This window comes from Dyadobacter sp. UC 10 (assembly GCF_008369915.1).
GTDB lineage: Bacteria > Bacteroidota > Bacteroidia > Cytophagales > Spirosomataceae > Dyadobacter.
The window spans coordinates 6,293,673-6,351,343 of sequence record NZ_VSRN01000001.1 but is presented as its reverse complement, the minus strand read 5'-3'; the positions used below and the strand labels follow the sequence as shown (position 1 = coordinate 6,351,343).

Sequence of the window (57,671 nt, the reverse complement as noted above, 5' to 3'; positions counted from 1 at the left end):
GTTAACTCGCAACCGCTCTTGGTTTAAACTGACCTTTCCATAAAGGAAGTTTCCTGCCAACACGCGGTTTCCTCCGATGAAAACATCGGCAGCCAATCTGAGCTTGATCGTTGCGCCGGTTACCAAAGTCTGATTTTGATCGATGATAGCTTCAATCGCATTGTGAGTTACGGCAACTGTCTGTTTGTCATCAAGAGAATAAAAGCCTATCATTGAGATGGGGCTGTTATGTGAAGAAACCGAATCTGGCTCTGCGCTCGTCAGCAATGTATAATTGACATTTTCGCCAGCAGTAATCACTGGAAAAACTTGCTTTGCTTTTGCCAATGATTGCTCATTTAACTCTTCCTCAGCCAAGGCCGGATTCTGAATTTGCATGATTTTGTCAAGCATCCCGTTGAGCTCTGTCATTTCCGGATCTTCTTCCGTACTTGGCTCTTCCAATTCTAGTCCTGCCATCATCTGTTCCAAACGCACCATGTCAGGACTCAGATTTTTCTTGTCTCTTTCCGATTGCTTGTCTGACTTTGAATCAAATTTCGGGTTACTGGTTTGCGAAAGAACCTTGTCAAGCTCTTTTAGTTTTTTATGCACCTGCTGGTCTGGTTTTTCGGAGCTGTCCGCTTGAGCAGACTGTCCAGAAGCTCTGCGCCCTTTACCTGGCCCGTCCAAATCTTTTAATGGTACTCCTAGCGGTCCAGTCTTGGAAGCAAGTAAAGTATCCTGGTAATACGGATCCTTGTCGATGAGATCGCGAAGACGTGCCGAATCCTCGGCAGCTTTCTTGTAATAGCCTAGCTTGTTTAAATCTTTGTCATCCTTTAAAAATGCTTCCGGCAATTTCAGGATCAACCCCTTTTGATCGTTACCCTGGGCTGCGGTTCCATTGTTTTTGCGAATCAGCATCCAAAAGAAGAGTGTTAAAAAAGGCAAAACGATTAGCGGTAGGAAGGTGTAAAATTTGCGCTGTTGCAAAAACTTACGGGTATATGCTTTTTTGTGCATGATCTTCGATGGTTTGTTGTGACTGAAATAAACTGTCAGCGACCAGTGCCCTCTCTAAACTATCCAGGTACTGCTGGAAGGCCTGTTGCTTTGGGCTTGGCGCCGCCGCATGAATTGTTTGGGGAGATCCCCTTAACTCTGCCAGTGAATGTTCACTTTGTTGTAAGAAAGAGTGAGGCAGGATTAGGTTGATGCAGTATCCTGCCCCAAATCCTAATGCAGTGAAAAAGATAGGGAGCCGCAGATTGACTGGCACTCGGAAGATCTTCCGGATTATCCGGCCAGTTAAACGCCGCTGACATGCTCTTCTGTGCTCACGATATCTTCTTACCAATTCCTCCATTGGAACGGCTTTTGACTCAGCGGCTTGCTGTTTGTGCCTATTGAAATTGTAAAACACAGCTTACCTGTTTTGTACATTGATGTGTTTATTTTCAAGAGTTGTCCAGCGCTCGATCAGAAACCCGTGAGGGTTATTGTCGCTGCGGGATACGGTTCTAAGAAACCCTTCGGTCACTAGCCTTCGGGTGACAATGCTCGTTGAGCGGATGATCCGCTGGGAAGCCACGCAGTGAAAGCGGTATGGGTAGTCGTCCGTTTCAACTTCGACAGTGTCCACACTTATCTGCTGACTGATGTTTCCGGAAATAATGCTCGAATAGAACCCTGATTCTTTCAGGTTTTCATATTGGGCTTTCGCTGAGCCATCGGCCAGGAACAGTGCTTTGACCAGGTTGGACTGGATCACTTTGTCATCAGGATCGAGCGTAAAGAAGAAGCGGTGAAAAGTGGCAACATGATCGCGGGCTTCAACCGGAATGTTCTCCTTTCGCTCTGAGGCATAAGCATCGAGCACTTTGCCGCTTGCCAGGATGTACACTTTATCCTGCGTTTCATCCACCAACTGATAGCTTTTATAGATAGCGAAGCAGCAGAAGCCGATGCAGCCGATGATCACAAGCAATGTGAAGCTGCGGACATGCCGGAATGCGGTTTCCAGATTTTTGGCTTTCGTAAACATGACATTGTTTGGTTATTGGTTTTGAGATTTAGGAATAGCAGTGTTTCTCGGAATTGACCCAAAGCCACCACTCGCAGGAAAGGCCCGGTTGCCAAAGCCGGTGGCGGTTTGGGAGAAAAGGGTCGTGACTTTGTAAAGGAACGGATTGCCTCCTCCTGCCTGAATGATGAAGTTGGCCGTTGCTGGCACTGCGAAGTACCCGACGATGCCAATGACCAAAAAGATCAGGTATGCCATATCCGTTGAACTGAAGAAAGTTTCGCCCGCGCCTTCTACCTGGCTTATATCCAGGGTAAGCATCATCTCCTGGATCTTGCCAATGATTGCGCCGAAAATGTTAGCGACTGGCAACCACAGAAAAATGTTGATGTACCGCGCGATCCAACCGGTAAGCGTATGCTGAAAACCGTCGAAAACAGAGATGCCAAATGCAATCGGGCCAACAATAGCAAGGACGATCAATTGAAAGGTGCGAAGCGTATTGATACAAAGTGCCGCCGCTTCAAATAGTAGCCTGAGTATTTCGCTCATCCATTCTTTAATGGAATTGCGAAAATTGTATGAGGCTTTCGCCATTGAGAACTTGATGTCATTTCCGACGCTGGCCATGATGCCTTCGCCAGACGGATCTTCATTCCCATGCGTGTACTTGTACCATTTGTCCCGATCCCCATTCCCAGTGGCGCCGACATACATTTGCCAGGCATTGGTCTTCATAATCGCCTCTTCCTTTTTCTTCAACAGCAAAGTGATTGCCTCGTTTGAACCTTCGACCATCGCAGATGTTGCACGGACAACCGGGGACATGACACCGTTGATCATTTCCAGAACCGATGGAAAAATCAGGATAGCAAAACCGATCACAAATGGTCTGAACAGCGGATAGAAATCAATCGGCTCCGCATTCGCCAGGTGCCGCCAAATCCGGGAGGAGATATACCAGATTGCCGCAAAGCCTGCAATTCCTCGACCCACGCTGATCAACTTGGAGCACATGGGCATCATTTCATCATAGAGTTTGTCGAGAACACTATGCAGGCCGCTGATCTGCTCGGGAAAGCCCTGCGCGAAGGAAATTTGTGGCAAAGCGGTAGCTAACACCGCTATTATAGCGGCTCTTGTAAATGCATTCATAATTTTGAGATTAGAGCTGGATTCCGTTTAACTGAGCGCCCGTTTCAACTTCGATTGAAATTTTGGCCCGTTGCAAGCCAAGTGTTGCAGCTGTGGAATTGAAGTGACGTAGGAAAACAAGCTTATCCTGCATTTCTTCGTGGATTTTGTCAATGGCTGATAAACGCTCATCGTCCGACATTCTCATTTTCTTAGCAGTTACCACCATGGTCAATGCATCCAGATTTTTCAGACTTTGATTAATCAACCTGGCATAGACCCCCTCCATATAGTTAAGCTCATCCTTATTGAAGTACTTTCCGGATTGAAAATGGCCGAACGCTGTCCTGTATTCGGAAACTAGTTTTAGCTGAAAGTCGATGATCTCGGCGATCCGTTTGTAGCGTTTTACAGCTGGGCTTACTTCCAGCAAACCGTCCAAAAAGGCTTCGTGCAGCTTGAAATTCCCTTTCGAAATATCCTTAATGGTTGTGTAACCTTTGAAGAGAATATCATAACCTGCTTTCAACTCTTTCAGGATTTTCCGAAGTTGGTTAAGCTTCTGGATATTCAGGATAAGCTGAGTGACTTCTGGCGTCTGAGCTAACGCTCGTTTTGGAGGAATCAGCAGCATCCCCAATAGAAAAAGTATCAGTACATTTCTCATTGCTTTCAGTTTATGCCGCGGAGTGCGCGGCCAGTTGTCACATCCTCTTTCTCTTTCATCCTGGCTGCTGCCAGTACCACCGACTCGCTACAAAAAGCCTTGGAAAACGTAAGGTTAAACATTGTTTGCTGGTAAAGGGCCTCTATTCGTTTTATCCGCCCATCGTCGGTCATTGCCAGATTACCATCGCTGGTGACTTCTTTTAGCATGTCCACTATTTTGTCGCACTCCGAATCGAGCCGGTCAAACACAGCCCGGAGGTAAGCAAGCTCGTCTCCGTTGAGATATTCTGATAGGCCAGGCTTGGAAAGACACGTGGAGCAGACGTTTTTGACGTCTCCGTTGTATGCAACGGTCCATTTGATCTTTGGCAGGCTGGCAATTTTCGGATTGACGACTTTGAGCGAATCGAAATAGTTTTTATGCAGCTTGAATTCGCCCCGCTTTAAATCTCCGATTGCAGTCAATCCTTCCTTTGCGATTTTGTAGCCCTTTTCGGTCAGCTCCAAATAGATTTTCAGCTGGGCGATTTGCTCGATCAGGTATTTCTTTTGGGTCTTTTTCTGACGAAACCATTCCTTGAACGTTTGCGCCTGGGAAGTCGTGTTAATGAAAATCATGGTCAGTATGACAAAAATTGCTTTCATAATTCTAATTGATCCCATAAAGCTTTTTCACCACATCCACTTCCTGCTGATTCTTAGCGCGGCTGATACTCAGCATCGCATTTTCTTGGTTGAACCGGGTCAGGTCACTGTACAACTGGTCAGTCTTGTCCGCAGCATTTTCGATCAGTTCCAGCCGCTTCGCATCCGTCATTTGCGTCGTCAGCGATTCGACCACCATTTTGAGCAAGTCCACATTCTTGGCTGAATTTTCGAGGATACCTACATACACCTGAAAGATGTAGTTGCGCTCTTGGGCTGTGAAATGCTTGTCGTCGGAGATCAATCCCCAAAACCTTTTGTATTCGTCAACGAGCCGGGAGTTTTTGTCGGCGATCTGCTTGATCTTGAAATAATAGGCAATTACCGCTTTTACCTTTTTGAGCTCATCGTAATACTTTTTGTAAAGGTCTCGCTGTTTTTTAACCCAGTCGGTGATCTCATCAAGCTGCAATTTGGCCATCGTGTTTTCTATGGCTTTCTGTGCGTTTTGAAGCCTTATCACCTTATTTTGCCGCCGCTGGATCATCAGATCCACGGCCTTCACCACTTTCTTAATCGCTGCCTTGATGACTGCCGCCCAGGGATTTGCGGCCTGCGCTTCCTGGATGGGAGTAGCCACCAGGGCAAATATCAATGTGAAAAATAGGATGTGTTTTCTCATGTTCCTGCCGTTGATTTCATTTCGCTGGCAAGTGTTGCAATCCCCTTTTGCATGCTTCCAAACCGCTTTGCATATTCGATAACCTTGATCTTCTCGGTTTCTTCGGTGGTGTAGCAGAGATATTCTTCTAAACTTACCTCTGTCCGGTAGACCCGAGAAAGCGTGCCGCCAAGACTAATGAAGACCTCCTTGTACTTCCGAAGTGGATCGTTGGCTTTATTAACCGAAAGGATCAAAGTTTTCTCTTTCTCGGTCAATCCAAGCAGTTCCTGTATCTGGTCAAACTTGTTCTGGTATTTGCTTTGGTCGAGCAGGATCTTGCAATCGCTGTTGTTAATAATTGCTTGCTTTACGACCGGTGAGCTGATAATGTCTTCCACCTCCTGCGTGACCACAATTGCTTCTCCCAGATACTTCCGCACGGTTTTGAACAGATACTTAATGTAATCAGCCATACCTTCCTTTGCGATCGCCTTCCATGCTTCTTCAATTAATATCATCTTCCGGATCCCTTTCAGCTTTCTCATTTTGCTGATGAAAACCTCCATGATAATGATCGTCACCACAGGAAAAAGTATTGGATGATCTTTGATATTATCCAGCTCGAAGACAATGAACCGCTCGTTTAGAAGGTCAATGTTTTCGGTTGCATTCAGCAGATAGTCAAACTCTCCGCCTTGATAGTAAGGCCGCAATACGTACAGCAGATTGGCCACATCGAAATCCCGGTCTTTCACTTTGTCCTCATCGAGGATCGCAACGAACTTATCACGCAGAAACTCGTAGAAGGAATTGAAGCACGCGAACTTCCCTGTTTCAGCTGTATGAGCATAGAAAAGCGTCAGCGCATTGGATAGAGCGACGTATTCACTTCGCTTGAAAACCTCATTATCCTTTTTCCAAAGTGCGAGGATCAGTGTCTTAATGCTCTCCTTCTTCTCTGTATCCAAAGCATCACCCTCGCCAATGTGAAACGGGTTGAACTTGATTGGATTTGTTTCCTGGTAGGTGAAATAGTATCCTCCGACCAGATCACATAGGCCTTTATAAGAGTGCCCAACATCGACAAGAACAATGTGCGATCCTTGTTCGTAATAGCTCCTGACCATGTGATTGGTGAAAAACGATTTGCCACTGCCCGAAGGTCCGAGGATGAATTTGTTTCGGTTGGTGCTAATTCCTTTTCTGATTGGCTCATCGCTAATGTCCACATGAACCGGTTTGCCTGTAAGTCTGTCCCCAAGTCGCAAACCGACCGGGCTAATCGAGGAACGGTAACCTGTTTCCAGGTTCAGAAAGCAGGAAGCCTGTTCAGCAAAGCAATCGAAGGTCTCATTCATCGGGAAATCGGCCGCGTTGCCAGGGATTCCCGCCCAGAAAATCTGCGGCGCTCCAGTTGTCTCCTTTTTTGCGACAGCTTCCATTTGAGCGAGTGCAGCTGAGACTTTGTTGTTCAATTCGTTGAGCTCCTCCTTCTTCTCCGTCCAGACCAGCAAGTTAAAATGCGCTCTCACCGGCATCCGTTGACCTGAAATCGCTTCATTCAAAAATGCATTGGTAGCATCCAGTGCAATCGCATTCTTCCGCGAGTATGCCGCCAGGGATTGAAGCCGCAACCTTTTTGTTTCCATTTTTCGGAGCGTTTTCGGCCCGTCGTCAATGAAAATATATTGGTTGTAAATGTGGTTGCAGCTCAATAGCTGTCCCAGCGAAGACGAGTAGCCAATGCTGAACTTGGTTTTGTCCGTCGAGTAGCGATCGAAGTTGATTTGTGAGCCGCATGTGCCTGGCAAGTCCTCTGTATCTGCCAGCGTATAGAGCTGACAGTGCTGACTGCCGATCCGGATGTTTTCCTCAAACTGAATGTCCTTGATTAGCGGCTCGTTACCCGTTGACAGATAACAATATTGTTCGATAATACCGGCCTTCGCGTTGTGGCTCCAAAGCTCATCGTCTCTCAACCTGCGCAGCTTTACAAATCCGCTATCTTCCATAATGTGCCGGAATTGACCCACACAGCTATGCAGATCCTGCAATACTTTCTCATCCATCGTTTCCTCTGGCATCAGCGTAGGTCTGACCAGATTTGACACCAGCGAGCTGGAAACTTTCCGGTTTGCTGGCTTTTTGGTGATGTAGATGTAGCAACTGTGATCCAAAAACGGTCGCTCGTTAAAATGGCGCTCACTTTGCATGGACAAAAAGCTTTTGTCCTCCCTGGAAAAATCAGGCTCATAACGGCTGTCGACAAACCAATCCTGCTTGTGGAAGACCGAATGTGCTGGCAGCACTCGGAGCGCTTTCACCCAGGTTTGGTGAAAAGCTTCGTAGTCGTTGTCGGAAAGGGTGAATATTTCAGGCAAATCTGCCTGAAATACCACCGTGATGTCTCCTTGCTTGGACAGGATACAATCGTGCTCCACATCCATAATCGGGATCAAATCATCCAGTAACTTTTCCATTGCTGGTGCGGGTTTTGAAGATACGTCTTGAATTAGACTTCACGTATTTGGGCACGCTCCGCCGGGCGAGCATTTTAGTGACACCGTGCTCGCCATAGGCTGAGCTCAGGTGATAAATGCCCATGATCATCGGGATGCCCAGGCAAATCACAATGCCCACACAGATGTAGGAGCAGATACCGCATACGTACAGTAGCGTGTAAATCGCAAACAAAACGATCGCCGCCCCGCCCATATACCAGATGTACTGCGCTTTGAGCCCCTTGAACTCAATGGAAGTGTTGATGCCCTTGTTGATTTGGTAAATGCTCGTACTTGCCATAACGCTTACCCTTATAGGCCAAAGAAAGATTGCAGCACGGTTGCGACCACCACCAGGAAAATACAGCTGCCAAACCACGCCGCCGCGACCTTTCCGGTATCATTGTCCCCAGCATTCCATTTCTGGAAAACCTTCACTGCACCCACCAGTCCGAGCACCGCGCCGATGGCATACATCAGCTGCGTGCCTGGCTCGAAGTAGCTTCGGACCTGGCTGTCGGCTTCGGAGATACCCGCCGCGCCATCCTGCGCCTTGGCGATGGTTGCCATTACTGAGAGCAGCGTTGCTGCCCATACTTGTTTTACCCTGCTTGAAAGGGCTGTTTTCCCACATTTCATACGCCTCGTTGGTTATTGTTTTGAACTTGTTTACTCGGTTTGTCTCCTTGCGGCTCCCAAGCCAGAAGGCCCGGGAGCGCAGGAGAGCGGGCTCATCATTAAACCTCCTTCCATAACTCCTCTAGCTCTACAGCACTGAGGTTGATGAAGCCATATTTTGCAGATTCCGAAGTGATCACATTGTTGATCGCCTCACGGAACGGCGTGCCTTTCACGGCAGAAAAATCTTTGATCAATATCTGGATCAGAAAAATCAGATCCCGCTTTTCGTAGCCTTTTTGATATGCCTCCCGGATGCTATTCCTGAGCTGCGAGCTGAGCTCCTCGACCTTGGCAAACAATGACTCACTCTGCCAGGGCTGTTTTTTTATTTCAACAGGTTCAGCTGTTTCTTCCAACTGAGTTGCCTGTGGTGGGCTTACCGGTGGGGGCTTTTCCGGCCGTTCCCAGAACCGGGACTTTGAATTGTGTAGTGCCCGGATGTCCTGCCGGTAATACCGGATGCCGATGATCACATAGTAGATCGCCACTGCGGCACCCACTGACAGAAAGTAGCCTGTCCAGGATAAATGCGTTTCCATAACTCGTGCTGTTTTAAGGTTGCTGCTGCATTGATTACCTGACAAAACAACACTCAAAACCAAGGCGCTTCAAGTACAACTTTTTCTTGTACCCACACCGCTATCATTGTACCCCAATGATTATCAACCATATATAAAATGAAATTGTGAAAAGAGTCACCAAATTTTTTGAAGAATGCCCAAATGCCCAAATGAGTTTCTTGTATCAATAATGCCCCAAAGTTAGGCACATGGCTGCGGGGCGTAGTGGAAATTCCGGCATAAACACCCGGCATAAATGCCTGCCAGCGCTCAGTGCTTTCCTTTATTCCGTTGCTTCCACTACTTGCTTGCCCAGTGCCTGAATGAAGCGCCATAATTCATTCAATCACTTCAAAATCAAGGTAATTATGGAAAGCTTCGCGAATGTCTCAAACTTGTTTCAGGTAGCAGAAATTGAGCTGATCTACAAAACCAATGTTCAAGCAAGCCAGCGTCCTAAAATAGCATCGTCCAAAGATGCATACAATGTGCTGATCCAAAGCTGGAACCCCGACCGGCTTGAATTTATTGAAGAGTTCAAGATACTTTTATTAAACAATGCCAGCCGCGTGTTAGGTATTTTTGAAGTTTCCAAAGGTGGGATTTCAGGAGCAAGTGCTGATGTAAGGATCGTTTTTGCAGCTGCTTTAAAAGCCAATGCAACAGGGATAATCCTGGCACACAATCATCCTTCGGGGCAGCTCGTGCCGAGTGATGCTGATAAGTATATTACTGAGAATATGAGAAAGGCCGGTGAGTTGCTGAATATCCGGGTTCTGGATCATTTGATCGTGACAGCGGAAGGGTATTGCTCTTTTTCGGGTGATGGGTTATTGTGAAGTGTTATTGAATCTTAGAGTAATATACCTATCGTGGTATCGAGGGAACCGCAAAGGCCTAATTTATAGCGGCCGGTGCGCGGTGGATAATCGCAGCCAAATTTACCATGGGCTGCTGGCAGGAAAATCGCTAAAAGGCGTTGATGTTGTTGCTGAATTAAGTGGGATTTGCCTGGTAGGGGGTCCTTTTCCGAAACGCATTCAATGCGATAATGGAAATGAATATATTTCTAAAGAGACGGGCTTGACGGACTACAGGCCTGCAGCCGTCATTTTCTTCTTTGTAATTTTCGTTTGCACTGATCAAGGGCAACATTTATTGTTGGTATGTCTTTCAAATTCTTGTTTTCAAGTATTACAAAATATTCGATAATTTTAAATTCATTAGACTTAACTTCAACCCTCTGAATAATTGACACCTTCTCTCAACCTACACCGTCGTCTTTGCCTAATACGCTGGACAAAAAGGCCGTATACTTACCCTACGAAAAGAGAGCTTTCGGAACGCCTTATGGAAATTGGTATTGAAGCCAAAAGCCAACGAACCATCGAGCGTGACATGGAAAAGCTTCGTGATGAATACAGTATTGACATAAGACACGATCCCAATAAAAATGGTTATTACTTGTACACGCCACCAAACGAAGATGTAGATGACTTTAACCAATTTGTCTCTTTACTCGAACGTAGGGAACGGCTTGATTTTTTGCAAGCTGCCGTTACTAGCATTCGCGATGCCGGAAACTATTTGCAGCTTGAACGTAGTGAGCAGTTTATTGGATCTGACTGCCTGCCGATTTTGTGGGATGCGCTCCGTTGCCAGAAAGTAGTGCAATTTGAATACGCCTCATACAAGGCAAAGCGTTCAACTCCTTCGGTTCGAATGGTTGAGCCCGGGATCATTTTTGAATATCGTAACCGATGGTATCTCGATGCATGGGATATTGAAAAAGGTGGTATTCGTACTTTTGGCCTGGATCGTATGAGCGATCCCGTGGCTGTGGGACAAACCATTTCAACCAACCGAACCGATGCGTATAAAGCACTTCGTAAACAAGTAATTGGTGTCACAATTCCCAAGGGAGCAATTGCAGATAGGGTTGTGCTTCGGTTCACCAAGCTGGAAGCCAATTATATACTATCCCTCCCGTTTCATAGTAGTCAACAAACTGTCCAGGAAACAGATTCTCATGTTGACATATCTTTCCATGTCGTTTTAAATCATGAATTGGAACGAGAGATTCTTGCGTATGGAGAAGCTGTTGAGGTGTTGGAGCCTTACTGTCTTAGGGAGGCCATTCATAATAGAATAACTAGAGCCACAAAATCTTATTTATGATGTTTTTAGATTGGATAAGAAAAAATTAATACTAATTCCCATGTTAAAGGAGTATTTAAAAGATTTTCATTCTTTGTATTCGTAGCCTCCGAATTAACTGCACTTCTTGGTATTGAAAATGTTCAAGGAGGATTTTTTTAAATTTTCAATTGCACCTCTGGTATAGTGATTAATAAAATTTACTGTTTTCAATAGCCACGTCAAGTTCTGGCGAACCCCTAAAATACATTTGTCATTACCAAAACTGAAATTCTCATGCGAATTAGATTACAATTAAGTCCAAATACGGAACCAGTGCCTTTTAGTCACTTGTATAGCCTGACAGGGACGTTGCATAAATGGCTAGGTGAAAACTCAATTCACGATGGCGTCAGTCTTTATAGCTTCGGTTGGCTTCACGGAGGAAGGTCCGAGAAAAAAGCATTGTCATTCTCCCTGGGAGCTGATTGGAATATTTCTTTTTTTGATGACGACCTTGCCCGCCAGTTGATTAAAGGAATTTTGCAAGAGCCATCGGTTGCTTACGGAATGTATGTTGAAGAAATTCAAGAGGTTGAACCGATGGCCTTCCGTAAGCAGCATATTTTCCATACTGACGGGTCGGCGATCCTGGCCAGACAAAAACGCTTAGATGGCTCGCAAGAATACTTAGCCTGGGATAGCCTGGCTGCGAATGAAGCCCTTACGAATAAACTCAGATGGAAATTAAGTCTAGCTGGTTTTACTGGTGACCATCTTAACGCACGAGTAGCGTTTGACAGGACTTATACCAATCCAAGAAGTCGTAAAATAACCATCAAAGGTATCGACCATAAAGGAAGTGAATGTCCTGTGATTGTCGAAGGCACCCAAGAAGCATTGCATTTTGCTTGGCTTGTAGGTTTAGGTGACTTGACAGGAAGTGGATTTGGTGCTTTACAATAAATTAACAAAGTAATGAAGGAGCAACTTCTACATATAGTTACATATACCGGTCCTTTTGGATTTATTAAACCTTGGACTGCGGTTCGCGACGAGCGGACGTTTAGCCAACAGTTTTTAACGCCAAGTATTATTGAGGGTTTGCGAATAAGGCTCGGCGTTTCAGAAATAGTCAGACACAAACTCACTTACGCCAAAATTGATCAGCAACAAGAAAGGACTCAATCACGAGGCTTCCTGGAAACTAAGAAAAAGGCAAGCCGTGAACAATCAATTCTTATGAGGGGTGTTATGTTATATCCAAAATTGCGGCTGGCATTTGCAAATGAGGAAGATGCAAAACTTGCATCGGAACAACATATTTGCTTGTGCAGAAACGAAGATATTCTTCTACCTGAAATTGGTATTCACAGCATGTCAGAAGGTGATTTTGAAGAAGTGACCGGATTTGAGTTGCTTTTCCAGCGTGGTTCGAATACAATCTTGGTAGGATACAACCGATACCAGGAAAACGAGCCCATGTTTGGTATATTAAAAATTACCGGTAATCCGGTTGGATCTGACCCTTTTGAATAAAATGGTACTATTTGCTAAAAGTCCTCAACAGGGGGGATTGACGCTCTTGGCTCACACGCAGCAGGTAGCCGACGTAATTTCAATAATGGCCGGTCGCCATGGTTTTAATCGTCGATTGGCCAGAATTGGTGCCTTACTGCACGATTTAGGCAAAGCTCACATTTTCTTCCAGCGTACCGTAAAAGGGGAAGTGGGTGATGATGAAAGAATTATTTCGGAGCCACATCGTCACGAGATTTCGTCTTTGCTATTCTTACCTCTTTTTGACAAAAAAGATTGGCCGATTTTAATTGAAATGGTAGCAGCCCATCACAAATCAGCCTTAGGCGATGTGCGGAATCGCGGTTTGATAGATTTGGTCAAACGGAATGGGATTGATGCAATGATTCTACGACACGCAGAGCATTGGGAAGTATGGTCGGCGATGGTGAAGCCCGTAGTTGAGCATAAGGATTTCAAAGTAAAATTTCGGCCGATTGAACTCGATGAAGCAAAAACTGCTCTGCTGTTCGCTCACGACTATTGTTATCGTATGAAGTACGGGTGGTCAAAATGGCGGGGTATACTGATGGCGGCCGACCATTTTGCCTCTGAGTATATGGAGAAAGCAGCTCCTCTTGTCAGAACATTTTATCAAGTACCAGACCTAACCTACTATTCGCGTAAGTCCGATTTACACCCGCTGTCGCTCTTGCGTGCTGACCATCGCTCCCGCCATACATTTGTAATAGCACCTACTGGTGCGGGAAAAACCGACTTTTTATTGCGTCGTTGCCGTGGAAGGGTTGTTTATACTTTACCCTTTCAGGCTTCCATCAATGCCATGTTCGTAAGGATTGACGAAAACTTGAACGGTAAAGGAGAAAAACGTCTTCCAAAAGAACAGCAAACGGACGTCCGAAGAGCGCACGCAGCCTCTAAAATTCAGATGCGTGATGAAAAAGGCAAATGGGTAGAAGAGGAAATTTCCCTTCAACGAAATCCGGGAGCAAGTATCAAAATTACCACGCCCCACCAAATTGCCTCAATTGTGTTTGGCATCAGTGGCCACGAAGCTGCCAAGTTGGACATTGCCGGCTGCGATGTAATCTTGGATGAAGTACACGTTTACGACGACATGGCTCGGGCAATGATGCTTGAATTGGTGAGAGAACTGGTGAAACTTAAGTGCCGGGTACACATCGGTACCGCCACTATCCCTACCTCATTGGCGAATGAGCTCATCAAGGTATTGGGTGGCAACCGTCGCGTTTATCGGGTCACGTTTGGAAAAAGAGCATTAGAAAAATTCAACCGGCATGAAGTTGAAAAACTCCAAGACGAAGAAGAGGCTCTTAAAACGGTTGAGAAAGCCATTGACAATCAAGAGAAGGTATTATTTGTAGGCAATCGGGTAGGTACTGCTCAGCAACGATACGAATGGGCAAAAAAGCAATTTCCAAACCTGAATATTTTGCTGGTGCACAGTCGTTTTCGTCGAGGTGATCGAGCCGTATTAGAGGCAAGAATTAGTGAATTTGATAAGCAGAAAGGACCTTGTTTAGTCATTGCCACGCAGGTGGTTGAGGTAAGCTTAGACATTTCCTTTGACCGTTTAGTGACTGATGCCGCTCCATTGGACAGTTTGATACAACGCTTCGGACGTGTAAATCGTCGCCGCACCTACGATACTATTGGTAAATATCAGCCTGTTTGTGTGATTGCTCCTTCCCAAACTGACAAAGATGTTTTGCCTTATAACCCCGACGTTGTACGGCGAAGCTATAAAATGTTGCCCAATGGGTTATTACGCGAAAGTGAGCTGCAAGACTTGATTGATCTGGTTTATGGCGAAGTGGCAATTCCTTCGATTGACTTGCATTTAGCGGCGGGCAACAGTGCGCCCTTAAGGACTCTTTGTCACCGTCCTAAATCGGTATTGATTGATGCTTTGGAAATTGAGGGGGCACTTTGTGTTCGTCAATCAGACAGTAAGACTTATATAGATTCTTTTGGGGAAGATCGCCAAAATTTAGAAATACCGGTTCCATGGCGTTCGATTGCTCCTTATGCACGAGCCTGGCCACGCTTGGAAACAGGAAGTTATCCCACGGTTATCCCAGATGACAACTATGATATGATCCTTGGGCTTGTCTTAAAAACGGCAGGCGGAAATCAAACAGTACCTACCACTAACCGAATCATTTGATATGTATACAGCTTACATTGGAAAAAGGCTTATTGAGTTGGTGAATAATCGCGAAGGTAAAAACCGAAGCGCCCAGGAGTTCTATGATGAAGTGTATATACCCCTGTTTTTTTTAAACGAAAGGTATTTGCAACATGTGAACAACTCAAAGTTTGATCAAGCATACAAACAAAAGGGGAAGATTCCTTTAACCTCTGATGTTTTAGCAAAGGCCCTGACAGGTCAGCACGCTAAAATACAGAAGGACGCACCGGATGGCTCATTTTTCTTAGGTGGAGCTGCCGCTGAAAGCTCAGCGGGTACATCAGGTCAAGTAACAGACATACTTCTTCCCATTACCTCTCACGAAGTATATGCGTCTTGGATTGGAGCGGCAATGGGCGTTGGAGTGAGTGGAGGATTGAATCTTCTAATAGATTCTGACGAAGTGTTATTGGCTTTGTATGATGGTTGGTTTCGGTATCGTGAGTACCTGACACAAACGCCAAACCTAAAACCCCATCAAATCAATACATGGAATGGATATTGGATAACAAATGCTTTCGATGGCCTTTACGATGCCAATTATCCTTTTGCTAATCAGCAGCCTGAGATCAAAACAGACTCTAAAACCGGCACCGCAAGCGTGGAAACGACACCATGGGTAAAAGTTATTTTTGCCTTGGCTGAAAAGATGCCTAAACAAATAATTAACACCTATGTCTACTCCCTGAGTCAAATGAATACAACTATTGGGTTTGTTTCAATGGAATTGCCCGCTGTTCGATCCTTTAAGGAGTTGTATCAAAAAATCAGTAAAGTGGAATCCATTATTGTCAGTACGGATTCTTTGGCAACACTTTATGATACAGCTCTCGGTTTTCAGAAAGCCTGTGAATTAGGGAAAATCGGAATCCCTGCGCTGGAACCCAAACAATTACGTGAGCATATTCCAAGTATTCATGGTGAAGGGAAGCCGTTCAAAACACCTAAAAATCTAAACGACAGTATTCTTTTAACGTACAATTTTTATCAAACCTGGATAATCGCCATGTTAAACAACCAACAACTTATTGATTTGACCAAGAAGATTGCTGTGATACTGAAAGACTTTAGTAGCCAGGGAGATCGCGGAAAAAAGGTCACGAGCAACGCAGTGGATGATCTGCTAAAATCTTCAAATCGCAGGCAGTTTATTGAAAAGTTGGCAGACTTTGTCAAGCAAAATGAAGCCGAAAAAATAGCCTTTGATGAGCTTGGTGAAACAGTAGTATTAATGCCTCTAACAGACTTCCCCCTCTTCATGGCATTGCTTAAATTGAAGTATGCAGTTGCACAGGCGAAATAGTTCAGAATCACTTATTTTAAACTAATATATTCTTATGAAACCTTATTTCTATTTGCGTGGGCTGAAACTCGCTGAACATACCGTTTTCTCTGTTCAGGAAGGACAAAAGAAATACTACGATCCAACCTTTGGCAAATCGGTTGCATATTCTAGTGGTCAGCAAGTAAAACGTTCTCTTCTTGATTTTTTGGCGGAAGAAACAGGTGAGGCACGTGCGCCAATTACGTTTAATTATGAGATCACAAAGGATGACGCCCTAAGTAACAAGGAGCCTTGGTCTCCGTGCGATCCTTCCTATGCGGATCAGCTTATCGGTGGATGGATGCGTGCAAGACCCGGTGTCGTAACCCTTAAACGCCGTAGTCCATTATCAATTTCGGCCATGCGACCATTACATCCTCTCTTGGTAAGTTTAAACTCCGAAAATCTCACATTTGACCGAAGTGACAAACCAGGCCAACACCCAGTTCGAGTATTAAATGCTTCCGGTACAGAGCTGTCAGAGGAACAAATTGACGAATACTTGGAGAGTAAGCAACGTACGCTACCGCGTCGTAATTGGATTCCAGAAAATGTCCGCACTACTGGTTTGTTTGTTTATGATATTGCTATTGACCGATCTCGCCTTTTTAGTATTTCTTTAAATCAACATGAACCCGAAGTTGATAAAGAAACTATTGAGCGATTGAAACAAGAAAATTGGATTCTATCTGACGACGGAGACCGACTGATATGCCCGGCTATCCGTCGGGAAAAGCTTATTCCATCCTTGGCGAAGGCATTAGTCGAATGGCACATTACCAGTAACCAAGCTCGTACATATAGCCCGCAAACTACCTTAGCATTGGCATTAAGTGAAAATGCCGGGCTAATTGCTTCTGCGATTCGGGCTGATCTTAGTGAAGAGGAAGCTCGAAGAGCAGATCCAGTGGTAGACACGTTTGAAGGTGTTGATACCTTTATCTCTTTGTCTTGTAAAGGGTATGTAAGGGGTGTCGTTGGTGCTGCGGATGCAATGAATCAGGCAGAGCAAGCGATTACAAGATTGTTAAGAGACTACGACTACGAAAAATGATTTCGAAAAGTCTCCGCATCGGCGGAATGCTCATCGGCTACTATCGTTTGTGCCCTCGCAAGGCGTGGTGGTCTTTGCGAGGGATTGCAATGGAGCAGGAATCCGACGCAGTTGCTTTGGGGCGACTGCTGGATGAGTCCTCTTACGCCCGGTCTGATAAACATCTCGAAATAGAAGCCGAAGCCCCTGACGGAACACCATTGGTTGGAAAAATCGATCGGGCGAATCTGAAACACGGTGTTTTACATGAAACTAAAAAAGGTCGTTCATGTGAAGACGCGCACCGTTGGCAACTCAGGTTTTACCTTTGGTTGCTGTATAGAAACGGAGTTACCCGTGCAGACGGCGTACCATTCAGTGGACAGCTGGACTATCCTCTTTTACGCAGAACAGAGGCTGTCTTCCTTGAAGCCGAACATTACCTTGAACTTGAAAAAAACGTCGCTGCAATAAGTAGCCTTGCAATTCAGGAAATTCCACCTCCGGTTCTAACCCAACGAAGCTTTTGTGCCAAGTGTTCTTTTGAGGAGTTGTGCTTCGGATAATTCGTTTTATTGAATCAACAAATTTTAACAGCGAATGAAACGACCGTATTATTTATTTTCGAGCGGACGATTAAAGCGTCAGCATAACACCCTGGCTTTGGAAAAAACCTCCGGTGAAAGGCTACCGGACGATTCACCAGAGGACGAAGGAGTGCCGTCTTCTCTTCCAGACGGAGGACGGACTCAATTTCCAATAGAGAGCGTGGATAGCTTGTTTTTGTTTGGTGAAATAGACATCAATTCCAAACTAATTACGTTTTTGGGGCAACAAGGAGTGCCCGCTTTCTTTTTTGACTATTACGGCAATTATTCCGCCACGCTCTATCCAAGGGAGAATCTACTCTCCGGACGATTACGTATTCAGCAAGCACACCATTATTTAAGTCCTAAAAGGAGACTAACACTTGCGAAAGCATTCGTGGAAGCTGCTTTGTTTAACATCGAGCGCGTTATCAAATATTATCAGCCACGCTTGGAGGGCGATGCACAGCAAGAAACGCAGGCTACTTTGCAGGCGCTGGTCCGGGATCGTGGTGCGCTACCCCTTACCACGGATATTTTTACTCTCATGGCCGTTGAGGGGCGTATTCGGGACAGATATTATAAGTTATGGCCACATTTTCTGGGAAAGGAAGTCGCCTCAAAATTCCCGATGAATAAACGCGAACGACGGCCACCTTCGAACGAACTCAATGCATTGATTTCGTTTGGAAATTCTCTCTGTTATAGCACAGTCGTGAGACAAATTTATCGAACAGCCCTTGATCCTACGATAGCGTTTCTTCATGAACCAGGGGATCGTAGATTTTCACTTTCTCTGGATATTGCGGAGATATTCAAACCGCTCTTGGTAGACAGAGCGATTTTTCGACTACTTAAGACAGGAGAAATAAATTCAAAGCATTTTGAGAAACATCTCGGAGGTTGCTACCTATCTGATGCGGGGCGTAAAATTTTTGTACAACACTGGGATGAACGACTTAGTAAAACTGTACATCATCGTGCATTGGATAAAAAAGTTTCCTATGAGCGATTAATACGTCTGGAATGCTATAAATTGATTCGTCACCTCAGCGATCCGGCGGGCAACACTTATCAGGGATTGCACATGTGGTGGTGAAACCAAATCCGTGTTATAAGTTGAAATGTTCTTTGACGTACTGAAACATATTATTGCTTTAAATTTATGCCGTACTATATTGCTGTTTATGATGTCAATCAGAAGCGTGTCGGAAGAATGCTTAAACTTTTTCGGCGATATTTGACGTGGATTCAAAATTCAGTCTTCGAAGGAGAGCTCACCCATTCTCAGTTTAAATCATTAGAAACTGAGGCTGATCAACTAATGAAAGACAGTGATGGTGTGATCTTTTACCAACTAAGAGATGAACGATATGTTGATAGAATTTCCTTGGGAGAAGAAAAAGGGGAACGCTCTCGTTTTCTGTAAGTTAGATCATTGTCTGGTCGTCAACCTCAAAGCCGTCCGCCTTTTTTTGGATCTTAAAAAATTGCCCGCTCTCGACAAAGAGCAATGCTAGCAAAAAACGCTTTGTAAGGGCTAAACGGGCATGTCGTCATCCCCGGACGTTTCTAGCGCTTTTAGGGGATGACGATTTTTTTATTCTTTTTTGTTGTAAAAACCGCATTCTACAAGCCATAATCCATATTTTTGACCCGGCTTTCAATCGCACCTGTCGGTATTGAAATGTAATATCACATGGTGGGCGATGTAAAATATCAACCTTTCAATCGCACCTGTCGGTATTGAAATTAAGCTCCTGGTTTTTCGTTCTGCGCCGCATCGAACTTTCAATCGCACCTGTCGGTATTGAAATTCTGTTTTCATGTTCAATCCTTTATTAAAACGGGACTTTCAATCGCACCTGTCGGTATTGAAATTCTGGTAGCTCTAAGAGACTGCCATTGATCCGGAACTTTCAATCGCACCTGTCGGTATTGAAATTAGGTTTTAGTTGCTAGCTTGATGCGCTCATTTAACTTTCAATCGCACCTGTCGGTATTGAAATTTCTTGGCTAATGATTTGTCCACCTGACCAACCACGCCTTTCAATCGCACCTGTCGGTATTGAAATTCTAAACCTCTGCTAATTTCAACATTACTTACCCATCTTTCAATCGCACCTGTCGGTATTGAAATTAAGCCACTCGTCCAATGCCGATGGCCTGATTAATACTTTCAATCGCACCTGTCGGTATTGAAATTTGGTAGTTACTTACACCTTCTGGCTCAAAACCCTCTCTTTCAATCGCACCTGTCGGTATTGAAATCTTTAAACAGGGTTCAGAAGGGTACAGAGAAGAAACTTTCAATCGCACCTGTCGGTATTGAAATGTAGTTATAGCGTGCGTGTGGGTTGTTCCTGTTACTGCCTTCAATCGCACCTGTCGGTATTGAAATCCTTGTATTGCTTATCCAACATTTGATTTAAGACTCTTTCAATCGCACCTGTCGGTATTGAAATAAGGTTGATAGGCCGCCTAAGAAGCGAAAGACCATCCTTTCAATCGCACCTGTCGGTATTGAAATCAAAGAACTCAAACACCTTTCTACACGCTTCTTCATCTTTCAATCGCACCTGTCGGTATTGAAATACATATCCCTGAAACTGAACCCCTGGGAATATTCTTCTTTCAATCGCACCTGTCGGTATTGAAATGATGTTGACCCTGTTATTTACCGGGTTGAAATCCTGCCTTTCAATCGCACCTGTCGGTATTGAAATGTAACAATGTCAGCCACGTGCGGGCTTCCCTTCCTCTTTCAATCGCACCTGTCGGTATTGAAATTGTAAGTCTGTGGCAATTATTGCACGTTTCGGCAGGCTTTCAATCGCACCTGTCGGTATTGAAATATGGTGATCTGGTCGAGCGCGGCTTTACCTACATCTTTCAATCGCACCTGTCGGTATTGAAATGATTTCAAGTACACACGCAAGAACCTAGCCGAGCAGGCTTTCAATCGCACCTGTCGGTATTGAAATCGAACTATCGGGCACTCTTCGTTGTGTTTGTTGGCGACTTTCAATCGCACCTGTCGGTATTGAAATGGGATAGTATCACCGATGGCGACACGATAAGAAAAGACTTTCAATCGCACCTGTCGGTATTGAAATTGATAAAAACCCAGCAGGATCCGCGATTTTCCATTTCTTTCAATCGCACCTGTCGGTATTGAAATCCCTACAACGATTGCGGGGTATGGTATTACTGACTCCTTTCAATCGCACCTGTCGGTATTGAAATTAGCCTTTATGTATTGCAGTTGTCAGGCTTTTTTCGCTTTCAATCGCACCTGTCGGTATTGAAATCAAAATCATCTGTCGCGGCACTGATCCAGTACTAGCTTTCAATCGCACCTGTCGGTATTGAAATGTAGTGCCAGGACTTCAAACAGTCGTTGTCGAGTTACTTTCAATCGCACCTGTCGGTATTGAAATTCCCATAGAAGCATTGCGCTTGTTGTGGTGACACTGCTTTCAATCGCACCTGTCGGTATTGAAATGCGTTAAACCCAAAGTCAAAAACTTGAAGTTTAAGCTTTCAATCGCACCTGTCGGTATTGAAATGGCAATCCAGCCTTTTAAAAACCTTCTATCTTTCGGCTTTCAATCGCACCTGTCGGTATTGAAATGTTATGAACGCTGATAGATAAGGATTGTCTACCTTCCTTTCAATCGCACCTGTCGGTATTGAAATATATCCTCAATGCATTCGTTAATGCCCTGTTTTCTTCCTTTCAATCGCACCTGTCGGTATTGAAATCGAAGGATTTACCATTGATTCGGTACACCAGCCCTCTTTCAATCGCACCTGTCGGTATTGAAATGTATCTTGCATGACGCTATTACCGATCGTTGTTGCCTTTCAATCGCACCTGTCGGTATTGAAATTAAAATGAATGTGCTGATCCAAATTGAAACAAGAAGCTTTCAATCGCACCTGTCGGTATTGAAATTAAATATCTGTTGAAATGAAAAGGAAGATAAACTACGCTTTCAATCGCACCTGTCGGTATTGAAATTTTGTAGTCGCTGTCCAGCCTCCAACCTCGCTCCACCTTTCAATCGCACCTGTCGGTATTGAAATCGAACTGGTTCATGTAATACAACACCCTGCGCCCTCTTTCAATCGCACCTGTCGGTATTGAAATTACATTTTCCTGATGTGGGTAACGTCCTGGTTTTTGCTTTCAATCGCACCTGTCGGTATTGAAATCATTCAACTCCTTGTAAATGATAGATAGTTTTCAGCTTTCAATCGCACCTGTCGGTATTGAAATATCTTGCTAACAATGCTGTCTACCTGTGACTTTGTATACTTTCAATCGCACCTGTCGGTATTGAAATTAGTTATCGCATGCGTGTGCGTTGTTCCTGTTACCGACTTTCAATCGCACCTGTCGGTATTGAAATCGAACAAAAGGCTACTATCGAATGGATATCGGAAGACTTTCAATCGCACCTGTCGGTATTGAAATTTGCTAATAAGTTCAAGGCGGATCATAAAGAAGAGACTTTCAATCGCACCTGTCGGTATTGAAATTTCCGCTCATGCCCACACTGCCTATCTGGAAAAAGGCTTTCAATCGCACCTGTCGGTATTGAAATCATCGAAGCCGAGCAAAAGCTTTCTGAGCTAGTAGCTTTCAATCGCACCTGTCGGTATTGAAATTCCCCAACGGAGCCTCAAAAGGAAGCTTAAAGCTTGCTTTCAATCGCACCTGTCGGTATTGAAATCTTACCTACCAGCAAGGCTTTGATAAGGGTAACCAACTTTCAATCGCACCTGTCGGTATTGAAATCTGTACGAAATGCTGATCAATGACCATCTGGGCTGGCTTTCAATCGCACCTGTCGGTATTGAAATGGTCTTTCTTACCTGCACGTGCGATGTACTTGACTGCCTTTCAATCGCACCTGTCGGTATTGAAATCGGAGCATCGTTACGGATAAAACCAAACCCACGGTTACCTTTCAATCGCACCTGTCGGTATTGAAATACAGTTAGCCTAGACTGGCTTTTGATGAATAGCGGAGCTTTCAATCGCACCTGTCGGTATTGAAATACGATTATTCAAAAGGGTACAATAAGTCATGGTGGCTTTCAATCGCACCTGTCGGTATTGAAATGATATACGCAGATAGTCGGGGGATTAATAATTGTGGCTTTCAATCGCACCTGTCGGTATTGAAATGTCGTAGCAACAAACACATCTGCATGCGTGGTAGCCTCCTTTCAATCGCACCTGTCGGTATTGAAATTCGTCAAAACGCTTCCTGAGTCGGTAAAAGAATGGCTTTCAATCGCACCTGTCGGTATTGAAATAACCTTCCCATGCACCAGGCTCTCAAGCTTTAATATCTTTCAATCGCACCTGTCGGTATTGAAATTCTAATATAGTTACTGTTACACTCATGGATACTTTGACTTTCAATCGCACCTGTCGGTATTGAAATCGGCTCTTTTGTTGCTCCAACCGTTAATGTTGCTGGCTTTCAATCGCACCTGTCGGTATTGAAATTTCAAATCGAGCTATCGGACGGCACTATCAAAGAACTTTCAATCGCACCTGTCGGTATTGAAATATGAATAAGGATCTGCGTGATTTCTTGAGATTTCCCCTTTCAATCGCACCTGTCGGTATTGAAATCTTTTCGACGTCACTAACCTCTCGATCAGTTCTTTACTTTCAATCGCACCTGTCGGTATTGAAATCAGATAGCGCAGCTTGTGCCTCGGTCAGCTGTTTTGCCTTTCAATCGCACCTGTCGGTATTGAAATAGATTACCCGGCGCGGGAAAGCGGAAACCGCAACGGCTTTCAATCGCACCTGTCGGTATTGAAATTTGGCAATGAACAGCGCGGTAGCATTGTGCGCAATCTGCTTTCAATCGCACCTGTCGGTATTGAAATTAAAAGCTTTCGTTGACGATCGTTGGAAAACAGCAGACTTTCAATCGCACCTGTCGGTATTGAAATCTGCATGGGATGAGGCGTTCACGGCTGGATTCTGGCTTTCAATCGCACCTGTCGGTATTGAAATGAAAAGGTGCAGCTGATGCTTGAACAAGACGAAAAACTTTCAATCGCACCTGTCGGTATTGAAATCGTTTTGAATTTGCGGGTAGTATTCTGGAAGCTTTGCCTTTCAATCGCACCTGTCGGTATTGAAATTCGAGAAGGGCCGCGCGATCGCAACGCAGTCGGTCCTTTCAATCGCACCTGTCGGTATTGAAATTTTGCCTCTCTGAACGACCAAGCCCGCCAACCTTCCTCTTTCAATCGCACCTGTCGGTATTGAAATTCATATTTTGACTGCGTGCTGTATATTTCAATTTCACTTTCAATCGCACCTGTCGGTATTGAAATCTACCTGCGCGCCAATTGTTGGAAGCAAATTGAAGACTTTCAATCGCACCTGTCGGTATTGAAATCTTTCCATCGACGTCGCAGAATTTGCGCGGGATCCGGCTTTCAATCGCACCTGTCGGTATTGAAATTTGTTCCATCCTGTGGGACTGCCCACTCGTCGAGGATCTTTCAATCGCACCTGTCGGTATTGAAATTTGTCAGTAAACTGCCGGATCTCCTGAGCCATCAGCTTTCAATCGCACCTGTCGGTATTGAAATTTTCAAGGATCCGGCAAATGCGTATTGCGTTTGGGGCACTTTCAATCGCACCTGTCGGTATTGAAATAAGCTAAAAATGTCGACAACTGAACTCGCATATCACTTTCAATCGCACCTGTCGGTATTGAAATCGGATCTTGGAATGAAGCTTCTAAAATCAATTCCCGACTTTCAATCGCACCTGTCGGTATTGAAATGTGTACATGACCGGATTGTACTGTTTGAGCTCTTCGCTTTCAATCGCACCTGTCGGTATTGAAATCTATAAAGTACCTGTTTACGACGTTCTGACAAAAGCTTTCAATCGCACCTGTCGGTATTGAAATCTCAGTGAGCTGCACTTGGATGAAAAAGCGTGTAAACTTTCAATCGCACCTGTCGGTATTGAAATCAGGCTACTAGCCCCCTATCCTGACATTTAAGGAGAGCTTTCAATCGCACCTGTCGGTATTGAAATTTAGTGTTTGCTTTCATGGGGTGGGGCTAAAAGACAACTTTCAATCGCACCTGTCGGTATTGAAATGTATCCGGTATCCCGGACAAATGCCCGATGATCTGTCTTTCAATCGCACCTGTCGGTATTGAAATTTTACATATTTGGCATCTATTGAGTGCACCTTAACGCTTTCAATCGCACCTGTCGGTATTGAAATACATTCGTGTCCGAGTTGTCGTAGTTGTAATCGTTGCTTTCAATCGCACCTGTCGGTATTGAAATGCGTATCATCTGAAGGCAGGAGAACCAACTTACTTCGTCTTTCAATCGCACGTGCCGGTATTGAAATCAGTGCTGCGCTGGTACGCTAATGTAATTGCGGTTTTCTTTCAATCGGTTGCAGCCCGATTTCCGTAAATACCACGTCGGATTTTGCTGCTTTGGAATCACGAGATTCAACACGACTGATAGAAACCGTTTCAATTTCATAATCAGCTGTCAGGACTGGTTTGCCAGAAAGTCTCGCAGCTCTATTGGCTTCGTCGGGACTATTATTAGACTCATTTAGCAATTGCTTGTCAGAGCCACTGAAAAAAACTAACAAAACACTTAGGATAGTCAGAATAACCGGTCTTGCCGATCTACCGACCTCGTAGGGGGGTGCTTTCATACCTGTTCGATTAGTTTGTAGAATAAATATTTATCGGTTCAAATAACTCACAATTAAACTATGCTTATCTTGTTATAAAACATCACTTTTACTCGTGTTACAACAAGATTTCTACTTGTTGTAACACAATGAAATTAGCGAAACGTACATTGTAGTTTTATGGTAGATCCCAAACCTCTTGCTCTGTTTTTCGATACGTTGCAATCGGACGCATTCGCCGATTTAAGGCGCGAATTTTCTTCATTGACTACTCCTTAAGGGACGTATTCTTGTGGACTTCGGACAAATAAATGATAACATTTACTTAATCCATTCCGGCCTTATGCCACATACTATCATATTGGAGGAGACGATGTGACATCCAGGCTCGTTGCAGATGGAGATATGGCATGTGTGGCGGAAAGCTTTTTTCTTCAAAAAAATCTGATGAGGCAATTGAGACGCTGGAAGATTGTTTGATTTACTCCGTTTCATATGCGGAGTACAAAATGCCGGTTGGAAAGCATTTACTGGATTTCAAATTTAATAGTTGAAATATTGGAGCAGCGGTTGATTAACTTTAGCCAACGTGTCTAATTATTCAAATCTTTGACGGTAGAAAAGCGAATTGAATCATATTTCGCCAACCCAACTGCTTGTTCGGCCGTATTCCGGATCATTATGTTGCTTCTTACTTGGGCATTGCCTATTCCAATTTCGCATTTGTTCTATCGACACTTAATTCATCAAGATCATCGCCGAGATCGTCCACAAGTTCAATGCCTTTTCGATTACTGTAAAAGTGAATCAGGTATGGTGTCAAGCCAACATCAACCAGACGTTTATACCTGTCCGTTTTGAGCTCGTTTATGGATCTCAAAACTGGCCTCAGCCCAACGCCTCCCTCAACAAACGCATTCAGGCGCTTGACCAAATTGAGAGCACTGCCGAAATCGGAAAATGCGGCTGGTTTTTCGAACCGCTTAGCGAACGCGTCAATGACCCATACAAAAGTCGGATCGTCAATTTTGGTAATGTCAGAAGTTGACAGCCCGACACTACGATACAATTCTCGCGGTGCATCTATTTCAAGTGGTAAAGAGAAAATTACCTGATCCTAGATACTTGCCCTGGATGCTACTGTCTGATTTAGTAGATGTTAAGACACAGATTTTCTTTACAACTTCGCGAGCCGGTCGTTCAATTCCACGAGTCCTGATTTCTGCAAGCAATCAGCCGACAGCGCTAAGAGTTCTTCCTTGGACTCGTTTGAAGCTATTTCGATCAAGTCAGGATTGCCGTCAACGTCGGGAATACTTAATGCTCTTTTGATCGCCTGGGTCAGAAGCAAAACATTCCGCCTGCTAATCTTCAAATCTATCTTGATTTGATCGTTCATTCCGGGGATACTCATGATGGTATCATACACACTTGCCAGCTCTTTCGCGTTCATCATGTTTCTTGTTTTTAGTACGGTACAAAAATAATAATTGCCCCTGAAACGATCCTAAGGAGAATTTACCCAGGATAGGTAGCTGACATTCGTGTTCTTTAATTTCGCTCCACGAACCAAAACAGAAAGCAAAATGAGCGAAAGAGAGAGGGGAAGCCGCGGGCTGTTAACGTTGGCAGAAATTAGAGAATTAGACCTTATTGGTTATCTGTCAGAATTGGGATTTGAGCCAGTCAAGGTGCACAGTGCAGATCACTGGTATTTGTCCCCCTTGCGGGATGAACGGACTGCATCGTTTAAAGTCAATAGGAGACTTAATCGTTGGTATGATCACGGAATCAGTCTTGGAGGGAATTTAATTGACTTCGCCTCCATTTTTTACCAGTGCTCAGTTGGGGAGGTAATCAAGATTTTCTCCGATTACTGGTCCTTTCACAAGCCTAAGATTCTTTTACCTTCGACAGAGAAGGCAGCCGCGAATTGCCTCATACAAATTTTGTATACTGGGCAGCTCACAAGTAAAACACTTTTGGACTACATAGTTTCAAGATCTGTTTCAGCTGATATTGCCAGACAATACTGCCGACAGGTTAACTACCAGATCGGGGATCGAAGATATTTTGCAATTGGCTTGCTCAATAATTCTAGTGGTTATGAATTACGGAATTGTTACTCGAAGTTGGCAAGCAGTCCGAAGGATATTACTACAATCAATGTCGGTGCTCCGACCGTGTCGGTGTTTGAGGGCATGTTCGATTTTCTGACCTACAAAACCTTGATGAAGAAAACCATTGAGCAGCCCGAAAATTACGTAATCTTAAATTCCATCTCACTCTTCGATCGGGCGCGTTCTTTCCTGGAAAGCCACTACCACATCGACCTTTATCTTGATCGGGATGCTGCGGGTGTTAAGTGCACTTTAACGGCAACGGATTTCAGTGAAAAATACAATGATGCCAGCGGAATGTATGTTGGCTATAAGGATCTCAATGAGTGGCTTGACAGTGAGTCGGTGGGGCAGAAGAGGTGAAGGATTTCAGCTGCCAGGCTGGAAGGATCCAGATTTCAAAAAATCTGGGTGAATTGCCTCTTAACCGCAATCGGCCAGATGTACAATTGTCTGACAATTGTCGGTCCGGAGGACCGATCTGGCCGTCCCCCTCCGAAGTCGGGGCCGGTTTGCGAGAGATATCTTTAACGAGAAAATGGTATGTGATGGAAGGAAAGGAAACAAACAAGACAGAAAGGGTAACACTTCGCTTGACGCCTGGTGAGTTGGCCCGAATCAACAAAAAGTGCAAATCTTCTACATGCAGGAAGCTGAGCGAATATATGCGCCTGTTGCTATTAGGCAAGCCGGTGTCTGTGGTTACCCGAGACCGGTCTGCCGATGAATTAATGCTTGAAGTGACCAGGCTCCGCGTGGAGCTCAGCCGCCTTGGCAACAACTCCAACCAAGCCACAAAAAGGCTGCATGCACTAAGCCAGATCGCTGAATTCAGGGACCATTTACACCGGCAGGATTCACATAATGAGGAGGTACTTTCAGTGCTGGGGCAGGTGAAATTAGTCATCAACAAGCTAGCAGACCGATGGTTGCAGTGATCCATACAAGCAGCAGCCTCAGGGCTGTTTTGATGTACAATGAAAGGAAAGTAGGAGAGGAGCAGGCCGTTTGTTTGGCGGCGGAAAACTACCCGAAAGAGGCAACCGATCTGACATTTGACCAGAAACTAAATTTGCTTCAAAAGCTGGCTTCGCTAAACCTTCGTACAAAAGTAAATAGTGTCCATATCTCGTTGAATTTCGACCCGTCAGAGCATCTTTCACCGGATCAACTTCGTGCCATAGCGGGCAGTTATATGGATAAGATTGGGTTCAATGACCAACCCTATTTGGTTTACGAGCACAAGGATGTGGCCCACGAGCATATCCATCTTGTTACCACAAACATCCGGTCAGATGGGAGCCGGATACCACTGCATAATCTCGGAAAAAACCAATCAGAGAAGGCCCGGAAAGAAATTGAAATTGACTTTAATCTAATCAAAGCGGACGGCCGGAACCAAGAACTCCAAGAACTAAAACCAGCGATATTGGCCGTGGATTACGGTAAAATAGAAAGCAAAAAAGCGATAGCAAAGGTACTTGCCGGAGTAATCGACCGGTATAAATTTACATCTATTCCTGAGCTAAATGCAGTACTGGGCCAGTATAATGTGCTTGCCGACAGGGGCAATGAAGGTTCAAGGACTTTCCAAAAAGAAGGCCTCTATTACAGGCTTATCAATGAAAAAGGCGAGCGCGTTGGTGTGCCCATAAAAGCGAGCTCCTTCCAGCGAAAACCAACACTGAAGTATTTGCAAAAGCGGTTCGAAATCAACGAGCAGCTCCGATTGGCGGATAAAATTCGCGTTAAAAACGCCATCGATTTTACGCTTTATGGAAAGTCGAATGTTACCCTCGACCGCTTGACGAATATTCTCAAAAGGGAGGGGGTCGATACAGTTTTCAGGAAGAATGATACCGGCTTAATCTATGGTGTCACCTATGTCGACCATCGTACAAAATCTGTTTTCAACGGCAGTTCATTGGGTAAGAATTACAGCGCAAAAGCCATACAGGAACGATGCTCGCCAATGCAGTTAACAACAAATATTGCCCAATACAATGTGCCGGACCTTGGTGAGCACAGCAATTCGATCAGTCACTCGTCGCGTCACTCTTCGCACCAGGTATTCCCGGATTTCCCTTTTCAACAGCGAAATCTACCAGTCACGAATACCAAGCCGGAGATGGCAGATGCTTTGTTCGATCCGTTAAAACAAGATGGGCCCATACCCCGTCCACTGCGATCAAGAAAGCGAAAAAAGAAGAAAGGATTATCTCAAAACTTATAAAACTATGGCTTCAAATACCGGGGACAACGACATCAGTCTGCGCAAAATTACAGACATGACCAGGATGGTCAGCCTACTTGTTCTGGCCTTGCATTGTTATTATTTTTGTTATGATGCCTTCTTTGAGTGGCATTTAACTTCTGAAATATCGGACAGGGTGCTGGGGAAAATCATCAAGTCTGGTCTCTTTTCCTTCCATAATAAAACGAAGCTGATTGCACTTGCATTTCTTGTTCTTTCATTGATTGGGATCAAAGGGAAGAAGGAAGAGAAAATCGAAATCAGACACGGCGTGATGCGGCTATTTCTGGGAATGCTGATCTATTTTCTCAGCTCAACAGTCTTACTGTTTAATCTTGCCGTCACACTTGTTGCAGCCCTGTATATTACGTTTTGTTCTATCGGTTTTTTGCTTGTCCTTTCTGGTGGGAGCCAGTTTTCAAAGATCATAACCGCCCGATTGAGCACTGACATTTTTAATAAAGAGAACGAAACCTTCCCTCAATTTGAGGATTGCATCGGGAACGAATATTCGATAAATCTCCCTGCACGTTACCGGTACAGGAATAAAATCCGGCACAGTTGGATCAATATTATCAATCCGTTTAGGGGCCTACTGGTATGTGGATCTCCGGGTTCTGGTAAGACGCATTTTGTCTTTCGCCGTATTATATCACAGCATATCGACAAGGGATTTTCGATGTTTATTTATGATTTCAAGTATAGTGATTTATCAGTTTTGGCATATAATGCCTGGTTAGAATATAAGGCAGGTGACAGCATCCCACCAGCGTTCTTTACCATCAACTTCGATGATCTTTCACGAAGCCATCGTTGCAATCCCCTGGACAGCGCAAGCATGACTGATATCACCGATGCGGTAGAATCTGCCCGTACGATCTTACTAGGTCTGAATCGGGAGTGGATCAAAAAGCAGGGCGACTTTTTTGTCGAGTCTTCTATCAACTTTATAACTGCGATTATCTGGTTTTTGCGGAAATATCAGGATGGTGAGTTTTGTTCTCTCCCGCATGTCATTGAGCTGATGCAGATGGATTATGATCAGTTATTTACAATTCTTCGTGCTGAAAAGGAGATCGAGGTATTTATAAATCCATTTGTAACAGCATATCTCAATGATGCTATGCAGCAGCTCGAAGGTCAAATTGCATCTCCGAAAATAGCTCTTGCCCGACTTGCCTCTCCACAGTTATATTATGTTTTGTCAGGCAATGATTTCACACTGGACATCAATGATCCTATGGCGCCGAAGATTCTTTGTATGGGAAATAACCCACAAAAAATCCAGACATACGGGGCAGTCCTGTCACTATACATCACCCGGCTTGTGAAGCTTGTCAACCAGCCAGGCAAGCTTAAAAGTAGCCTTGTTTTTGATGAGTTTCCGACTATTTATCTCAATAGTATGGATACTTTAATTGCCACGGCAAGGTCTAACAGGGTTGCAACAACTATTGGGATACAAGATTTTAGCCAGTTAAAAAAGGACTATGGCAGGGAATATGCGGATGTGATCATGAACATTACGGGAAATGTAATTAGTGGCCAGGTTAGCGGTGAAACCGCCAAGCAATTGTCTGATCGGTTCGGAAAGATCCTGCAAGGACGAACGAGTTTGTCTATCAATAGAATGGACACTTCTGTAAGCAAGTCGCAGCAGCTCGATTCAGCAATCCCACCATCTACAATTTCGTCATTGAGCTCTGGTGAATTCGTCGGATTTGTAGCAGACAATCCGGATCAAAGGATCGATTTGAAAGGCTTTCACTCGCAGTTTACAGTCGACAACAAGCGAATACAAGAAGAAAACAAAAAGCGCTCTGAGCTACCGATTTTCCGTCAAATCACTACGCAAATTGTCCAGCAAAATTACTTGCAGATCAAGCTTGATGTTCAAAATATCGTTAGCTCGGAAATGGAAAGAATAATGGAAGATCCGGACTTGAGACATTTATTGATCAATAGGACGGCAGAATGAGTGCCATGCGTACCTAAAAGTGGTTTAGAAATTTACCTGATAATCAGCGTAGTATGCCTTCCATAGCGCCTAAAATGTAAATTATTCGCACAAATTTGTAATTGTTACTTTACGTGTTTCGTAAAATTTTGTCTATGTTCGTGCTGCCCCCTCTTGAAAAATGGATTTTGTCTCACCAAATTTTCCAATAATGAGAGAAGCGACACCATCAGAAAAAAGCATCATCGTCGACATCCTTACCAAGTCTTTTCAAGACAATCAAAGTGTAAATTACCTCATTCCAAACGACCATCGAAGGCTAAATCGGATCCGCGCTTTGATGGATTATTCCTTCGAGACATGCAGGCTTTTTGGGAAGGTCTACCTTTCTGAGGATAAAAAAGGGTGCGCCCTCGTGTCGTTTCCCGAGAAGAAAAGGGCCACCTTCCGGTCAACTCTGCTTGAAGTTAAACTCATTTTCAACGCAATCGGTTTGGGTAATATTGGTAAAGCTATTCGCCGGGAAAAAGAGATTTCCAGTAACTATCCATCATCTCAAATTTTCTATTTATGGTTTATAGGAGTGAATCCTGAAAACCAAAACACCGGCATCGGCAGGAAATTAATGTCCGAGCTGTTATCGGAGGCAGAGCGTATGAAAAGGCCGGTTTATCTTGAGACTTCCACTATGAAAAATATCCCCTGGTATAGCAAGTTTGGATTAGATGTGTACAACCAGCTAAACTTTGGATATAATCTTTTTTTTATCAGAAATGGTCAATAGCAATGCGGATTGGGGGTACAGAGATGCATGTTTTAACTCTTGCATTCATCATACTCGAGCTTATCATGTTCGTGTATCAAGTTATTTTTTACCTGTCCCACCCACGAGACAGGCGCAGGCTCTACTATGTAGGATTGTTGCTTTTTTTGATTTTGAAGAATACCGCTAGTGGATTCTTTCCTGATCCAAATGTTGACAGCCCTCCAATGGTTGTTCAATATGCGATAGCCTATGGGATGGGGTTTTTGATGGGGGCTTATTTTCCATATTACTTTTACAAGGCATTTGATCTAACCCGTTTGCGATGGCATGCTTTATACGGCGTTCCGCTATTTATCCTTTTGCCGTTTGCGGTCATATTCCCTGGTAAATTCATATTTGGAGGTGACATTGACACGGCAATCAACTACGGAATGGTGATTCCCGCCGGGTATGCGCTCGTCCTTTTGTATACCATTCAGCGGTCAATACAGGCAAAATATCGAAAGGACATCCAGGATCGTAGGTTTTTCGAAGTAACTGCCGTGTATATGGCTGTGATACCCTGGGCGTCACTTCCATTCTTTGCATTCTTTCGGATCCATCAGGTCCCGGAGGCCTTATTGACAAACCTAGGCTTCATAGTGATCACGGTATTGTTTATCAGAAGGTCTATTCAGGAAAGTCGGCAAGAATACGACAGGCTAAGTAAGCTAACAGGTGGCGACGGGCCAGTCTCCTTATCGAAACTGGATTTGATTGATCAGATGATCAAGCAGGTAGAGTCGACCGGGATTTCTCCTGCTCAGCGGTTTGAGATCAATTTGAATACAGTGGGTCTTACAGCCAGGGAGAAAGAAATTGTACGCTTAATAAAGGTTGGTAAAACTTACAAGGTAATTGCCGATGAGCTTTATATCTCTGAGCGCACCGTAAGTAAGCATATCCAGAACATTTTTGAGAAACTAGATGTGTCTAACCGAGTCGAGTTGCTGAACCGGTTGGACATTTGGGAAAGTGGCTAATTACGCAGTTTTTATAACTGATACGTAGTTTTGCGTATCCTAAATACGCCTTTTTGCGTAGAGCTTTTCTGTCAAAATAGTAGTTTTTTCGTATTGTTGGCCCCATTTAAATCTTTGAGTTCTGCATATCACCAAAGCATGGTGTTTACATCGCGATAGCAAACTGAGATTTATCATGGAGCAAGAATATGTGCTTGATTGGTTCGACCAGATGGTCTCCAATCTTGATCCTGAGAATACCGATGTTGCAAAATTAGACTTGCATCAATCGCAATTCATAATTGAAAAAGCTGCTGACGAAAAAAAACGCTTAACCTCGTATCTAAAGCTCTTCCGATTTCAGGGAAATAAGAAGCGTCATGTGCGAAGTGTTGTAAATCAGTATCTCAAAGCGATACTGGTTTTGACTCAATGTGCGGCTTCGAGGGTCAAACGTGTTCCCGATGAATCACCTCATTTTAAATCAGCACTGGAATGCGTTCTTTCCTCTCTTATGGGATTGTGCACGTTTATGATAGATCGTTATTGGTCTGATATCGATCCGGATATAGGGCTGGAAGCGCATTATCTCAGTACCCGGATGCCCGAATTGTACAAGCTTGAAGACTGCCTAATACTTCGGGATGATCCGCTATTATCAAGCGTATTGATTAAGGAATTCAATGCTATATTTTACAATAAAACCAGACCCGAAATAACTTTGCGAAGCGTCAGCTACTGGAAAAGTATTACTGAACTTCTGGGAAAATGCCAGAACGGCGACGATCGTGAAAGTGGTTTTTCCAAATTAGAAGTTATGTTGATTGAAAGAAATTTTAATTCGCCAAACTTTGTGACATACCTCGAGTCTAAATTTATATGCCAACTCAAACAAGCTGATTCTCAATCGGAAAAGCTTCATCAACTGGCATTCCTTCAAAAATCATTTAACCAGATCCCGTTTTTCAAAGAGGCGATTTATGATCTGCGATATGATGATCTCCGACTGACGGTTAATAACTGGTTTATTTATGAAATTGAATATCAATCAAAGAATACAGTCTTTAACAAAAGGGTAGACACTAGTAACTCCAATAAGCTTTCAAGGAAGACTTCTGATAAGATTCTGTGTAATCTTACTGTTGATCAGTTAGCGTTGTTATTCAAAGCGGCAGATCAGTCACAAATAATTGTTTCTCGGTCGCTTTCCGCCATTTTCGAAACAGTTGCGCCCTATTTGGCAACACGGCACCGTGTGGATATCTCTTCCAACAGTTTGAGGGTTAAAAGCTATACTGTGGAAGACCGGGACAAACAATTACTATTGACATATATTAACAGGCTAAGGCAGCATATTGAGGAATTATGATCCGGTTATCAGGAGTATTGTCTTTCAAATAAATTATTAGCAGCTCACTTGAGAAATTTGGTGCATACATATTTTCAAACAGGTTGAGCCCTGATTTTTAGTGGCGTTTCACAATACTTCTTTTTTTCTTAACCCTTGAACTAGGTGATCAATATGGCAAATACAAAACCGCTATCGTTTTGGTGTACATTTATACGGTCGTGGCTGTTGCACAACTCTTAGAATATTATGTCTGGGTGTAATGGCGATGACTACTTCGCAGGCCGTATCAGTTTTAACATAAATTCGTAGTCGTCGCTGTTCAATGACATTCCGTAGGCGATGGCTTCTATTTGACGGTACAATTCCGAATCGATCAAAATGTCGTATTCATACATTTGTGTTAGGATGGTATCGAATGCCAAACCAACTTCATTGCATTAAGAAGTGACCGTGCCTCGACGCAATTCTTTTTCAGTTAACCCCAGAGATTCGCACTTTGATATTAAATTATACACCTCCTTATTAAGTGATTTTCCTATCATTTTAGTTGAATAGATCAAATTAAACACTTCATTGTCAACGTGAAATTTTGTATCTTCAGGAATGCAAGAAAAGAAAAATTACTCGGAAAAGCTGTTTGTCAGCTTCTGACTTTCAGATCGTATTCCAAAGGAAAATTTCTATCGGAGGCTTGGAGAAGCGATCGATCTGCAGTTTCTATACAGGGACACCAGCGAACTGTATGGCAAGACCGGCAACCCATCGATCGATCCGGTGGTATTCTTCAAATTGATGCTGACAGGTTACCTGGAAAACATCACATCGGACCGGCACCTGATAGAACACTGCTCAATGAGGATGGACATTCTATACTTCTAAGGCTACGATATTGACGAGTCACTACCGTGGCATTCGACTATTAGCAGGACTAGGCAGCTATATCCTTCCTCGGTTTTTGAAAGCCTGTTCGATAAGGTTTTCAGCATGTCCGTTGATAAAGGCATGGTCAGTGGACATACTCAGGCCCTAGATTCCGCTCCGATCAAAGCTAATGCCTCAATGGAAAGTCTTGAGTTGAAAAGGCCATTTCAATCTGTCGAGAACCACTTTGAGCATGTTAATGCTGAAAATCAGCAGCAGACAAGCACTGGCATAACTTCGCCCGCCGGGTTAATAACTGCACCGCCGCATTATCTCAGGCGCATGAAATCTCACCAGGAAAAACTTCGCGAGAATCCTGTTAGTGCCAGTGGTGCCGCGCATGAAAGAGCACAGCTATTCAGCAATAAGACACACAATTCCCACGATCCAGATGCACGGATTTCAGTAAAGCCTGGCAAAGCAAGAAAACTCAACTATCAATGTAGTATGGCAGTCGATACAGGCCAAGGGGTAATCAGCCATATACAGGCAGATTTTGCGGATGGAAGAGATAGTCAGTATTTGCCAGCCATGACTGAAAAGGTCGAAAGCCGACTAAAGGTGAATGAATTGTGCATGACAGAGCTGCTAGCAGATGGCGGTTACTCCAACGGTTACAATTATGAATACTTGGAACTACGGAATATCACAGCATGGATACCTGTTTTTGAAAAGTACAAACTGGAAAGGGAATGGGTCACCTACGACAGGCAAGAGGATGTTTTTATCTGCACAATGAATAAGAAAATTCCATTTAAAGGCTTTGGCCGGACTTCCGATGGACTGCCTATAAAGAATTACGGGGCTTCTAAAAAAGATTGCATTCCCTGCGTTCTCAAAGATTCCTGTACCCCTAAGTCCCTATTTAAAAGAATACTCACAACAACCTTTGAAGATTATTACTATCGAGCTCATGAAAGGCAACACAGCAGGCGAGGCAAACAGATGAAGCGACTGCGACAGAGTACAATAGAGCCGGTCTTTGGAAGCCTGGTTCATCATTACGGGTTAAGCAAAATCAATATTCTAGGAAAGGCTGCCGCCCACAAGGTCATGCTGATGTCAGCCATATGCTTTAATCTTATAAAGTACCTCAAAACATTCAACAGAAAACTGGTGCAGAGTGCCGCAAAAGAGGCCGTAGGCCACTATAGTGCTACATTCTCTACGCCTTTTGACCGCTTTGAGCTGATCTCCTAAATTCCGGGGAGCTACGTATTGAAAAATTCACTCACCAGAAATCTCCGCTAGTTGTGCAACAGCCACGGTCGTATTTATGTACTTTTTGATCGTTTTGCGCCTTGCAGTAGTTGTATGCGACGTATAGCAATGGTTACAAACAAACAACATATATTAATAATTTATTATCAAATCATCCTTATAGGGCATAATTATGACATGAGAAGCCGGGCAAACGTTGGAGTAAGAAGGCCGTAGCAGACGGCTATTCAAAAAATCCAACCCTGTCCTTCATCTGCGGCTGTTGAAAAGAGTAAAGAAGCGGGAAAATGTCCTGATCGGCGGTTCAAAGTCGAAGAACAGCTCCACAAGGCTTGGGCGCTAGTTTCATGTTCGACCATGGTTGTTTTGATCCAGTAGGGCACCAGGGTAAATGCATTCATAGATATTGGATAAACCGGGGTTGTCTGAAAGTATTTTCTCCCCGTAATGAATGTAGCTGAGAGGTCATATAGCCCTGCTGTACACCAAGTCGCGAGATGTTAATGACCGGAAGGAATATCACTAAACCAATACCCGCCGATTAGTCATCGGGACCAAATAAGTCGAAAATAAATACTGTGATAAAATTTAGAATAATATCTCTATTATTCTACTTTAAGTAACCGAAAGGGGCGCTGTTGTAATACGTGTGGCGCTCGCCACCATATCCTGAGCACTCGAAATTGAGGTGGCTTTTATTTAGTACCTATAACCACGAGGTAACTACCTAAACTGTGCGCGTATGTGACAAAGCGTTAGTTTTTGGGTCTGTTGCCATTGGTAAAAATAAGTGTCGGTCTTTTTTAAGGTTCTTTCGATTGACGACACGATGATACAACGATTAGATGGCATCCCATGTCTCTCTACGAGAAAACAAATATAAATACTTGCCAGCGTCATACTCATCGAATATGAAAAACCAAATGATTTTTTTTATCGCAATAGCACTTTTACTGTGTGGCTGTAATGATCGGTATCCACTCAAAGTGGACTTTAAACAAGCATTTCAATTCGCTGGTGCCATGTCTGACTGGCAGCGACCGCTATGTTTTAAGGTCAATGCCAAACAACTTCGAGAAACACAGCTACCCAATCAGTCCTTCAAAAGTGACTCAAAGTTCTCTCTTTTTTCTCAACTTCCGTAAGGGATTCTAATAAAGAACTGGGTTCCGGAACTAATTTTAGCATCAATTTCAAGGCTCAACATATCCGCTAGCTCTTTGACAATTACCAGCCCTATGCCGTGAAACTCTGACAGGCTATCGGTAGATTCAGGATATGCAGAATCGCCACCGTTGAGCCAGTTCTGCACGTGACTTGGGAGTCCAGGGCCTGTGTCCGAAATTATAATTGTTATAATTCCCCTCTCTTGTTTCGCACTTACATTGACAGATCCCTCTGACGTAAATTTGTTTGCATTGTCGAGCAGGTTATGCAGGATAATCTTTAGCAATTGTCTGTTAGACCTAATCAAAATCATCTCGGAGACGTTGTTTTGAAACTCATTCCTTTGAGCTACAAATACGTCTTTGAATAGGCAGACTACTTCATCCACCAATTCGCGGGCTCCAAATGTTTCCATTGTTACTGCTCCCTTGGAAACCTGAGACCTTACATAGATCAGAATACCTTCTAGCAGTGAAAGGATTTTTCTGGATGAGTCATTCACACTCGACCCCACTGCTTTAGCCGTCGTATGTTCACCACTGTCTATGAGGCCAGATAGCCTTGCAGAGGTGTATTCGATTGCTCGCAGCGGACTACGGATGTCATGGCTGATTGAAGCGATTAAATGTGTTTGCACTCGCGTTTGTTTAAGAAGCTCCTCTTCTGAGTCTTTCAGTGCACTCAGAGTAACCCGCAAATTATGAGTTCTCTCTGCCACACGTGATTCAAGGATATTGTTCAATCTATCGGCTTTTGAAAGGCGATTCCTGAAATAGAAATAAACAGCGGTAAGCAAAAGAAGTACTGCCAGTATTTGGAATGGCCATACCTCATACCAGGCATAAGGAATGATGATCGCTAATGTCGTCAACCTTTCGGAGCTTGCGCCGAACCCTGCATTTTTTCGGATCCTTAGTGTATAAACTCCCGACTCGAGGTTATTTAAGTGAATTGATTGCTGGTGATTTTCTAAGGGATACCAAATCGGGCTCGTTTCATTTGTCCTGTCACTGGACACCGAATAATAGAGTTGTTGATTTTGACGGCTACCAAGGTAGGGAGATGAAACGAAGACCTGTATATTGCTGGCATCGCTAAGTTCAATTTTTGAACCACTGAATTGAACTTTCTTGGAATCTGCTTCGACACGGTCAATAAAGATCTTTGAATCCGGCGTATCGACGGGTACTAGCTCCGGGTTGAAAAAAACCAATCCGTCGATAGAGGGCAAAGACACATAACCGTTCTCCAATTGTACTGCGCAGGGTTGGCAGCCACCGTTGAACTCGTCGATACGAAAACCATCTTGCTTTGCATAGCGATGATAATAGAGTCTGCTACTGTCATGATGAGCACTGAAGTCGAGCAAATCTTTGCGATAGACTTGAAATAAGCCATGGTTTGTTGTAATCCACAAAAAGCCATTTTTGTCGCCAAAGATACAATGAGAACGAGATAATATTTTATCTTTATCTAATGGTAGCCGGGTGATTACGCCGTTTTGTAGCAAAAAAAAGCCGCTTTCACATGTTGTAAACCACAGCTCCCCGTTATGTGGTGCATACAGACTTGTCACGCATAAGCTGCTTGTATTCGCTATCAACGAGAAGGTTTTTTTTGCAATGCTGATTTTGAAAAGCCCAGTACCAGTGCCAACCCAAAGAATGTCCGAGTTTTCCTCTAATAAGTAGCTGATACCGGTAATTTTGCGTGTAAAAATATGTAGTGGCGTTCCGGCTTCTGTAGGATCTATGTATTGCAGCCCATCGAATCTTGTACCAACCCAGATTCGCCCTGCGCTATCTTCATATATCGGAGAAATTTCTCCGCCGGCATTCCATTGACCTTTCAACTTCTTGCTTTTACCATCGAAACAATAAAGCATGTTCATTTTTCTATACCAAATGTCTCCGGAACGTGATATGAGTACGCTGAGTCGGTTCATTTGAATGCCATCAATCAATTTCGGCATTTCGTATCTTATGGTTTTTCCGGTGGCCCCCTTACCCAGCACCTTCAATGAGGGTGTTAAAACTGTGCTGTCAGAAAATGGAATTTGCGAGTAAAATACATTTGCATCAGGTTCCTTGCTGTCGACTGTCACCGTTTCGAAGGCATGAAAATCAAGAACAAAAAAACCTTTGTTAGAAGCTCCTAGATAGAGCCTTCGATTCTTTTCATCAAACAATATCGAGACGATACTATTCTTCTTAAAATCGAAATTTTCAAGTAAAAGCGTCGTTTGGAGATCACCTTTGGTTCGTTGAGAAAGTAAGTAGAGTTTCTGATCCTGAGAAATGAAAGTTTGTCCTGATAAATCATCTGTGTAAACTATATAAGGTTTTGTCTGGTCAACTACGGGTTCCGGGGGCTTCGCTGAAATTAACTTGACTTTGCGTGGATGGGTCACCTTACGCTCCATAGTGAGAAGTTCGATGTTACCGCGCTCGTTGTTTTGGTACAAGTCTTCTCCCAGCCTAAAAATCCTGAACGGCGAAATTCCAGAGCTTGCGTACGTACCTTGTTTCCTCCAACTTTGATAGAAATCGATTTTTCCACCTTTACGCCACATATAGAAGGTGCCTTTCGAATCCGGGAACAAAAACAGATAATGGGAAATGGGCCATTGCCCGTGGTATCGGTCAGGCAAACCAATCGAATAGAACCAGTCATTACTTGCTTCTTTGGCTTTAAATTGACCAGGGAAACGAAATTCAAGTAGGTTGTAATCGAGTGTTGGCCTGCCGTCAGAAATTTTAATGTGATCACAGTCGGCACTCATGGCGTAAATCCGATCTTTTCTACCCTCGGGATCGGGAGCAAAGGACATAATTTGATTTGTGCGTATTCCTAGTTCCTTTTTGCCATAAGTCACAAACGACTGACCATCAAATCTGACTAGGCCAAGATCGGTAGCCAACCAAAGAAATCCGTCACGGTCCTGAACAATTGATCTCACTGAATTTTGCGGCAGGCCACTTTCGCTAGTATAATGCCGTAAGGTGTAATTAGCCTTCTCTTCATTCGCCAAACCAGGTAATGTCCTAAACAAGGTCAGTGACAAAACCAATATTAGCAATCTAATGGGGTACTTATCAGAGTAATTCACTATATGTACAGACTGGGGGAGTGGGTATGCTTTTACGGATACTAAGTAATAAGCAGGTGACAAATCGAGTAATGTAAAAAAAACAACCGATGATCAGGAGAATCGAGCAAAATATATTTTCGCTGTCAGCAGCTACCACGACTTAACCTGCTGGGGAAGTATGGTGATTAAAATAGGCTGGTTTTAATTATGAAATTGTAGAACAAGCACCTGACTGAATTACAGTGTGACTGGCTACCCGATTGCATTTGGGCTCAACAGATCATTTCGGGAGTTTACAAGCTTTACGCCATAGTAGGTAAAAAACTAATAGAAATTATTCTACTGTCTATTTTTCTTGCATAGAGCTAATACGACGAAATTACAATTAGTTTTGAGCCTTGAATTAATGACAGTAATAAGCTGCAAAGTAAACGCTTCATTCATTTACGTATATAGGATATCGTCTTTTCGGTTTTCTTAGAGCACTATACATACACGCCAAACTTTAAACCCAACCTTCAATAGCAATACCATTTAAATAGTTTATATCTAATTTCAATCTTCCATGCAGAAAAGACTACTACTTTCGCTGATCATCAGCGGCTGGACCTTCTTTGCCGTTTGCGCCCAAAAACCGGCATCGCCGGGATCGCCGCGCCTGGGCAATACAGCCGTTGACGCCAAAACCTCCATTTTAAAATCCACCGGCGGCTATCAGGCCGGCTTTGTCGAAAACAAAGGACAGCTCGTCGACCAGGATGGCAAAGCCAACGGCCGGGTCAAATACCTGCTACAAAACGGCCCATTGCATGTGCAACTGCGTCAAAACGGTTTCAGTTATGATACCTATGTGCGCAAGGGCGTGGGTTCGCGTAAGTTCCACCGCGTGGACATCGAGCTGGTGGGGGCTAACCCGGCAGCCGCATTGAGGGCTGATAGGGTTGGAAATGCACTTAGTAATGTGATCACAGAGCGCGGCGAATTCCGGAATATCCGCAATTTTGGGCGCATTACTTATTCGGACATTTACCCGGGCATCGACCTAGAATTCGTCGCCGATCCCAAATCGGACAAAAACGTAGAATATAATTTCATTGTCCATCCCGGCGCCGATCCGGCACGCATTCAGCTGCGCTACCACGGAAGCAAAAAAGTGGCGCTTAGCCAGAATCAAATCGTGATGGAGACCATCAACGGGCAGTTGAAGGAGCACATTCCTGCAAGCTGGGTAGGTGCGAGCCGGAAACCTTTGACCGTGTCGTACAAGGCATTGGGTCAGGATCTGTTTGCATTCCAGGTGCCTGCCTACGACAAGCGCCAGACACTGGTGATAGACCCGTCGCCGAATCTAGAATGGGCTACGTATTATGGTGAGTCTGCTGCTGATTTCATTAGGGCTATCGATACCGACGAAAGCGGGAACGTTTATGCGGTAGGCGGCACCAGGAGCACAAACAACATCGCTTCCAGTGGTGCCTATCAGGGCACGTTGGCCGGCGAAGGCGATTTTTTTATTGTGAAGTTGAATAGTGCAGGCGTTCGTCAGTGGGCGACTTATTACGGCGGCGACAAGCATGATCAGGCCTATGCGATAACGGTGCGGAACGGACACGTCTACATCGGTGGAGAATCCCAAAGCGAAGGCTTGGCCACACCGGGCGCTCATCAGACGGCTTATATTGCTGGTACGGATGCCGATTTTACCGGCAATGTTGAAATTCCATTTCTTGCTCAGTTTGATGCGAACACTGGCCAAAGGTTATGGGCTTCTTATTACGGGGGATCGGGCTACAACCTTCACGGAGGTTTTTTTGAATGCCTGAAAGTAGACGCGCAGGGCAATCTATATGCACTTGGCGGAAGTAACGGTAATACATTTCCAGTCCCGACCGCTCAATCAGGGGATATCGCTACCCCGGGTGCTTTCCGTACTGATGGTGGTGCCAACACTTCCTATCTCGTGAAGTTCAATGCTGTTGGTGTCCGGCAATGGGGAACTTTCATCGCCGGATCTACCGGCAGAGCCCTCACACAAGCGGCCAATGCAGGATTGGCACTCGATCTGGATAGCCAGGGCAATGTATATGTGGCCGGTTCAGGTACGAGCGCGACCGACGATGCAGCCTTTGCAGCAGGTGTTGGTGAGGGAACGGCGGTCCAGTTAGGCTATATCGGTAAATTCAACGGTAGCACCGGGGCCAGGATATGGGCCAGATTTTTCAATAGTTCGATCAACGGTCTGAAAGTAGATGAAAGCAATGGTCGTATCCATGTGGTAGGAAGTTCAAATGCTGCCTCGGGGATCGCATCATCCGGCGCGTTCCGTACGACGCTGGCGGCCTCTCGTGATGCCATCTGGGCCAGCTTCGATTTGACGGGACGTTACCTGAGCGGGACTTACCTGGGGGCGATTTCTACCGGTACATTACTAGCAAAAGCGATGGACTGCGCATTGGACGGGAAAGGCAATTTGCTGATCATGGGTGTTTCAACCGCAAATGGAGGCGGGCTGGCCAGCGATTGTGCCTATCAGGTAACACCAAGCGCAGGTGGAGATATATTTCTGAATAAATTCAGCATTGCTACCGGACAACGGTTGTGGGGGACGTATTTCGGAGGGGCCGGAAGTGATGGGCCTGCCATGACAGGAGGCCAATACGGAATGCTCCCGATGTCTTCCAACATCACCATGGACAGCGATGGCAGTATCTTCCTGGGCTCTTCGACTACCAGTACCACACTCGCTACAGCAGGAAGCCACCAGTCAATGGCCGGTGGCGCCAACGACGGCATACTCGTCAAGTTCAACCAAAATGCATTGCCGGCCAATGTGACCGTTTCGGCCAGTAACCTGGCGCCTATGACACAAAATGTATGTATACTTGGTACCCCCGGTATGATCACGGGCAATGCGGTGAGCATTACTGCACCGACGGGGTTTCGCAGCCAGCTTACTTACCAATGGCAGAAAGCCAGCGCGACTACCGGCCCGTGGCAGGATATTCCGGGTGAGGTTTTCAAAGATTTGCAGCCCGAGGCTTCGCAAACTACCGCCTATTACCGCCGTTTGATCAAAACCTACGGCCAGGATTGTGCGCCTGTGCAGCTGGATTCGTCGCAGGTTGCCGAGGTAGTGATTGGCGCCAATGCGGCCCCGGTTGCCAATGCGGATGGTCCGCAATGGTATGTGTGCGGCAACGGCTCCAACACGGTACCCCTGAACGGATCTGCTACGGGCGGGTCGGGAGCATTCACCTATCAATGGTTTGAAGGAAGCACCTCCAACGGTACATTGCGCGCCAGCACCGCATCCTGGACAACCCCCGCCATGACCCAGGCTACCACCTACACGTTGCAGGTGACCGATGCGGCCGGGTGCGTGGACATCGACCAGGTGACGATCGTACCTGCCGTAGCTGCTGCGGGTGCTGCGAAGTCTGTCTGTGAAGGATCAGGAGGCGTGCAGATCGGTACTCCGGCAATCGCAAGCCAGAAGGTAACTTATGCCTGGGAACGCGTTTCGGGTGACCCACTCACTACGTTGAGCTGCACCACGTGTGCCCAGCCGATAGCCAATCCGACCGTTACCACCGTATACCGTCTGAGAGTAACGGTGGAGCGCAAGGGTGGTGCCACCTGTTCCAGCACTTCCAACGTAACCGTAACGCCTGTTTCAGCACCCGCAGGCCTGATAGCATTTGCAGGAGAGGACAAAACCATTTGCAAAAATACCCCTGTGACCCTGGGCGGTACTGCCGACGCCACGTTCGCCTACACCTGGACTACCGGCCAGTATCTGGCTAACCCACAAGTAGCCAACCCCGTTTTCAATGCAGGAACCGCCGGCGTAACGGGAGGGGTGGCTAACTACACAGTGACTGCGACGAAAAGCGGCTGTACATTTACCGACCAGGTGAAAGTTGCCGTGCTCAATACCCGCATTTCGGATCAGGACGAAACCGTTTGCGGTCCCATGTGGAGCAAGCATATGGACGAAGACAATGCACCTGGTACCGTTTACACCTGGACTGTGGTTTCGGGAGACGGCGCGGTGCTGCAAACTTCGGAGGGCGGTAAAAATGCCTTTCTCAAAAGCAATACCGGCGTTACGACTTTCCGTCGTACCGTGAGCCTGAACGGCGTGCAATGCAGTGCCGATGTGTCAGTACAGCCATGCTCAAGCGGGCCTGGGTCGTGTGATTTCGAAATCGTGACACTTTCCGCTCAGGATTGCCCTAAAATTTTCGATGGCTCCGTTTTGAAACTGGGCACTTCGCTCGGCAATACGTCCGACTTCAACTACGCGTGGAGCCCCGCCAACCTGGTGGATAATGCGCGCGCCGCGACGGTGAACATTACTTCTACCGCGCAGGCGACCATTACGGTAACCATCACCAGCAAGTACGATGCATCTTTTAGCTGTGCTAAATCGATTGTGATCAATCCGCCGGGATGGTCGTTGCCAGTATTCATCGCGGAAGATAAATATACTTGCGCGGGTACATCTGTTCAGATCGGCACCACGCCGGTAGATGGGTTTACTTACGCCTGGACGCCGAGTGACGGCCTGGACAATGCGGCCCTTGCCAACCCGTCTGCGACGGTCAGTGCAACCACTGAATTCCGTGTCCTCATTACCGAAACAGCTTCAGGCTGTAAGCTTCGCGACACGGTTAACGTGAATGTGGCAACGCCAGTGGCAGCAGCGGGTATCGATCGTGCGATCTGTAACGGAGGTACGGCAACGTTGGGAACTGCGGCGCCTGCCGGTACCAACTGGCAATATGCATGGGAGCCCTCCAATGCGGCCTGGGTGAACGGAACAGGCGCTACCGACGCGCAGCCGCAGGTGCAATTTGCCTCTTCCACTCCACAAACATTCACCCTGACAGTCACCGACCCGTTGTCGGGCTGTACGGCCACGGACGAAGTGGTACTCAGTAACACGGTCACCGCAGGCGAATATGCAGGGGAAGGCGCCACTACGTGCGCAGGAGAGCCGGTAACGCTTGGACGCGGAGGAGATACTTCCGCACAATACGAATGGTTTATGGCCGACGGCCTTACGCCGGCAACCGGCCTGAGCAGCAACACCGTAGCGAGCCCGACAGTACTGAACCCGACGGCGACTACTACCTACGTGGTAAAAGTAAGCTTCCCGGGCTGTGTGACGCCGATCAGCGACGAGGTAACGCTCACCGTGAACGGGGAATCGGGCCTGCAACTGGCCGATAAGACCATCTGTCCGGCGGGACCGATCGAAATCGGTTACGGCGCCGCAGGCAACCCGGCCGCACCCGTGGGTGCTACTTACGCCTGGGCTCCGGCTACCGGCCTGAGCGACGCGACAGCAGCTAACCCAACCGCCACTGTCACGGGCAAGGTGGACTACATTGTGACGGTTACACTGACAAGCGGTTGTGTATTCAAAGACACTATAACCGTTACCCAGACCGCCAACGCAGGTGCAGACGTAGCAGTGTGCCCCGGAGAGTCGGCGGTAATCGGAACTCCGGCTATCGATGGAGCTACTTACGCGTGGACAGGAGCGGGAATCGTTGGCGCGGCCGATGTGGCCCAGCCAACCGTAAAACCTACGGCCACTACCACTTACACCGTTAGCGTGACTGTTGACGGTTGTACGACTACCGACCAGGTTGTAGTGACCGTGAATACTCCCGAGACTTTCAATATCACAGGAAGCACAGCCATTTGCGAAGGCGGTACTACCACACTTTCGGTAGCGAACCCGGCTGTGGCAAGCACATGGCAATGGACGCCAGTAACTGGCGTGGCAAGCCCTAACAGCCCTGTCACGACGATCACAGGCACGGCAACCCGTACTTATCGTTTAACCCAAACCAATACAGCAACCGGTTGCAATAACTACAAAGAGGTAATTGTGGTAGTGAACCCGAATACCATTGCGGCTACTGGCGGCGACCTCGCACTTTGCGCAGGAACCGAAGGTACATTGCCTTTGAATGTAACATCCACCGGCAATTACTCGTATGCGTGGAGCCCTGCCACAGGCCTTTCCAATGCATTTGTGGCTAATCCTACATTCACTGCCAACGCTGCAGGCGCGTATACGGTAACGGTTACCGACAATGCTAGTCAATGCCAGTTGGTAAAAACGGTAAATGTGGCGATCAATGCGCCTGAGTCATGTCTGGCACCTGTAACCCTGTCGGGTAATGTGTTCCACGACGGTAACGGCCTCAAAGATGTGACCGTGAATGCCAGCAATGCGCAGTCGTTACCAGCCGGGCTGTACGTAACGCTCGTGAACGCGAGCGGTGCTGCGGTGGAAACCGTAGCGGTTGAAGCAGACGGCACCTATGATTTCGGTGCTGTCGCTGCGGGTACTTACAGCATCGTACTACACCAGAATGCATCCGGTTCTACAACGGCAAACCTCCCTACCGGGTGGATCAATACCGGTGAAAACCTGGGCCCGGGCGTGGGCAGCGACGAGGCGGTGAACGGTATCCTGACCAACGTAACCGTCGCGGGACTGAACGTAACCAATGCCAATTTCGGCATCCAGCAGCCCCCTTTAGCCGATTTGAAAGAATACAGCATCGATCAGCCGGCGCCTAATGCAACCATTCCTCTGGACGGCACGCATAATAGTACCGGAACAGGAACGTCGTCGCCAGGCGGACTTACCGGAACTGACCAGGAGGATGGTTCGCTGAATGGTTCGGGCAGGAACCGTACGGTGGTGATCACCGCATTGCCGGGCACGGCCGAGCTGTATTACAACGGCGCACTCGTGACGCAAGGACAGATTATCTCTGCTTACGACCCGGCATTAATGGCCATCAAACTGACCGGTATTGGCTACACGAATGTCACTTTCGAGTACGCTTACCTGGACGAAGCCGGTGAACAATCTTCTCCTGTGCCTTACACGATCCGCTGGGAAGGTGCACTTCCGGTGAAACTAGTGTCGTTCGAGGCCGTTGCGCGTGAGAATGTGGTGGAACTGAACTGGGTTACCAGCGAGGAAAGCAACAGCGACAGATTCGAAGTTCAGCGCAGCGTGGACGGCAAGGTTTGGAATGCGATCGGAAGCGTGAAGGCGGAAGGGGAGAGCACAGAGCGAAAAACCTACGAATTTACCGATCAGCAGCCGCAGACCGGCGCTAACGGTGCTAATCTTTATCGGTTGAGAATGACGGACCTCGATGGCACTTTCGCATTCAGCAGCATCAGAAGCGTACGTTTTGGCAGCAAGCTAGAAAGCAGCGTATTCCCCAACCCCGTTACGACGGTGCTCAACCTGAAGGTAACCAGCTGGAAACAGGTTAAAGCGCTTCGGATCAACAACCTTTCCGGTATCAGCGTTTACAGCTCGGGACCGGTAGAATCGGGAACACTAGATGTATTTGGATTGGAATCAGGAATTTATATACTTAACATAACGCACATAGACGGGTCTGTTCACACACACAAATTCGTCCACATTAAATAGGAGCATGTACGGTTGCCTGTTCGTCACGGGCAACCGTCATTTTTATGTACTATTTTAAAATTCACCACCTTATACTTCTATGAAAGTGCTTATAATAGAGTCTCAGCCACTGATGCGCGGTGCGATAAGACAAGAAATTAAGGATCACCTGCCAAAATCCAAAATCACGCACGTAACAAGTATTGATGAGGTTATGCAGGCTGTCAGGGACCAGTCCTTCGATCTGGTGATCCTCGAAATATGTATCAAGGGCGCAAGTATGCAAATCATCAAGGACATATGCGCATCAAAACTGGGTATCAAAATTCTTGTCTACTCGTCACTAAGCGAAGCAATTTACGCATTACCCGCCGTGTCGTCCGGTGCGCACGGCTTTTTATCTAAAGACAGTTCAATCGATCAGCTTCGGATTGCCGTTGATACTGTGCTCGGTTCGAAAATCTATTTCAGTAAGGCTATACAGGATGCCCTTTTGTCGCAGGTCATTGCCAACGTTAATTTCTCCGACCATGACCCGTTAAAAATCCTGACACCCCGTGAAAGTCTTGTGATGCAATTGCTTTTACAAGGAAATAAAGTGCGTGAGATAGCCCAGAAGCTCGATTTGCAGCAAAGTACCGTGAGTACATTCAAATTAAAAGTATTCAAGAAATTAAAAGTGGACAGCATGATGGCCCTATCTGCAAAAATGAATATGCTGCGTTAGCAGGCCGGATTAATCATGGTCTAGCGCGATATCGTCGATGATCTTGGAAAGTTCGACAGTACTAGTGATGCCGCATTTCTGGAAAATCTTCTTCTTGAAAGTACTGATAGTGCTCAATTTAAGCTGCAAATGGGTCGCGATTTCCTTGGTCCACATTCCCTGGATCAAAAGCCGGCTGATTTCAAGCTCGCGGTCGGTAAGGCTGGTCCATTTCCGCTTTTTGATTTTTGTATAATTTTGCGGCAACTGCATCACCAGTTGGCCTTTTAGATCCTCGCTAAGATACTTCTCGTCATTCACTACCGCTGCTAAGGCCTTTCCGTAAAGCTCGGGGTTGGAACGCTTGGATAAAAAACCATCCGCACCCGCCTGCACATATTTTAGTGCATACTTTTGTTCCGGTAGTCCACTAAAAACAAGAACTTTGATTTCGGGGCGTGTGGCCTTGATTGATTCGATCATCCTTACGTCTTGGCCGCCAGGCACATGGATGTCGAGCACCACCAGATTTATCGACAGTTCCTGAATTATATGCAGCCCGGCGTTGAAACTTTCAGCTTCGAAAATCTCTGCTTCCGGGAAGATTTCCCGGATGACTAGCGTCATTCCCATTCGTACCACTGCGTGATCCTCAATAATTAGCACTTTTATCATAATAGATTATATCACCAAAATTGGGATGATTGCAAATGGGTCAAAGTATTTTGGTATGCAAAACAAAGTTAGGGCAAAGTAGGATGGGGTGCAATATCTTACATGTAGGTTTTAAATGACTTGGTAAGCTTGCCGAGAGTTAGCTTCACAGTTTCTGTTTCAATCCAAGCTATAACAAAGGCGTATAACCAAGAAATATTATGTATAAGACTATCCATAATATTTTAGGGATTTCCATAGAAACATTTCTACTGTTACAATATTCGGCCTCTCGTAATATGTTGCATGTGAGCACATTATCAAATATGAATTTGAGTTTATTCATTTGCAGCTTAAAACCGCTTTTGTTTTTTGCTGTACTTTGTAAACATAGTTCGCAGGAGTCTTCTTGGCAAAGGCTTTAAGCGAATAGCTTGTCAACCCACCCACTTGTTAAAAAGTAAACAGTTCAAATGCTGTATATGCTTCGTTGAACTCAATCAGAACAGATAGCCCCATCAGTGACACAAAATTCTGATGCAATTTTACCTCTAAATGATTCTGTGGATTGTAATTTTTTTAACTAAAATCAATTATACGCAATGAAAGTAAAACAACTACTAACACGCACTGCCGGTGCACTCTCAGTGACTGCCGGTTTGCTTTTTGTGGGTTCGCCTTTGATGGCGCAGGTCAAAATCGGGGACAATCCGAACTCTATCAATCCGAATTCCATCCTGGAACTGGAAAGTACTACAAAGGGCTTTCTCCAACCTCGCGTTGCTCTCACCTCTCTTACTGATCCAGCTCCACTTACAGCCCATGTGGCCGGTATGCGCGTGTTCAACACGGCTGCTACCTCTGATTTAGAACTCGGTGAGTATTACAATGATGGTACGAGTTGGGTGAAGCTAGTTACAGCAGTTCCGGAAAGCATGCAAACCTTTGGAAGTGGGGCGCCTTCAGGAGGCTGTTCCTCAGGTGTTATGTATACTGACACGCTTGAGACTAGCTCAACAGTGGGACTTCAATGGACTTGTGTCGGAGGTTCTTGGGTGAGCTACAAGGCGCCCAATAGTACACCTTTTTATCTGACAGGCACAGCCAACGATGCAGGATCGAATAAGTTATCTTCTGTCTTTAGAAACGGCGCGATTATATCTGCTCGAAGGGAAGGAACTGGAAGATCTACGATTCATGCTGGTGGTATTATACAGCTTTTCAGATCGCCTGCACTTGGAGGAAATTTTGGTGGATCAATTGATTTTTCTAATAGTGCTGCTCAACCGTCATTATATCGAATTGGCGTTCGAAATGATGCCGGACCTGCCGGCGGCACTGGATTGGCTTTCCAGCAAGGCACAAGCATTCAAATGGTTATAGGATCCAACGGAAGCGTAGGCATTGGCACTCATACTCCTACACGACCGTTACATGTAGTTGGAGCGATCCATGCTGGTGCTCATGGGAATGACGCTACAGGCTATGCTACCGCTGAATCGCCTTCAAACGGGACTATGCTTGTTTATGCTTCCGGGACTAATAGAGCTCAAATCATTAATCAATCCTCCGGAGAAGATCCCAATATGATTCTAACAAGAAGAGGGGCTGTAAACAATGGCGATGTATTTGTGAGGTTTGGAACTACAAACATTACAAATTTAGGAGCAATTGTACGTAATGGTAGTAATGTCGCCTTTGCGGCAACATCAGACCGTCGCTTGAAAGAAAATATCAAAAATACGCATTTCACTATTTCAGATCTGATGAAGGTAGGGGTCGTTGACTATAATTACATAAGCGACCAAGCCAAGACCGCAACCACAGGTTTTATCGCTCAGGATCTTTACAAAATATACCCTGATGCCGTTATTAAAGGAGGCGATGATGCCAAAAACAAGCCTTGGTTAGTTGACTATAGTAAAATCACCCCACTTTTAGTAAAGGCAGTTCAGGATCAGCAGAAAAAAATCGAATTGCTCGAAGCGCAATTGAGTGAGATGAACGCGCTCAAAGCGGAAGTGGCCAGCATCAAGGCGATGCTCGGCAATGCTGCTCAGCAAAATTCTGAGACTATCATTTCAAAATGAGTGAACTATGCACAAAATCATCCATAAAAAGCTCATTATCCTGAGCGCGGGCATGTGCCTTTCGTTCTTGCTAATGGTCGATCCGGCGGTTGCCCAGCAGGGGAGCTGGGGAAATACGACAATTTTTGAAGGCACACAGATGACGGTGTTTGGAACCCATGCCTTTGTCACAGGAGGAACGGGCGTTCAACCCGGTATCATCAAAGCCAACCGCGCCGCCTCACCCGGCATCTTGGGCTTTGGGCCCAGTGCCACCTATATAGGGCAAGACGATGCAAACCACGTCGACGGCTATGTTTCCAAAATCGGTAACAGCGCATTTGTATTCCCTGTCGGTGACGGCACCAAACTGCGGGCGGTCGCGATTTCTGCTCCTGCTTCGTCGGGCGTGTACAAAGCGGCATATTTTTCGGGAAGCGCGGGTTCTGCTACCTTGCCGACGGGTGCACCATTTCCACTTGCAAATCTGAATTCCGATGTGACTGGCGTGAGCAACGTGGAATATTGGGATCTTGATGGCACCGGAGAAGTAAATGTTACCCTTACCTGGGATGCGACCAGCAACCTGAGCGAGCTTGCCAGTTCGAGCATCGTAAACCTGCTGGTAGTGGGATACAATACTGCTACCTCTCAATGGGAAAGCCTGGGCAAAGCAGGTGGTACCACAGGTACACTGGCAGGCACTGGTACCATTACTGCGAACGGCATAATCCCTGATAACTATTCGGCATTTACCTTTGGAGCAAACAGCGCCCTGCCGGTAACACTAGTCGCATTCAATGCCCGCAAAGAAGGTAGCTCGGCATTACTCAAGTGGTCGACCACGGCCGAAACTAACAGCGAACACTTCGAAATCGAACGCAGTGGCAACGGAAAGTCGTGGAACACGATCGGTATGATAACATCCAAAGGCGAGAGTGCGGTGCTGGTCGATTACACCTTCACGGATGCATCCCCGCTGGACGGCGAAAACCTTTATCGCCTGAGAATGGTCGATAAGGACGAAACATTCGCGTATAGCAGCATCCGGAACCTGACTTTCGACCTGGGCAAATCGCAATTCCTTTACCCAAACCCGGCGCGCGACGTAGTTTACATCAAGGAAGCAGAGAATGTCACAACAGTCTCAATTCTGGACTTGAAAGGTACGATCATACAAAACGCAGAGTTGACGCAAAATGGAACGTTCCGGGTAGCTGAACTGACAGCAGGTATGTATATTGTGAAAATCATTTACAAGAATGGTTTGATGACATCACAGAAAATCGCAATTGCGCAATAAATCACATTAATGTAATGCTTGTGTAGCCTCGGGATGATTTTCCGGGGCTACTTTATGGGAACATAAATCACACATGGTCTTAACAGTTTGCGTTTTTTAGCAGATAATAAACTATTGTTTTTCAGTATCGTTCCTTCAATAACCATTTTCAATGCCTCCGGCAAGCATCCTATCTGCGAACTTCTGGAAATTCGTCTGCTCTGGCAGAAAGATACCTTGGCGCATATTTTTCTTCCGACTTTCCTGGATGCACCAAACTCTTTATGCTAGGTCGGACTATCTGTTGAATCATTTTAGGACTATTACTGCCGGGAATATCAATGTCCAAGTCCACATAACTAATTCGTTACTTTCCCAAGATATCCATCCCTGTCTCAGAAGTAGGAGCTGTAAATACAGCAACTTCTGAAGAGGTGTTCTCAATTAGTGTTCGCAAAGCTCATACTTATGATTTCGCGATTTTCAATGATAAGTAGCCTTTTTTATTTTTTCCGTTCGGGGGGTATCTGAGCTGCATTAAAACTGTAAAATTACTATAAGTAACTAGCTTTATACAATGGAAATGTTTCTGTTTTGAGCTCATGTTTGATCGAAACATTTCTATTGTTTTCATTGAAAAATACCAATGATTATCTAATCACGCTTTTTTATCTTTGTAACACTCAGTAATAATTCTACATCTACTAACAATCCAATCGGAAATCGCTTATGAAAATCATTTACTTCTTCAAATGCCAATTGCATCATAAACCTGTAACCGTTATTTATTAAGTCCGATTAGGCGAAGCATGGGCAGTGTGTTGTTAGAAAGAAAGCAAATAACTAAAATTATTTTCGGTGCATACCTGCGCTCTGCGTATAAGGAGCCCAGAAAACAACCAACTCCTTGCAAATGTGGCACATGACCGTGTACCTCGCTGAGCAATAAACTCAATATAGTTTGCACCTTAGCGATATAACAGGATGATTTCAACGTTTTTAAAAAAAACTAACTCCCAAAAAGACTATCCCGGGCTTTTTGCTTGCGCCACAGAACTGGTCCGTTTCATTGATGCAGGGGATGTATTCATAATCCTGCTGGCAGACGGAAGGATTATACATTTTAAGCCAAACAATTCCGAAGGCTTCCGGCTCTGGCTGGGTAACCATAATATTACAGACCTAACCCGAAGGCATAAACCTTGGAACTATGGATATCTCCATGATCTTTTAACCAAACTTTGCAACTAAAACTAACTATTTAAAAATAACTCGCAGTCTCCCCCTCTTTAATTTTATTTTAATGGAAAAATCAATTCAATACCACAAGAACCGTAGAACCTTCCCAATTATCTGGACCATTATTTTTACTATTGTTGCCGGATCATTTTTATGGCTGTCAATATTAGTATTTGGCTACGAATTTTTATTAGTTCAGCACTAGGTCAGACGTTCATAATTTAAAACTTATAAAAACGGCTCGTGAAGTATCAGTACCTGTCACACTCAACTATTAACTAGCCGCTTTATCTTATTATTGGCCTAACTAAACCAGTTCGTAGGGTAAACCACCAGTGTAGCGCAATCTTTATGTTAAAACCGGATTGAGCTTCGGTTTGCAAATACAGTTTATAGCTTTGGAACAATGAAATACTTTTATTAAAACAACACTATCATTGCTTATTAAATTAAACTACTTCTCATATAAGCCTAGGCTTCGCTGTTTCAAATTATTGTAATCATATCATTGGCTTTACGTCCCAATCAAAACCAAGTTACACTGGCCTTAGATTGATTAACCCTTTCCTGGATAAGCGACCGGTTTAGTGATGAATTATAAACTACCTATAAAATAATCGTGCGCAGAATTAATTTTTCGACCTATCACTAAACACAATATAACTTTAACATCATGACGATATTGATCGTTACAGACAGCCCCCTTTTTGAAGTTGGATTACAAGCAATTATAAAAAGCGAATTCTCAGAGGCGCAAATTTTGCAAACTAATACATTGAAAAGCAGTATCGCACTATCTGCCGGGAAGCCCGTTCATATGATGTTACTGGATGCAAGCGTTGATGACGGCAAGGACACCAACCTATTAAAAGCTTTTAAGCAAAGTTCCAAGGCACTTGTGATGGTGCATCTGGGCGATGAGCTGGTATATATTTACCCTTTCATCAGAGCGGGAGCAAATGGGTTGCTTTCCAAAAAATGCACCTCTGCCGAAATCTGTGAAGGCATCAAGAAAGTATCAAAAAATTTACCATTTGTAAGTTCCGAAATTCAACAGCTCTTACTGTCGCACATTACATCCGACAAAGTAATTGCCAGCCAAGGATTGACCAAAAAAGAAAGCCAATTGGCTGAATTGATCGCGACAACTAAAACTCGCAATGAAATCGCGGCAATAGCCGGGATCAACCCGCAAACCGTTACAACCTATAAGCGCAAAATTTTTCAAAAACTGATGGTAAACAACATTTTAGAGCTCAATATCAAGCTCAAAAAACTTACTGTCCTCCGATAGCTGTCAGCTAGGAATGGCATTTACATTCATGACAGACCAGGAAAATATTTAAAATCCCCAATAACAGTTTTAGTTGAGTGTTGGTAGTAATACAGATCAACCTTTAAGCAATGCCTGATGGTTGTCTTAAATATTATCCAACATCAAACACACCGCATGATTAACCGCGTCTACAATGACCGATCTGGCTTCCGAAACCATAATTGGGGCCGCATTTTAATATTTATAATACTGATAATTTTGGTCTACATTTCCAGGAAAAGCTAAGTTATTTTATTTCAATTAGCTAACCTGTCACATCCTCGACAGAAGGTCTCTTTCAGAACATGGTCCACTTGAAACACATTAATTTAAAAATATGAAAAAATATATAGCAGAATTTATTGGCACGTTTTGGCTTGTTCTAGGTGGCTGTGGCAGTGCAGTACTTTCGGCCGGCTTTCCTCAGGTTGGTATAGGGCTTTTAGGGGTCTCGCTGGCATTCGGGTTGGCTGTGCTTACCATAGCATATTCGCTCGGCCATATTTCGGGTGCCCACTTAAACCCGGCAGTTTCTATCGGCTTGTGGGCAGGTGGGCGCTTTGAGGGCAAGGCGCTACCGGGCTATATATTGTCACAGGTTCTGGGGGGGATTGCAGGAGCTGCTATGCTTTACCTGATCGTTACTGGCAACGGCAGTCCCATCGGTGATTTTGCAGCAAATGGCTATGGTGAGCATTCTCCTGGCAATTACAGTATGGGCGCAGCACTCATTACTGAATTTGTGATGACATTTATATTCCTGATTATCATTCTGGGCTCGACTTATCCATCGGCACCTTTTGGTTTTGCTGGGATTGCTATTGGTCTGGGGCTTACCCTGATCCATTTAATCAGTATCCCTGTCAGCAATACTTCGGTTAATCCCGCCCGTAGCATCAGCCAAGCTATTTTTGTGGGCGGATGGGCAGCCCAGCAACTATGGGTTTTTATCCTTGCTCCGACCGCAGGGGCGCTGCTGGCAGGGGTGCTGTATAAATCAGTGTTTGCCAAAGATTGAGACCCTCGGAAGGCGGCATTGCCGTCTGCATTACAGAACGCGTCCAAACAGCCGCATGAATAGATGTTATGACATCGCTGAAAATCTTATATGATATTCCCTTTTAGATAAGGGTACACGTTGAGTAGTAATGCAAACACCTCCCGGCTTCTTGTCGGGAGGTGCTTTTTTACACGCATTTTTATTCATGCAAGTCAGTATTTAGTCGTTGATAATTTAAAGGTTAAAGTCTCGCGGCAACAGCTCGTTGTTCGATGGTCTTGCTTGACATGACGTACGAGAGGAAATAGAAGATTTTCGTTGGGAATACAATCACTTCAGGCCACATAGCGCACTGAATGATTACCCGAAGGAATTTGTTGATTTAAACCGAGAAAAACCGGAAACTCTACTTTCAACCGTCTGAAAACCTGGAAGGGGCTTAACTTAAAATTTAATATCAACCGTTAGCTGTCCAGTGATTAGGGAGTATTTCAGGAAATCATATCAGTTCCAGCCTTGTGAAGGAGCCGATAGGCCCGGTCGAGTCATTATTTTCTGACACTTAGTACTTGTATTTGCAAAGTGTAAAGCCAAACGGAACCACATCAATTACCGCTAACATCGTTCCACATGCTCCACAACATCTTTTTAACCATATTTGCGGTTCCGTGGATGATGCCGTAAACGAGA

At 45.1% G+C, this 57,671-nt stretch carries 42 protein-coding genes, 1 pseudogene and 1 CRISPR repeat array (1 of these 44 only partly in view); of the genes and pseudogenes, 26 read left to right on the top strand and 17 right to left on the bottom strand.

Annotation, left to right across the window (positions count from 1 at the left end; all coding sequences use genetic code 11):
- The 11 genes from traM to FXO21_RS26135 form a co-directional block, all read right to left on the bottom strand.
- Positions 1-1,005, bottom strand: the 5' portion of a protein-coding gene (gene traM / locus FXO21_RS26185; RefSeq protein ID WP_149642860.1) for a conjugative transposon protein TraM. It extends 303 nt beyond the left edge of the window; only the first 1,005 of its 1,308 coding nucleotides appear in the window; its start codon is at positions 1,003-1,005; its stop codon lies off the left edge, out of view.
- A 403-nt stretch (positions 1,006-1,408) separates the two neighbouring features.
- On the bottom strand, positions 1,409-2,026 hold the full coding sequence (gene traK, locus FXO21_RS26180) for a conjugative transposon protein TraK (protein ID WP_149642859.1): 618 nt from the start codon (positions 2,024-2,026) through the stop codon (positions 1,409-1,411).
- 12 nt (positions 2,027-2,038) lie between these two features.
- Positions 2,039-3,160, bottom strand: coding sequence for a conjugative transposon protein TraJ (gene traJ, locus FXO21_RS26175; RefSeq protein ID WP_149642858.1), 1,122 nt, complete (start codon positions 3,158-3,160; stop codon positions 2,039-2,041).
- A 10-nt stretch (positions 3,161-3,170) separates the two neighbouring features.
- Entirely contained in the window at positions 3,171-3,806 is a 636-nt protein-coding gene (locus tag FXO21_RS26170; RefSeq protein ID WP_149642857.1) for a TerB family tellurite resistance protein, read from the bottom strand.
- Positions 3,807-3,811: 5 nt separating this feature from the next.
- Positions 3,812-4,453 carry a hypothetical protein gene (locus FXO21_RS26165; protein ID WP_149642856.1) on the bottom strand — a complete coding sequence of 214 codons (642 nt, stop codon included), beginning with the start codon at positions 4,451-4,453 and terminating at the stop codon, positions 3,812-3,814.
- 4 nt (positions 4,454-4,457) lie between these two features.
- Entirely contained in the window at positions 4,458-5,135 is a 678-nt protein-coding gene (locus FXO21_RS26160) for a conjugal transfer protein TraI (protein WP_149642855.1), read from the bottom strand.
- A complete protein-coding gene (locus tag FXO21_RS26155) occupies positions 5,132-7,597 on the bottom strand; it encodes a TraG family conjugative transposon ATPase (protein WP_149642854.1) in 2,466 nt (821 codons plus the stop codon). The genes FXO21_RS26160 and FXO21_RS26155 overlap by 4 nt, the downstream gene beginning before the upstream one ends.
- Positions 7,578-7,919: a DUF4133 domain-containing protein gene (locus tag FXO21_RS26150; protein WP_149642853.1), complete on the bottom strand. Its 342-nt coding sequence runs from the start codon at positions 7,917-7,919 to the stop codon at positions 7,578-7,580. Before FXO21_RS26150 ends, FXO21_RS26155 begins: the two co-directional genes overlap by 20 nt.
- An 11-nt stretch (positions 7,920-7,930) precedes the next feature.
- Entirely contained in the window at positions 7,931-8,257 is a 327-nt protein-coding gene (locus tag FXO21_RS26145) for a DUF4134 domain-containing protein (protein ID WP_149642852.1), read from the bottom strand.
- 98 nt (positions 8,258-8,355) lie between these two features.
- A complete protein-coding gene (locus FXO21_RS26140) occupies positions 8,356-8,838 on the bottom strand; it encodes a hypothetical protein (protein WP_149642851.1) in 483 nt (160 codons plus the stop codon).
- Positions 8,839-8,891: 53 nt separating this feature from the next.
- Positions 8,892-9,194: a hypothetical protein gene (locus tag FXO21_RS26135; RefSeq protein ID WP_149642850.1), complete on the bottom strand. Its 303-nt coding sequence runs from the start codon at positions 9,192-9,194 to the stop codon at positions 8,892-8,894.
- A 33-nt stretch (positions 9,195-9,227) separates the two neighbouring features.
- On the opposite strand from FXO21_RS26135, the gene FXO21_RS26130 reads away from it, so the two are divergent.
- From FXO21_RS26130 to cas2, 10 genes are all read left to right on the top strand, one after another.
- A complete protein-coding gene (locus tag FXO21_RS26130) occupies positions 9,228-9,698 on the top strand; it encodes a JAB domain-containing protein (RefSeq protein WP_149642849.1) in 471 nt (156 codons plus the stop codon).
- Positions 9,699-10,209: 511 nt separating this feature from the next.
- Complete coding sequence (locus FXO21_RS26125) at positions 10,210-11,037, top strand: helix-turn-helix transcriptional regulator (protein ID WP_149642848.1); 828 nt, start codon at positions 10,210-10,212, stop codon at positions 11,035-11,037.
- Positions 11,038-11,292: 255 nt separating this feature from the next.
- On the top strand, positions 11,293-11,961 hold the full coding sequence (locus FXO21_RS26120) for a CRISPR-associated endoribonuclease Cas6 (protein ID WP_149642847.1): 669 nt from the start codon (positions 11,293-11,295) through the stop codon (positions 11,959-11,961).
- Positions 11,962-11,973: 12 nt separating this feature from the next.
- Complete coding sequence (locus FXO21_RS26115; RefSeq protein WP_149642846.1) at positions 11,974-12,534, top strand: hypothetical protein; 561 nt, start codon at positions 11,974-11,976, stop codon at positions 12,532-12,534.
- A complete protein-coding gene (gene cas3, locus FXO21_RS26110; protein WP_149642845.1) occupies positions 12,512-14,722 on the top strand; it encodes a CRISPR-associated helicase Cas3' in 2,211 nt (736 codons plus the stop codon). The genes FXO21_RS26115 and cas3 overlap by 23 nt, the downstream gene beginning before the upstream one ends.
- A gap of 1 nt (position 14,723) precedes the next feature.
- The gene (locus tag FXO21_RS26105; protein WP_149642844.1) at positions 14,724-16,049 is read left to right on the top strand and encodes a hypothetical protein; all 1,326 of its coding nucleotides are present in this window, start codon (positions 14,724-14,726) and stop codon (positions 16,047-16,049) included.
- Positions 16,050-16,083: 34 nt separating this feature from the next.
- Complete coding sequence (locus tag FXO21_RS26100; RefSeq protein ID WP_149642843.1) at positions 16,084-17,124, top strand: CRISPR-associated protein Cas7; 1,041 nt, start codon at positions 16,084-16,086, stop codon at positions 17,122-17,124.
- A complete protein-coding gene (gene cas4, locus FXO21_RS26095; RefSeq protein ID WP_149642842.1) occupies positions 17,121-17,669 on the top strand; it encodes a CRISPR-associated protein Cas4 in 549 nt (182 codons plus the stop codon). The genes FXO21_RS26100 and cas4 overlap by 4 nt, the downstream gene beginning before the upstream one ends.
- Positions 17,670-17,703: 34 nt before the next feature.
- The gene (gene cas1b, locus FXO21_RS26090) at positions 17,704-18,789 is read left to right on the top strand and encodes a type I-B CRISPR-associated endonuclease Cas1b (protein WP_149642841.1); all 1,086 of its coding nucleotides are present in this window, start codon (positions 17,704-17,706) and stop codon (positions 18,787-18,789) included.
- Between the two features lie 66 nt (positions 18,790-18,855).
- The gene (gene cas2, locus FXO21_RS26085; protein ID WP_149642840.1) at positions 18,856-19,119 is read left to right on the top strand and encodes a CRISPR-associated endonuclease Cas2; all 264 of its coding nucleotides are present in this window, start codon (positions 18,856-18,858) and stop codon (positions 19,117-19,119) included.
- A gap of 231 nt (positions 19,120-19,350) precedes the next feature.
- Positions 19,351-25,108: direct repeats of the CRISPR family, unit length 29 nt; unit sequence CTTTCAATCGCACCTGTCGGTATTGAAAT.
- Between the two features lie 18 nt (positions 25,109-25,126).
- Here cas2 and FXO21_RS29260 read toward each other — a convergent pair.
- The 3 genes from FXO21_RS29260 to FXO21_RS26075 form a co-directional block, all read right to left on the bottom strand.
- Positions 25,127-25,429, bottom strand: a complete 303-nt coding sequence (locus FXO21_RS29260; RefSeq protein ID WP_409014808.1) for a hypothetical protein — start codon at positions 25,427-25,429, stop codon at positions 25,127-25,129.
- Between the two features lie 685 nt (positions 25,430-26,114).
- Positions 26,115-26,477 carry a hypothetical protein gene (locus tag FXO21_RS26080; RefSeq protein WP_149642839.1) on the bottom strand — a complete coding sequence of 121 codons (363 nt, stop codon included), beginning with the start codon at positions 26,475-26,477 and terminating at the stop codon, positions 26,115-26,117.
- A gap of 108 nt (positions 26,478-26,585) precedes the next feature.
- The gene (locus FXO21_RS26075; RefSeq protein ID WP_149642838.1) at positions 26,586-26,864 is read right to left on the bottom strand and encodes a hypothetical protein; all 279 of its coding nucleotides are present in this window, start codon (positions 26,862-26,864) and stop codon (positions 26,586-26,588) included.
- A gap of 130 nt (positions 26,865-26,994) precedes the next feature.
- Between FXO21_RS26075 and FXO21_RS26070 the strand changes: the two genes are divergently transcribed.
- From FXO21_RS26070 to FXO21_RS26040, 7 genes are all read left to right on the top strand, one after another.
- Positions 26,995-27,891 (top strand): toprim domain-containing protein, encoded by an 897-nt coding sequence (locus FXO21_RS26070; RefSeq protein ID WP_149642837.1) that lies wholly within the window; start codon positions 26,995-26,997, stop codon positions 27,889-27,891.
- A 185-nt stretch (positions 27,892-28,076) separates the two neighbouring features.
- On the top strand, positions 28,077-28,466 hold the full coding sequence (locus FXO21_RS26065; RefSeq protein WP_149642836.1) for a plasmid mobilization protein: 390 nt from the start codon (positions 28,077-28,079) through the stop codon (positions 28,464-28,466).
- Positions 28,454-29,761 carry a relaxase/mobilization nuclease domain-containing protein gene (locus tag FXO21_RS26060; protein WP_149642835.1) on the top strand — a complete coding sequence of 436 codons (1,308 nt, stop codon included), beginning with the start codon at positions 28,454-28,456 and terminating at the stop codon, positions 29,759-29,761. The genes FXO21_RS26065 and FXO21_RS26060 overlap by 13 nt, the downstream gene beginning before the upstream one ends.
- A 4-nt stretch (positions 29,762-29,765) precedes the next feature.
- Positions 29,766-31,760 carry a conjugal transfer protein MobC gene (gene mobC / locus FXO21_RS26055; RefSeq protein WP_149642834.1) on the top strand — a complete coding sequence of 665 codons (1,995 nt, stop codon included), beginning with the start codon at positions 29,766-29,768 and terminating at the stop codon, positions 31,758-31,760.
- 160 nt (positions 31,761-31,920) lie between these two features.
- The gene (locus tag FXO21_RS26050; RefSeq protein ID WP_225865874.1) at positions 31,921-32,523 is read left to right on the top strand and encodes a GNAT family N-acetyltransferase; all 603 of its coding nucleotides are present in this window, start codon (positions 31,921-31,923) and stop codon (positions 32,521-32,523) included.
- A 206-nt stretch (positions 32,524-32,729) separates the two neighbouring features.
- Entirely contained in the window at positions 32,730-33,527 is a 798-nt protein-coding gene (locus FXO21_RS26045) for a helix-turn-helix transcriptional regulator (RefSeq protein WP_225865873.1), read from the top strand.
- 175 nt (positions 33,528-33,702) lie between these two features.
- Entirely contained in the window at positions 33,703-34,875 is a 1,173-nt protein-coding gene (locus FXO21_RS26040; RefSeq protein WP_149642832.1) for a hypothetical protein, read from the top strand.
- Positions 34,876-35,126: 251 nt separating this feature from the next.
- Here the strand turns inward: FXO21_RS26040 and FXO21_RS26035 are convergent, their stop codons facing one another.
- Positions 35,127-35,279, bottom strand: coding sequence for a hypothetical protein (locus tag FXO21_RS26035; protein WP_149642831.1), 153 nt, complete (start codon positions 35,277-35,279; stop codon positions 35,127-35,129).
- 241 nt (positions 35,280-35,520) lie between these two features.
- On the opposite strand from FXO21_RS26035, the gene FXO21_RS29255 reads away from it, so the two are divergent.
- The gene (locus FXO21_RS29255) at positions 35,521-35,736 is read left to right on the top strand and encodes a transposase (RefSeq protein ID WP_409014845.1); all 216 of its coding nucleotides are present in this window, start codon (positions 35,521-35,523) and stop codon (positions 35,734-35,736) included.
- A gap of 105 nt (positions 35,737-35,841) precedes the next feature.
- Positions 35,842-36,978: a transposase gene (locus FXO21_RS26025; RefSeq protein ID WP_149642829.1), complete on the top strand. Its 1,137-nt coding sequence runs from the start codon at positions 35,842-35,844 to the stop codon at positions 36,976-36,978.
- A gap of 1,153 nt (positions 36,979-38,131) precedes the next feature.
- Here FXO21_RS26025 and FXO21_RS26020 read toward each other — a convergent pair.
- Positions 38,132-41,230, bottom strand: a complete 3,099-nt coding sequence (locus FXO21_RS26020) for a ligand-binding sensor domain-containing protein (protein ID WP_192579328.1) — start codon at positions 41,228-41,230, stop codon at positions 38,132-38,134.
- A 592-nt stretch (positions 41,231-41,822) separates the two neighbouring features.
- Here FXO21_RS26020 and FXO21_RS26015 point away from each other — a divergent pair.
- Positions 41,823-48,737 carry a DUF7948 domain-containing protein gene (locus FXO21_RS26015; RefSeq protein ID WP_149642827.1) on the top strand — a complete coding sequence of 2,305 codons (6,915 nt, stop codon included), beginning with the start codon at positions 41,823-41,825 and terminating at the stop codon, positions 48,735-48,737.
- A 79-nt stretch (positions 48,738-48,816) separates the two neighbouring features.
- Complete coding sequence (locus FXO21_RS26010; RefSeq protein WP_149642826.1) at positions 48,817-49,443, top strand: response regulator transcription factor; 627 nt, start codon at positions 48,817-48,819, stop codon at positions 49,441-49,443.
- Positions 49,444-49,452: 9 nt separating this feature from the next.
- On the opposite strand, the gene FXO21_RS26005 is transcribed toward FXO21_RS26010, so the two are convergent.
- Positions 49,453-50,097 (bottom strand): response regulator transcription factor, encoded by a 645-nt coding sequence (locus FXO21_RS26005; RefSeq protein ID WP_149642825.1) that lies wholly within the window; start codon positions 50,095-50,097, stop codon positions 49,453-49,455.
- A gap of 581 nt (positions 50,098-50,678) precedes the next feature.
- Here FXO21_RS26005 and FXO21_RS26000 point away from each other — a divergent pair.
- The 5 genes and pseudogenes from FXO21_RS26000 to FXO21_RS29250 all read left to right on the top strand — a co-directional run.
- Positions 50,679-52,166, top strand: a complete 1,488-nt coding sequence (locus tag FXO21_RS26000; protein WP_149642824.1) for a tail fiber domain-containing protein — start codon at positions 50,679-50,681, stop codon at positions 52,164-52,166.
- Positions 52,167-52,173: 7 nt separating this feature from the next.
- Positions 52,174-53,448: a T9SS type A sorting domain-containing protein gene (locus FXO21_RS25995; protein ID WP_149642823.1), complete on the top strand. Its 1,275-nt coding sequence runs from the start codon at positions 52,174-52,176 to the stop codon at positions 53,446-53,448.
- Positions 53,449-55,339: 1,891 nt separating this feature from the next.
- Complete coding sequence (locus tag FXO21_RS25990) at positions 55,340-55,960, top strand: response regulator transcription factor (RefSeq protein ID WP_149642822.1); 621 nt, start codon at positions 55,340-55,342, stop codon at positions 55,958-55,960.
- A 358-nt stretch (positions 55,961-56,318) separates the two neighbouring features.
- Positions 56,319-56,999 carry an aquaporin Z gene (gene aqpZ, locus FXO21_RS25985; RefSeq protein WP_149642821.1) on the top strand — a complete coding sequence of 227 codons (681 nt, stop codon included), beginning with the start codon at positions 56,319-56,321 and terminating at the stop codon, positions 56,997-56,999.
- A 280-nt stretch (positions 57,000-57,279) separates the two neighbouring features.
- Positions 57,280-57,405, top strand: a pseudogene (locus FXO21_RS29250) (hypothetical protein); the annotation flags it as partial.
- Positions 57,406-57,671: the final 266 nt, after the last annotated feature.

Bases quoted from the DNA above. Each gene is read 5' to 3' on its own strand.
- traK (WP_149642859.1), bottom strand. From the start codon at position 2,026: ATGTTTACGAAAGCCAAAAATCTGGAAACCGCATTCCGGCATGTCCGC.
- traJ (WP_149642858.1), bottom strand. From the start codon at position 3,160: ATGAATGCATTTACAAGAGCCGCTATAATAGCGGTGTTAGCTACCGCT.
- FXO21_RS26170 (WP_149642857.1), bottom strand. From the start codon at position 3,806: ATGAGAAATGTACTGATACTTTTTCTATTGGGGATGCTGCTGATTCCT.
- FXO21_RS26165 (WP_149642856.1), bottom strand. From the start codon at position 4,453: ATGAAAGCAATTTTTGTCATACTGACCATGATTTTCATTAACACGACT.
- FXO21_RS26160 (WP_149642855.1), bottom strand. From the start codon at position 5,135: ATGAGAAAACACATCCTATTTTTCACATTGATATTTGCCCTGGTGGCT.
- FXO21_RS26155 (WP_149642854.1), bottom strand. From the start codon at position 7,597: ATGGAAAAGTTACTGGATGATTTGATCCCGATTATGGATGTGGAGCAC.
- FXO21_RS26150 (WP_149642853.1), bottom strand. From the start codon at position 7,919: ATGGCAAGTACGAGCATTTACCAAATCAACAAGGGCATCAACACTTCC.
- FXO21_RS26145 (WP_149642852.1), bottom strand. From the start codon at position 8,257: ATGAAATGTGGGAAAACAGCCCTTTCAAGCAGGGTAAAACAAGTATGG.
- FXO21_RS26140 (WP_149642851.1), bottom strand. From the start codon at position 8,838: ATGGAAACGCATTTATCCTGGACAGGCTACTTTCTGTCAGTGGGTGCC.
- FXO21_RS26135 (WP_149642850.1), bottom strand. From the start codon at position 9,194: ATGGCGCTTCATTCAGGCACTGGGCAAGCAAGTAGTGGAAGCAACGGA.
- FXO21_RS26130 (WP_149642849.1), top strand. From the start codon at position 9,228: ATGGAAAGCTTCGCGAATGTCTCAAACTTGTTTCAGGTAGCAGAAATT.
- FXO21_RS26125 (WP_149642848.1), top strand. From the start codon at position 10,210: ATGGAAATTGGTATTGAAGCCAAAAGCCAACGAACCATCGAGCGTGAC.
- FXO21_RS26120 (WP_149642847.1), top strand. From the start codon at position 11,293: ATGCGAATTAGATTACAATTAAGTCCAAATACGGAACCAGTGCCTTTT.
- FXO21_RS26115 (WP_149642846.1), top strand. From the start codon at position 11,974: ATGAAGGAGCAACTTCTACATATAGTTACATATACCGGTCCTTTTGGA.
- FXO21_RS26105 (WP_149642844.1), top strand. From the start codon at position 14,724: ATGTATACAGCTTACATTGGAAAAAGGCTTATTGAGTTGGTGAATAAT.
- FXO21_RS26100 (WP_149642843.1), top strand. From the start codon at position 16,084: ATGAAACCTTATTTCTATTTGCGTGGGCTGAAACTCGCTGAACATACC.
- cas4 (WP_149642842.1), top strand. From the start codon at position 17,121: ATGATTTCGAAAAGTCTCCGCATCGGCGGAATGCTCATCGGCTACTAT.
- cas1b (WP_149642841.1), top strand. From the start codon at position 17,704: ATGAAACGACCGTATTATTTATTTTCGAGCGGACGATTAAAGCGTCAG.
- cas2 (WP_149642840.1), top strand. From the start codon at position 18,856: ATGCCGTACTATATTGCTGTTTATGATGTCAATCAGAAGCGTGTCGGA.
- FXO21_RS29260 (WP_409014808.1), bottom strand. From the start codon at position 25,429: ATGAAAGCACCCCCCTACGAGGTCGGTAGATCGGCAAGACCGGTTATT.
- FXO21_RS26075 (WP_149642838.1), bottom strand. From the start codon at position 26,864: ATGATGAACGCGAAAGAGCTGGCAAGTGTGTATGATACCATCATGAGT.
- FXO21_RS26070 (WP_149642837.1), top strand. From the start codon at position 26,995: ATGAGCGAAAGAGAGAGGGGAAGCCGCGGGCTGTTAACGTTGGCAGAA.
- FXO21_RS26065 (WP_149642836.1), top strand. From the start codon at position 28,077: ATGGAAGGAAAGGAAACAAACAAGACAGAAAGGGTAACACTTCGCTTG.
- FXO21_RS26060 (WP_149642835.1), top strand. From the start codon at position 28,454: ATGGTTGCAGTGATCCATACAAGCAGCAGCCTCAGGGCTGTTTTGATG.
- mobC (WP_149642834.1), top strand. From the start codon at position 29,766: ATGGCTTCAAATACCGGGGACAACGACATCAGTCTGCGCAAAATTACA.
- FXO21_RS26050 (WP_225865874.1), top strand. From the start codon at position 31,921: ATGGATTTTGTCTCACCAAATTTTCCAATAATGAGAGAAGCGACACCA.
- FXO21_RS26045 (WP_225865873.1), top strand. From the start codon at position 32,730: ATGGTTGTTCAATATGCGATAGCCTATGGGATGGGGTTTTTGATGGGG.
- FXO21_RS26040 (WP_149642832.1), top strand. From the start codon at position 33,703: ATGGAGCAAGAATATGTGCTTGATTGGTTCGACCAGATGGTCTCCAAT.
- FXO21_RS26025 (WP_149642829.1), top strand. From the start codon at position 35,842: ATGTCCGTTGATAAAGGCATGGTCAGTGGACATACTCAGGCCCTAGAT.
- FXO21_RS26015 (WP_149642827.1), top strand. From the start codon at position 41,823: ATGCAGAAAAGACTACTACTTTCGCTGATCATCAGCGGCTGGACCTTC.
- FXO21_RS26010 (WP_149642826.1), top strand. From the start codon at position 48,817: ATGAAAGTGCTTATAATAGAGTCTCAGCCACTGATGCGCGGTGCGATA.
- FXO21_RS26005 (WP_149642825.1), bottom strand. From the start codon at position 50,097: ATGATAAAAGTGCTAATTATTGAGGATCACGCAGTGGTACGAATGGGA.
- FXO21_RS26000 (WP_149642824.1), top strand. From the start codon at position 50,679: ATGAAAGTAAAACAACTACTAACACGCACTGCCGGTGCACTCTCAGTG.
- FXO21_RS25995 (WP_149642823.1), top strand. From the start codon at position 52,174: ATGCACAAAATCATCCATAAAAAGCTCATTATCCTGAGCGCGGGCATG.
- FXO21_RS25990 (WP_149642822.1), top strand. From the start codon at position 55,340: ATGACGATATTGATCGTTACAGACAGCCCCCTTTTTGAAGTTGGATTA.
- aqpZ (WP_149642821.1), top strand. From the start codon at position 56,319: ATGAAAAAATATATAGCAGAATTTATTGGCACGTTTTGGCTTGTTCTA.